This window comes from Chelativorans sp., assembly GCF_031180965.1.
In the GTDB taxonomy this organism is placed as follows: Bacteria; Pseudomonadota; Alphaproteobacteria; order Rhizobiales; family Rhizobiaceae; genus Chelativorans.
Genome location: NZ_JAPSLH010000009.1, coordinates 1 through 56,252, shown reverse-complemented (window position 1 = coordinate 56,252; position 56,252 = coordinate 1). Strand labels below are relative to the sequence as shown.

The 56,252-nt window shown below is 63.9% G+C and carries 55 protein-coding genes and 1 tRNA gene; 24 read left to right on the top strand and 32 right to left on the bottom strand.

Translation table 11 applies throughout. The features are described from left to right. The first annotated feature begins 87 nt into the window (after positions 1-87). Entirely contained in the window at positions 88-1,056 is a 969-nt protein-coding gene (locus tag RIN79_RS09285) for a nicotinate-nucleotide--dimethylbenzimidazole phosphoribosyltransferase (RefSeq protein WP_309084367.1), read from the top strand. Between the two features lie 3 nt (positions 1,057-1,059). On the opposite strand, the gene RIN79_RS09280 is transcribed toward RIN79_RS09285, so the two are convergent. Next, complete coding sequence (locus tag RIN79_RS09280) at positions 1,060-2,580, bottom strand: HAMP domain-containing sensor histidine kinase (RefSeq protein WP_309084366.1); 1,521 nt, start codon at positions 2,578-2,580, stop codon at positions 1,060-1,062. Positions 2,581-2,648: 68 nt separating this feature from the next. Here RIN79_RS09280 and RIN79_RS09275 point away from each other — a divergent pair, with 68 nt between their 5' ends. The 3 genes from RIN79_RS09275 to RIN79_RS09265 all read left to right on the top strand — a co-directional run bounded on the left by RIN79_RS09275 (position 2,649) and on the right by RIN79_RS09265 (position 4,492). Next, a complete protein-coding gene (locus tag RIN79_RS09275) occupies positions 2,649-3,266 on the top strand; it encodes a thermonuclease family protein (protein WP_309084365.1) in 618 nt (205 codons plus the stop codon). Beyond that, entirely contained in the window at positions 3,202-3,909 is a 708-nt protein-coding gene (locus RIN79_RS09270) for a uracil-DNA glycosylase family protein (RefSeq protein ID WP_309084364.1), read from the top strand. The genes RIN79_RS09275 and RIN79_RS09270 overlap by 65 nt, the downstream gene beginning before the upstream one ends. A 91-nt stretch (positions 3,910-4,000) precedes the next feature. Next, positions 4,001-4,492 carry an Lrp/AsnC family transcriptional regulator gene (locus tag RIN79_RS09265; protein WP_309084363.1) on the top strand — a complete coding sequence of 164 codons (492 nt, stop codon included), beginning with the start codon at positions 4,001-4,003 and terminating at the stop codon, positions 4,490-4,492. A 7-nt stretch (positions 4,493-4,499) separates the two neighbouring features. Here the strand turns inward: RIN79_RS09265 and RIN79_RS09260 are convergent, their stop codons facing one another. From RIN79_RS09260 to moaA, 9 genes are all read right to left on the bottom strand, one after another. Further along, complete coding sequence (locus tag RIN79_RS09260; protein WP_309084362.1) at positions 4,500-5,369, bottom strand: NAD(P)-dependent oxidoreductase; 870 nt, start codon at positions 5,367-5,369, stop codon at positions 4,500-4,502. Between the two features lie 22 nt (positions 5,370-5,391). Further along, complete coding sequence (locus tag RIN79_RS09255) at positions 5,392-6,225, bottom strand: ABC transporter permease (RefSeq protein ID WP_375165902.1); 834 nt, start codon at positions 6,223-6,225, stop codon at positions 5,392-5,394. Next, positions 6,222-6,935: an ABC transporter permease gene (locus RIN79_RS09250; protein ID WP_309084361.1), complete on the bottom strand. Its 714-nt coding sequence runs from the start codon at positions 6,933-6,935 to the stop codon at positions 6,222-6,224. Before RIN79_RS09250 ends, RIN79_RS09255 begins: the two co-directional genes overlap by 4 nt. 127 nt (positions 6,936-7,062) lie before the next feature. Further along, the gene (locus tag RIN79_RS09245; protein WP_309084360.1) at positions 7,063-7,848 is read right to left on the bottom strand and encodes an ABC transporter substrate-binding protein; all 786 of its coding nucleotides are present in this window, start codon (positions 7,846-7,848) and stop codon (positions 7,063-7,065) included. A 115-nt stretch (positions 7,849-7,963) separates the two neighbouring features. Then, the gene (gene mobB / locus RIN79_RS09240) at positions 7,964-8,464 is read right to left on the bottom strand and encodes a molybdopterin-guanine dinucleotide biosynthesis protein B (protein ID WP_309084359.1); all 501 of its coding nucleotides are present in this window, start codon (positions 8,462-8,464) and stop codon (positions 7,964-7,966) included. Beyond that, a complete protein-coding gene (gene mobA, locus RIN79_RS09235) occupies positions 8,461-9,075 on the bottom strand; it encodes a molybdenum cofactor guanylyltransferase MobA (protein ID WP_309084358.1) in 615 nt (204 codons plus the stop codon). The genes mobB and mobA overlap by 4 nt, the downstream gene beginning before the upstream one ends. A 9-nt stretch (positions 9,076-9,084) precedes the next feature. Then, complete coding sequence (locus tag RIN79_RS09230) at positions 9,085-10,293, bottom strand: multidrug effflux MFS transporter (protein WP_309084452.1); 1,209 nt, start codon at positions 10,291-10,293, stop codon at positions 9,085-9,087. Positions 10,294-10,335: 42 nt separating this feature from the next. After that, complete coding sequence (locus tag RIN79_RS09225) at positions 10,336-11,256, bottom strand: DMT family transporter (protein ID WP_309084357.1); 921 nt, start codon at positions 11,254-11,256, stop codon at positions 10,336-10,338. 84 nt (positions 11,257-11,340) lie between these two features. Further along, positions 11,341-12,348 (bottom strand): GTP 3',8-cyclase MoaA, encoded by a 1,008-nt coding sequence (gene moaA / locus RIN79_RS09220; RefSeq protein ID WP_309084356.1) that lies wholly within the window; start codon positions 12,346-12,348, stop codon positions 11,341-11,343. A 166-nt stretch (positions 12,349-12,514) separates the two neighbouring features. Here moaA and RIN79_RS09215 point away from each other — a divergent pair, with 166 nt between their 5' ends. From RIN79_RS09215 to RIN79_RS09205, 3 genes are all read left to right on the top strand, one after another. Further along, entirely contained in the window at positions 12,515-12,868 is a 354-nt protein-coding gene (locus tag RIN79_RS09215; RefSeq protein ID WP_309084355.1) for a DUF971 domain-containing protein, read from the top strand. Continuing rightward, positions 12,858-13,493: a pyridoxamine 5'-phosphate oxidase family protein gene (locus RIN79_RS09210; RefSeq protein ID WP_309084354.1), complete on the top strand. Its 636-nt coding sequence runs from the start codon at positions 12,858-12,860 to the stop codon at positions 13,491-13,493. Before RIN79_RS09215 ends, RIN79_RS09210 begins: the two co-directional genes overlap by 11 nt. Before the next feature lie 287 nt (positions 13,494-13,780). Next, the gene (locus RIN79_RS09205; RefSeq protein ID WP_309084353.1) at positions 13,781-15,655 is read left to right on the top strand and encodes a L,D-transpeptidase family protein; all 1,875 of its coding nucleotides are present in this window, start codon (positions 13,781-13,783) and stop codon (positions 15,653-15,655) included. A 5-nt stretch (positions 15,656-15,660) separates the two neighbouring features. Here RIN79_RS09205 and RIN79_RS09200 read toward each other — a convergent pair whose 3' ends face one another. Continuing rightward, a complete protein-coding gene (locus tag RIN79_RS09200; protein WP_309084352.1) occupies positions 15,661-17,103 on the bottom strand; it encodes a TrkH family potassium uptake protein in 1,443 nt (480 codons plus the stop codon). Positions 17,104-17,519: 416 nt separating this feature from the next. Between RIN79_RS09200 and RIN79_RS09195 the strand changes: the two genes are divergently transcribed. The 5 genes from RIN79_RS09195 (at position 17,520) to RIN79_RS09175 (ending at position 24,943) form a co-directional block, all read left to right on the top strand. Further along, positions 17,520-18,194, top strand: a complete 675-nt coding sequence (locus tag RIN79_RS09195) for a protein-L-isoaspartate O-methyltransferase (protein ID WP_309084351.1) — start codon at positions 17,520-17,522, stop codon at positions 18,192-18,194. Between the two features lie 181 nt (positions 18,195-18,375). After that, entirely contained in the window at positions 18,376-19,740 is a 1,365-nt protein-coding gene (locus tag RIN79_RS09190; RefSeq protein WP_309084350.1) for a TolC family outer membrane protein, read from the top strand. A 184-nt stretch (positions 19,741-19,924) separates the two neighbouring features. Continuing rightward, a complete protein-coding gene (locus tag RIN79_RS09185; RefSeq protein ID WP_309084349.1) occupies positions 19,925-20,536 on the top strand; it encodes a DUF2497 domain-containing protein in 612 nt (203 codons plus the stop codon). A 139-nt stretch (positions 20,537-20,675) separates the two neighbouring features. Beyond that, positions 20,676-23,456 (top strand): valine--tRNA ligase, encoded by a 2,781-nt coding sequence (locus RIN79_RS09180; RefSeq protein WP_309084348.1) that lies wholly within the window; start codon positions 20,676-20,678, stop codon positions 23,454-23,456. Between the two features lie 326 nt (positions 23,457-23,782). Next, entirely contained in the window at positions 23,783-24,943 is a 1,161-nt protein-coding gene (locus RIN79_RS09175) for an outer membrane protein transport protein (RefSeq protein WP_309084347.1), read from the top strand. 56 nt (positions 24,944-24,999) lie between these two features. Here the strand turns inward: RIN79_RS09175 and RIN79_RS09170 are convergent, their stop codons facing one another. The 5 genes from RIN79_RS09170 to RIN79_RS09150 all read right to left on the bottom strand — a co-directional run bounded on the left by RIN79_RS09170 (position 25,000) and on the right by RIN79_RS09150 (position 26,331). Further along, a complete protein-coding gene (locus RIN79_RS09170; protein WP_309084346.1) occupies positions 25,000-25,164 on the bottom strand; it encodes a hypothetical protein in 165 nt (54 codons plus the stop codon). Positions 25,165-25,180: 16 nt separating this feature from the next. Continuing rightward, positions 25,181-25,369 carry a hypothetical protein gene (locus RIN79_RS09165; protein ID WP_309084345.1) on the bottom strand — a complete coding sequence of 63 codons (189 nt, stop codon included), beginning with the start codon at positions 25,367-25,369 and terminating at the stop codon, positions 25,181-25,183. A gap of 16 nt (positions 25,370-25,385) precedes the next feature. Next, positions 25,386-25,727: a hypothetical protein gene (locus tag RIN79_RS21555; protein WP_375165901.1), complete on the bottom strand. Its 342-nt coding sequence runs from the start codon at positions 25,725-25,727 to the stop codon at positions 25,386-25,388. 208 nt (positions 25,728-25,935) lie between these two features. Next, positions 25,936-26,184 carry a hypothetical protein gene (locus RIN79_RS09155; RefSeq protein WP_309084344.1) on the bottom strand — a complete coding sequence of 83 codons (249 nt, stop codon included), beginning with the start codon at positions 26,182-26,184 and terminating at the stop codon, positions 25,936-25,938. 57 nt (positions 26,185-26,241) lie between these two features. Next, positions 26,242-26,331: transfer RNA gene (locus tag RIN79_RS09150), tRNA-Ser, on the bottom strand. A 532-nt stretch (positions 26,332-26,863) separates the two neighbouring features. On the opposite strand from RIN79_RS09150, the gene RIN79_RS09145 reads away from it, so the two are divergent. The 8 genes from RIN79_RS09145 (at position 26,864) to RIN79_RS09110 (ending at position 34,765) form a co-directional block, all read left to right on the top strand. After that, positions 26,864-27,979 (top strand): septal ring lytic transglycosylase RlpA family protein, encoded by a 1,116-nt coding sequence (locus RIN79_RS09145; RefSeq protein ID WP_375165904.1) that lies wholly within the window; start codon positions 26,864-26,866, stop codon positions 27,977-27,979. An 82-nt stretch (positions 27,980-28,061) separates the two neighbouring features. After that, entirely contained in the window at positions 28,062-29,216 is a 1,155-nt protein-coding gene (locus RIN79_RS09140) for a D-alanyl-D-alanine carboxypeptidase family protein (RefSeq protein WP_309084450.1), read from the top strand. An 87-nt stretch (positions 29,217-29,303) separates the two neighbouring features. Further along, positions 29,304-29,975 (top strand): dTMP kinase, encoded by a 672-nt coding sequence (gene tmk, locus RIN79_RS09135; protein WP_309084342.1) that lies wholly within the window; start codon positions 29,304-29,306, stop codon positions 29,973-29,975. Further along, positions 29,968-31,032: a DNA polymerase III subunit delta' gene (locus RIN79_RS09130; protein WP_309084341.1), complete on the top strand. Its 1,065-nt coding sequence runs from the start codon at positions 29,968-29,970 to the stop codon at positions 31,030-31,032. Before tmk ends, RIN79_RS09130 begins: the two co-directional genes overlap by 8 nt. A 75-nt stretch (positions 31,033-31,107) precedes the next feature. Beyond that, the gene (gene metG / locus RIN79_RS09125) at positions 31,108-32,661 is read left to right on the top strand and encodes a methionine--tRNA ligase (RefSeq protein WP_375165900.1); all 1,554 of its coding nucleotides are present in this window, start codon (positions 31,108-31,110) and stop codon (positions 32,659-32,661) included. After that, positions 32,662-33,456, top strand: coding sequence for a TatD family hydrolase (locus RIN79_RS09120; protein ID WP_309084340.1), 795 nt, complete (start codon positions 32,662-32,664; stop codon positions 33,454-33,456). It begins immediately after the preceding gene. A gap of 2 nt (positions 33,457-33,458) precedes the next feature. Then, entirely contained in the window at positions 33,459-34,277 is an 819-nt protein-coding gene (locus RIN79_RS09115; protein ID WP_309084339.1) for an MBL fold metallo-hydrolase, read from the top strand. A 17-nt stretch (positions 34,278-34,294) separates the two neighbouring features. Beyond that, the gene (locus RIN79_RS09110) at positions 34,295-34,765 is read left to right on the top strand and encodes a YbaK/EbsC family protein (RefSeq protein ID WP_309084338.1); all 471 of its coding nucleotides are present in this window, start codon (positions 34,295-34,297) and stop codon (positions 34,763-34,765) included. Positions 34,766-34,884: 119 nt separating this feature from the next. Here RIN79_RS09110 and RIN79_RS09105 read toward each other — a convergent pair whose 3' ends face one another. Further along, complete coding sequence (locus tag RIN79_RS09105; RefSeq protein ID WP_309084337.1) at positions 34,885-36,393, bottom strand: winged helix-turn-helix domain-containing tetratricopeptide repeat protein; 1,509 nt, start codon at positions 36,391-36,393, stop codon at positions 34,885-34,887. Positions 36,394-36,582: 189 nt separating this feature from the next. On the opposite strand from RIN79_RS09105, the gene RIN79_RS09100 reads away from it, so the two are divergent. Beyond that, positions 36,583-37,749 carry an MFS transporter gene (locus RIN79_RS09100; protein ID WP_309084336.1) on the top strand — a complete coding sequence of 389 codons (1,167 nt, stop codon included), beginning with the start codon at positions 36,583-36,585 and terminating at the stop codon, positions 37,747-37,749. A gap of 147 nt (positions 37,750-37,896) precedes the next feature. Further along, positions 37,897-38,709, top strand: a complete 813-nt coding sequence (gene mazG, locus RIN79_RS09095) for a nucleoside triphosphate pyrophosphohydrolase (protein ID WP_309084335.1) — start codon at positions 37,897-37,899, stop codon at positions 38,707-38,709. Between the two features lie 3 nt (positions 38,710-38,712). Here mazG and hflX read toward each other — a convergent pair whose 3' ends face one another. The 9 genes from hflX to dusB all read right to left on the bottom strand — a co-directional run bounded on the left by hflX (position 38,713) and on the right by dusB (position 50,274). After that, positions 38,713-40,083, bottom strand: a complete 1,371-nt coding sequence (gene hflX, locus RIN79_RS09090; RefSeq protein WP_309084334.1) for a GTPase HflX — start codon at positions 40,081-40,083, stop codon at positions 38,713-38,715. After that, positions 40,084-40,332 carry an RNA chaperone Hfq gene (gene hfq, locus RIN79_RS09085; RefSeq protein WP_309084333.1) on the bottom strand — a complete coding sequence of 83 codons (249 nt, stop codon included), beginning with the start codon at positions 40,330-40,332 and terminating at the stop codon, positions 40,084-40,086. A 122-nt stretch (positions 40,333-40,454) separates the two neighbouring features. Next, on the bottom strand, positions 40,455-41,321 hold the full coding sequence (locus tag RIN79_RS09080) for a D-amino-acid transaminase (protein ID WP_309084332.1): 867 nt from the start codon (positions 41,319-41,321) through the stop codon (positions 40,455-40,457). A gap of 38 nt (positions 41,322-41,359) precedes the next feature. Next, positions 41,360-42,736: a Trk system potassium transporter TrkA gene (trkA, locus tag RIN79_RS09075; RefSeq protein WP_309084331.1), complete on the bottom strand. Its 1,377-nt coding sequence runs from the start codon at positions 42,734-42,736 to the stop codon at positions 41,360-41,362. 141 nt (positions 42,737-42,877) lie between these two features. Continuing rightward, positions 42,878-44,239 carry a sigma-54 dependent transcriptional regulator gene (locus RIN79_RS09070; RefSeq protein ID WP_309084330.1) on the bottom strand — a complete coding sequence of 454 codons (1,362 nt, stop codon included), beginning with the start codon at positions 44,237-44,239 and terminating at the stop codon, positions 42,878-42,880. After that, positions 44,229-46,508, bottom strand: a complete 2,280-nt coding sequence (locus tag RIN79_RS09065) for a PAS domain-containing sensor histidine kinase (protein WP_309084329.1) — start codon at positions 46,506-46,508, stop codon at positions 44,229-44,231. Before RIN79_RS09065 ends, RIN79_RS09070 begins: the two co-directional genes overlap by 11 nt. 159 nt (positions 46,509-46,667) lie before the next feature. Continuing rightward, positions 46,668-48,128, bottom strand: a complete 1,461-nt coding sequence (ntrC, locus tag RIN79_RS09060; RefSeq protein ID WP_309084328.1) for a nitrogen regulation protein NR(I) — start codon at positions 48,126-48,128, stop codon at positions 46,668-46,670. Beyond that, positions 48,125-49,252, bottom strand: coding sequence for a nitrogen regulation protein NR(II) (locus RIN79_RS09055; protein WP_309084327.1), 1,128 nt, complete (start codon positions 49,250-49,252; stop codon positions 48,125-48,127). The genes ntrC and RIN79_RS09055 overlap by 4 nt, the downstream gene beginning before the upstream one ends. Beyond that, complete coding sequence (gene dusB / locus RIN79_RS09050) at positions 49,249-50,274, bottom strand: tRNA dihydrouridine synthase DusB (protein WP_309084326.1); 1,026 nt, start codon at positions 50,272-50,274, stop codon at positions 49,249-49,251. The genes RIN79_RS09055 and dusB overlap by 4 nt, the downstream gene beginning before the upstream one ends. Positions 50,275-50,399: 125 nt before the next feature. Between dusB and RIN79_RS09045 the strand changes: the two genes are divergently transcribed. Together RIN79_RS09045 and RIN79_RS09040 are read left to right on the top strand one after the other, a co-directional pair. Next, complete coding sequence (locus RIN79_RS09045; protein WP_309084325.1) at positions 50,400-51,635, top strand: bifunctional 2-C-methyl-D-erythritol 4-phosphate cytidylyltransferase/2-C-methyl-D-erythritol 2,4-cyclodiphosphate synthase; 1,236 nt, start codon at positions 50,400-50,402, stop codon at positions 51,633-51,635. Between the two features lie 3 nt (positions 51,636-51,638). Then, positions 51,639-52,136, top strand: a complete 498-nt coding sequence (locus tag RIN79_RS09040; protein WP_309084324.1) for a CinA family protein — start codon at positions 51,639-51,641, stop codon at positions 52,134-52,136. On the opposite strand, the gene RIN79_RS09035 is transcribed toward RIN79_RS09040, so the two are convergent. The 6 genes from RIN79_RS09035 to RIN79_RS09010 all read right to left on the bottom strand — a co-directional run. Further along, positions 52,118-52,573, bottom strand: coding sequence for a type II toxin-antitoxin system RatA family toxin (locus tag RIN79_RS09035; protein ID WP_309084323.1), 456 nt, complete (start codon positions 52,571-52,573; stop codon positions 52,118-52,120). The genes RIN79_RS09040 and RIN79_RS09035 overlap by 19 nt on opposite strands. A gap of 8 nt (positions 52,574-52,581) precedes the next feature. Continuing rightward, positions 52,582-53,550 carry a lipoyl synthase gene (gene lipA, locus RIN79_RS09030; RefSeq protein ID WP_309084322.1) on the bottom strand — a complete coding sequence of 323 codons (969 nt, stop codon included), beginning with the start codon at positions 53,548-53,550 and terminating at the stop codon, positions 52,582-52,584. A 96-nt stretch (positions 53,551-53,646) separates the two neighbouring features. Continuing rightward, on the bottom strand, positions 53,647-53,901 hold the full coding sequence (locus RIN79_RS09025; RefSeq protein ID WP_309084321.1) for a GlsB/YeaQ/YmgE family stress response membrane protein: 255 nt from the start codon (positions 53,899-53,901) through the stop codon (positions 53,647-53,649). Positions 53,902-53,977: 76 nt separating this feature from the next. Next, positions 53,978-55,441 (bottom strand): dihydrolipoyl dehydrogenase, encoded by a 1,464-nt coding sequence (gene lpdA / locus RIN79_RS09020; RefSeq protein WP_309084320.1) that lies wholly within the window; start codon positions 55,439-55,441, stop codon positions 53,978-53,980. 15 nt (positions 55,442-55,456) lie between these two features. After that, the gene (locus RIN79_RS09015) at positions 55,457-56,095 is read right to left on the bottom strand and encodes an SGNH/GDSL hydrolase family protein (RefSeq protein WP_309084319.1); all 639 of its coding nucleotides are present in this window, start codon (positions 56,093-56,095) and stop codon (positions 55,457-55,459) included. Positions 56,096-56,160: 65 nt separating this feature from the next. Further along, positions 56,161-56,252: 2-oxo acid dehydrogenase subunit E2 (locus tag RIN79_RS09010; RefSeq protein ID WP_309084448.1), on the bottom strand; the 92-nt coding region annotated here is incomplete at its 5' end.

Here is a 56,252-nt window from a genome sequence, read left to right as displayed (position 1 = left end):
ATGGGCCCAATCCCGGGGGAACGCAAGCCCGGCGGATTGCCTTGTGCCGTGCCGCCCGTTATGCCCTGGACCCGCTTTGGGGAGACAATGATGACAGCCGGCCTGCCGTTCGACGACGTCCGGAATCTGATCCGCCAGTTGCCAGCCGTGGATGCAGGGGCGGGCAAACGAGTCCGCGAGGATTTGGCTGGTGCATCTCTCGGCCGCATCGCCGATCTGGCGGCCTGGCTCGCGGCTGCGACGGGGCGGGCTCCGGCGCGGGTGGCAAGGCCGGTCGTGGCCCTCTTTGCCGCCACGCACGCGGTCTCGCGCCGGCTCGGCGCCGCCGATTGGATCGCGGAGGCCCGCGCCGGTGTGGAGGACATCGCGGCCGGCGCGGCGCCGATCAGCCATCTCTGCGCCGCCAACAATCTCGGCCTCAACGTCTTCGACCTTGCTCTGGAACTGCCGGTTGAGGATTTCGCCAGGGCGCCGGCACTTGAGGAGCGCGCGGCGGCCGCAACCATGGCCTTCGGCATGGAGGCCGTAGCCACCGGCGCGGATCTCATCTGCCTTGGCACTGTCGACAACGCGGGCGACCCTTCCGCGATGACGCTCCTCAGCGGCCTGGCGGGCACCGACGGAAGAGAATGGGAGGGCTCGGACGCCGTGCTGCAGGTAGTGGACGACGCTCTCAAACTCCACGCCGGTCATCTCGGCGACCCGCTGGAGGCCCTGCGCAGGCTGGGCGGCCGCGAGATCGCCGCACTGGCCGGCGCTATCCTTGCAGCGCGCACGCAGAAAGTGGCCGTCATCCTCGACGGATTGCCCGCCACAGCGGCCGCAGCGACGCTCTATCGGCTTGCTCCCGGCACGCTCGACCACTGCCTGCTCGCGGCAACCGCGTCGACGCCGCATCGCAAAGCCGCCGCTCGGATCGGGCTGGAACCAATACTCGAATTGGGCGTAGCGGGTGGAGGCGCGATCGCAGGAGCACTCGCTGCCGGGCTGATCAGGACCGCGGGCGACATATCCGTCGGCATGGCCGAAGTCAGGAGGCGCCGATCGCGGAGCTAAGTCTCAGCCGGCCGCCTTTCGCCCTTGCCGCGCGGGAATGGGAGGGAGTTCCTCCAGCACGCGCGAGCGCGGAAACGCGACGATCGCTTCAGTGCCTTCGCGCAGCTTGGATTTCAGCTCCAACACCCCGCCATGCAGGCTGGCGAGCCCCTGGACAATGGGGAGGCCGAGGCCGGTACCCTGCTCGGCGCTCTTGATGGCGATCGAGCCCTGGCCGAAGGCGGCAAGGACAACGGGCATCTCGTCCTCGGGAATGCCGGGACCATTGTCCTTTACGGATATGTATTGACCGCCCCCGGCGGTCCAGCCGACACGCGCGCGGATCTCGCCTCCCGACGGCGTGAACTTCACCGCATTGGAGAGCAGATTGAGCGTGATCTGGCGTAAGGCACGCTCGTCGCCCTGAAGACGCGGGAGACTGGGCTCGAATTGCTGGATGAGGCGGATGTTCTTCGCCCTTATCTTAAGCTCCATCATTCGGCAGCATTCCTGCACCACGTCGGAGAGGTACAGAGGCTCCTCATTGAGCTGGTATCGGCCCGCCTCGATGCGGGAGAGGTCCAGGATCTCATTGATGAGCTCGAGCAGATGCTGGCCCGAATCGTGCACGTCCTTGGCGTAGTCGCGATAGGTCTGGTTCTGGATCGGCCCCAGCACCTCCTTCGCCATCACCTCGGAAAAACCGAGGATCGCGTTGAGCGGCGTGCGCAGCTCGTGGCTCATGGAGGCAAGGAAGCGCGACTTGGCAAGATTGGCTTCCTCGGCACGGCGTCGCGCCTCGTCGGACATGGCTTTTGCCGTCTCCAGCTCGGCAATGAGCGCGTCGTTCTCGGTGCGGAAGGCGAGGATGCTTACCGCCGCCTGGTTGCGGTGGTGGGCGACATAGGAGAAGAAGGGGAGCGAAAGCACGAGCAGCCCCGCCATGATCGGCTCGACGGCAAGGGGCAGCTGGACATAAGTGACGGCATAAGTGGCGACGGGAAGCGCGAAAGTGACGATGATAGCACCGCGCAGGGACGAGGCGACCAACGCGGTTGCGGCGATCATGACCAGGAGAATGATCGCGACGAACACCGGAACATGGCCGAAACCGCACTCCCGGCATTCGAGCAGCACCAGATAGGCCCAGCCTAGGCCGCTCAGGAAGTGCAGGACGAGAAATTGCACACGCTGGCCGCGTACATCCATCTCGTCGAGGGCCATCCCGTCGACGTGCCGCGAGAGCAGGTAGAGGCCCGCATAGCTTCCGCCGGTGAGAACTCCCCAGAACAGCATGTCCCGCGCAGGGCCGATGGCCAATCCTGCAACACCGATGGCAAGCACGAGTAGGAGAATAGCCGGCGCGCTGTTTATGATACCGCGCGCGTGGATCTTGAGCATCTCCCGGTCAAAGACTGGATTGCCGGAGTTCTGCAGAAGCCGGTCGCGCGTGCGCTGGACCGCCCGCGCCACGTCGCTCTGGCGGCGCGGCTTTCTGCGGTCCACAATGAACTTGTCGCTCATAAAGCTGTTGTTCAGCGCCATCAGCTGGTACGCGTTGCCGGCATTCAACCGCCAAATTATGCCGCAATGATTAAGAGACCCTTCAGAAAATGCGTGTAAGGCGCGGTAATTACTCGCGCGCCAGGAGAAGTCCGAGGGCTTGGCGCGGTGTCTCGGATGTCGGCCTTGCCCTCGCGATCCTTGCTCTTCTGGCACTCTCGGCCGCGCGGCTGGATCAGGTGGCGACGCGGCAAGTCGCGGGGACCGCCGCTGTCAACGACGGCGACAGTCTGACACTTCGCGGAGAGCGGATCCGACTGCGCGGCATCGATGCTCCCGAACACGATCAGGATTGCCGCGTGGATGACCGCGCCTATGACTGCGGCGCGCGGGCGCGGCGCGCATTGGTTGAGCTCGCGGGCGCCGGCTCCGTCACTTGCCGGGGCTGGGAACGCGACCGCTACGGGCGGCTGCTCGCGCACTGTGAAGCCGGCGGCAGAGATCTGGCCGAAGCGATGGTACGCGCCGGCTGGGCTGTTTCCTACGGAGACTATGCCGCCGCGGAGGCTGAAGCGCGGGAGGCGGGCAGGGGACTTTGGGCCGGGGATTTCGACCGGCCGCGCAACTGGCGCGAGGGGCGGCGCAATCTGCAGGAGCCGCCACATGACTGGCTGGGACGGATCGTCAACTTCCTGCGGCAGCTTGTTTATGGCACCGGCAGCGTGTGAGGCCTCAGGGCCTGGGGACAGCGGGAGCGAAGTGGGAGGCGCGTTGGAACAGTTGCTGCGCGACATCCGCGCCTGCCGGATATGCCGCGACCGGCCTTCGGGCACATCCTTCCCGCACGAGCCGCGGCCGGTGGTTGTCGCCTCGCGCAGGGCGCGCATCCTGATCGCGGGGCAGGCGCCGGGCATCCGCGTGCACGCCTCCGGTCTCCCATTCGATGACCGCTCCGGAGACCGGCTGCGCGACTGGCTCGCCGTCGACCGGGCGCTGTTCTACGATCCCGACAAGTTCGCCATCGTGCCGATGGGCTTCTGCTTTCCCGGTTATGACGAGAAAGGCAGCGATCTGCCGCCGCGCCGGGAATGCGCGCCGGCCTGGCGCGCGCGGCTGCTGGCGGAAATGCCGCAAATCGAGCTGATCCTGGCGATCGGTCAATGTGCCCAGGCGTGGCATCTTCGAGATCTGCGCCATGGGAGTATGACGGACACGGTGAGGAACTGGCGCGCCATCTTTGCAGCGGGCACCCCTCGCGTGCTGCCGTTGCCGCATCCCTCCTGGCGCAACAGTGGCTGGATCAAAAAGAACCCCTGGTTCGAGCAGGAGCTGCTGCCCGCATTGAGAGGTGAAGTGAGGCGGTTGATTTGAGGATCTGCTGCGCAAAGCGCTGAGGAAAATTTTGTTGTAAACCGCGAAACAATCCGCCATTTGTAGAAAAAATTTCTGCTGGAGATTCCTCATGGATCGTCTTGATCGTAAGATCCTGCGCCTGCTGCAGGAGAATGCTACTCTGGCTGTCGCTGACGTGGCTAAGAAAGTGGGGCTGTCGACTACGCCCTGCTGGCGGCGCATCCAGAAGCTGGAGGAGGAGGGCGTGATCCGCAAGCGCGTCGCCCTGCTCGACCCGGTGAAGATCAATGCGCGGGTCACCGTGTTCGTGTCGATCCGCACGAATGCCCACAGCCACGAATGGCTGCGCCGCTTCTCCGAGGTCATCAAGGAATTCCCCGAAGTGGTCGAGTTCTACCGCATGAGCGGCGACGTCGACTACCTCCTGCGCGTCGTGGTGCCGGACATCGCGGCCTATGATGCGTTTTACAAGAAGCTCATTTCGAAGATCGAGATCCGCGACGTCTCGTCGGCCTTCGCCATGGAGCAGATCAAATACACGACGGAGCTTCCGCTCGACTATCTCGTTCTCGACAAGGAGCCGGCCAGCAGCGCCGCTTGAGGCGCGGCTACCGTTCCAGCCTGGCGAGCAGCGAGGAGGTGTCCCACCGGCCGCCACCCATCTGCTGCACCTCCTTGTAGAACTGGTCGATCAGGGCCGTGATCGGCAGCTTGGCGCCATTGCGGTCAGCCTCGGTGAGGCAGATCTCGAGGTCCTTGCGCATCCAGTCGACGGCAAAGCCGAAATCATATTTGCCGGCGTTCATGGTCTTGTGGCGGTTCTCCATCTGCCAGGACCCTGCCGCCCCCTTTGAGATGACCTCTACCACCTGCTCTACGTCGAGCCCCGCCTTCTTGCCGAAATGGATGCCTTCGGCCAGGCCCTGCACCAGTCCAGCGATGCAGATCTGGTTCACCATCTTGGTGAGCTGGCCGGCGCCGGACGGGCCCATCAGCCCAACCATGCGGGCATAGGCGTCGATCACCGGCCGGGCCTTTTCGAAGGTGGCGCGATCGCCGCCGCACATGACGGTGAGCACTCCATTTTCAGCCCCTGCCTGGCCGCCGGAGACGGGTGCGTCGATAAAGCCAAAGCCGCGCTTTTCGGCCTCTTCTGCGAGTTCACGCGCGACCTCGGCCGACGCCGTGGTGTTGTCGATGAAAATAGAGCCGGGCTTCATGGACCCGAATGCGCCTTCCGGCCCGACCGTGACCGAGCGCAGGTCGCCGTCATTGCCCACGCAGGCGAAGACAAACTCCTTGTCGCTGGCGGCCTCGGACGGAGTAAGCGCGAGGGCGCCCCCATGTTCGGAAACCCATTTCTCCGCCTTGGCCGTCGTCCGGTTGTAGACGGTCACCTCGTGCCCGCCCCGGTTTTTCAGATGCGCGGCCATGGGATAGCCCATCACCCCCAGCCCGATAAAAGCAACCTTGGCCATCCCTCATGCCTCCTTGTGAATGTCAGCGGCGCAGATGCCGCGTCAGCCGCCGCTCTATCCGTTCCGTTGCGATGCGCAACAGCTCGACCATGCTGAGATAGATGAGCGCCGCCCAGATATAGGTCTGGAAGTCGAATGTTCGGGAATAGGCGCGGCGCGTTTCGCCCATCAGATCGTAGACCGTGATGATGGCGACGATAGCGGAGCCCTTGATCAGAAGGATGATCTCGTTGCCGTAAGGGCGGAGTGCCACGAGCATGGCCTGCGGCAGGATGATCTTGCGCAGGGTGAGGAGCCGCGGAAGGCCGAGCGCGGCCGCCGCCTCCCATTGGCCCCGCCCGACGTTTTGCACCGCGCCGCGCAGGATCTCGGCCTGATAGGCCGCCGTGTTGAGCGCGAAGGCAAGCAGCGCGCAGTACCACGCCTCGCGGAAGAATACCCACAGGCCGATGGCTTCGAGCTGTGGCCGGAACGAGCCGAGACCGTAATAGACAAGGAAAGTCTGCGCGAGCAGCGGGGTGCCGCGGAAGAAATAGACATAAGCATAGGACAGCGCCGAGGCGAGGTAGCTCGAGGAGCTTCTCCCGACGGCAATAGGGACCGAAAGAACCGCCCCCGCGATGGTCGAGATCAGGACAAGCTGGATCGTGACCCACAGGCCCGAGATATAGTTGGGCGCATAGCGCCAGAAGAGCTCGGGATTCCAGGAGGCGACGAGGAAGACTACAATGCCGAGGCCCACCAAGGTCCAGAGGCCGAGCAGCAAAAGGCCGAGAATGCGTGCGGGGGTCCATCGCGACGCGATATGGGGCGGAGGAAGGTCTTCCACGTTCTCCATACTGCGCGCGGGCGTCATCGCACAGCCCCGCCGAGAGAGACGCGACGCTCGATCGCTGAAAGCACGATGGAGAAGAGGACCGCCAGAGCGAGGTATATGAGGCAGGCAAGGCCGAAGAACAGAAAGGCCTGCTTGGTCACCCGTGCGGCCACCTGGGTCTGGCGCAATATATCGGCGATCCCGATCACGGAGACGAGGGAGGTTTCCTTCAGGAGGATGAGCCAGAGATTGGACAAGCCTGGCAGGGCGAAACGGATGAGCTGCGGCAGGATGACGAGCCGCATGGTGCGCCGGCGGGACAAGCCGATCGCATATGCGCCCTCGTATTGGCCGCGCGGAATGGCCCGAAAAGCAGAGACGAAAACCTCGCTCGCATAGGCGGAGAAAACCGCGCCGAGCGCCACCATACCGGCCACGAAGGCGTTGATCTCGATCGTACCGGCCGAGCCGGTGATCCGCATCAGATGCTGGATTGCGATCTGCGCGCCGTAAAAGACGAGAAACAGCGTTAGAAGCTCCGGCAAGCCACGGAAGATGGTCGTGTAGATATTGGCGGCCAGCCGCAAGGCGCGGTCGCCGGAGATTTTTCCGAGTGCTACCGCGAACCCGACCGCCAGGCCGAAGGGAAGGGTGGCAAGCGCAAGGGAGACCGTGATAATGACCCCGCCGGCGATCTCATCGCTCCAGCCTTCCGGGCCGAAGCTGAGGAGGGTCAGAATGCCGTCCATCTCCGCTCGCTTCCCCTGCGTCGCTCGACATGCCCAGCCATGTCGGCGGTGTTGAACTGGCGCGCAGCCACAATGTCAAGCGGCGGGATTTCTCCCGCCGCTCGGATAACATCAGTAATCGTGGCGCCTAGCTGCCATAGGCATCGAAAGTGAAGTACTTGTCGTTGATTTCCTTGTATTTGCCGTTGGCGCGGATCGCCTCGATGGCAGCATTGAACTTTTCACGAAGCTCGTCTTCGCCTTTGCGGATCGCAAGCCCCACGCCTTGACCGTGAATCTCCTCCACCGGCTTGACGGTGCCGGCCACCTTGCAGCATTCGCCGTCAGGCGTATCCAGCCATTGCTGCAGGACGACGATGTCGTCCATCACCGCGTCGAGACGGCCATTGGAGATGTCGAGCTTGTATTCCTCGGCAGTCGGATAAAGCCGCACATCGCTGTCCGTATAGGTGGCCTCAGCGTAGTTGGCGTGGGTGGTCGAACCCTGGACGCCAATCGTCTTGCCGGCAAGGTCCTCCTTGGTCACGCCAGCAATGTCGGAGTCGTTGGGCACGACGACGGCCGGCGGCGTATTGTAATATTTATTGGTGAAGTCGACCTGCTCCAGGCGCTCCGGCGTGATGGACATGGAAGCAGCGATAGCGTCGAACTTGCCCGCCTGGAGCGCGGGAATCATGCCGTCCCAATCCTGGGTCACGAACTCGCACTCGGCATTCATCTCCTCGCAGAGCGCGCGGGCGATGTCGACATCGAAGCCCTCGAGCTTGCCGTCGGCCGTTAGGAAATTGAAGGGCGGGTAGGCGCCCTCGGTGCCGATCTTGATCTGCATCTTGTCCTGGGCCAGTGAGCTGCCGGCCAGGAAGGTCAGCGCCGCCGCGGAAAGACCAAGTGCAATACGCCGTGTGATACCCATGGATGTTCCTCTCTGTCGCATTTGCCCCGCATCGGGTGAGCCCGCGGGACTTGCGGCGATATTCCCACTCTTCACGACGGAAATGCAACCATAAAGCTTTGCAATCGCCTGCATTTCACCGTGGCTGAATGCCAAGGTAGCCGGTGACGAAATCGGCGATCGCCTCCACATCGTCCAGCATGAAGCGAGGCAGATCGTCACTCACCGCGTGGTCGCTGGCGATGGCGACGATGCCTGGCAGCCCGAGCGGCGTCCGGTCGCGCGCGGCCAGTCGCCGGCACTCGATCTTTGGATGCTGCTCCTTCTTGAAACCTTCGACCACGACGAGGTCGGAAGGGGACAGTTTGGTGAGGATGTCGGCGAGGTTCGGCTCGCTTTCGTCGTGCAACTCATGCATGATCGCCCAGCGGCGCCCCGAGATTATGGCCGTTTCCGCGGCGCCGGCCGCCCGATGGCGGAAGGAATCCGTCCCAGGCTGATCAATATCGAAATCGTGATGCGCGTGCTTGACGGTGGCGACGCGCAGCCCGCGGGCGACGAAGACTGCCACGAGCCGTTCCGTGAGCGTGGTCTTGCCCGAATTCTTCCAGCCGGTGATGCCGATGACCGCCGTCATCCTTCGATCTCCGATGCAATCCGCTCCGCCGCTATGAGATCGTCCCTCGTGTTGATGTTGAAAAAGGGATCGACGCCTCCGGCGACAGCAAAATCGACGACCGCCGGCCGGTGCCGAGCGCCCGCATAGGCGCGCATGGAGGCCGCGCCTGCTTGGCGCAGGAACTCGTCAAGGTCTTCCGCCAGAGACACCGGCCAAAGCGCAAAGGTCGGATGCGTTCGTCCGCCGGAGCTGCTCTGGACGATCCGGTCCGGTTGGTCGGCAGCGTCGCGCAGCCTCTTCACGAGGTCTTCCGGGAAGAAGGGCGTATCGCAGGCGACGGTGAGAGCACAAGGGCAAGCATGGCTTCTCGCCCAAAGAAGCCCGGCCAGAACACCGCCCAGAGGCCCAAGATCAGGCTGCGGATCGGCTACCACGGCCAGACCGAACTCCGTAAATCGCGCTGGATCGCCATTGGCGTTGATCGCCAGGACATCGACCTGACGGCCCAGTCGATCGGCCACATGGGTCAATATCGGTCGTCCGGCAAGCAGATGAAGGGCCTTGTCGCCGCCGCCCATCCGCGAGGACTTTCCGCCGGCCAGGATAATTCCCGCAACCTTCCTATCCACAACCGTTCCTCAAAGATCGCCCTTCCTGTGAGCAACCTGCATAACCCAGAAGCTGGTGGCAATGCTGCACACGGACGAGAGCAGCATGACGGCCAGAAGCGGGTAGGGGCCGGACTCGATCGTGAGCAGCGCGCCGGCGAGAGCGGCCAACGCCGCCCCTCCGCCGATCTGCAGGGCGCCACCAAGGCCGGAGGCCGAGCCTGCTAGGTGCGGACGCACGCTCACGGTACCGGCATTTGCGTTGGGCAGCGCAATTCCGTTGCCCACGCCGACGAAGAAGGTGGGCCCAAAAAGCGAGAGGGCGTGGTAGTAGCCGGCAGCGAAGAGAAGGATGGACAGGACCGTGCCGACGCATGCGACGACACTGCCCAAGAGCATCATCCGGTTGATGCCAAGGGCACGCGAATAGCGCCCGGAAACGAAATTGCCCAGCACGTAGCCCAAGGAAATCAGGGCGAAATAGAGCCCGTAAGCCGACGGCGATAGCCCGAGAAGCTCCGTCGCGACGAAGGGGCCGCCGCCCAGAAAGGCGAAGAATGCACCGGAGGTGAAGGCGGCTGTCGCGGAATAGCCCCAGAAGCGGCGCGAGCGGAACAGTTCCGGATAGGTCTTTATCTGACTGCTGACACTGGTGGACGGATTTGAGTTCGTCTCACCAAGATCGAGATAGACGAGGGCGAATGCGACGATGCCGAAGGCCAGCATGAGGTGGAAGGTGGATTGCCAGCCATAGAGCTCCTCCAAGAGCCCGCCGATCACCGGACCGATCATCGGCGCGATCGCAATTCCCATGGTGATATAGCCGAGGCGGCTCGCCGCCTCGTCCGGGCCGACCGTGTCGCGCACGATCGCGCGGGAAAGCACCATCCCGGCAGCGGAGAAGGCCTGAAACAGGCGCAGGAAGAGCAGGATCTCGATCGTCGGCGCAAATGTGGCGGCGATCGTGCTCACGATGAAAACGGCCAGGCAGAAGAGCATCACCGGCCGCCGGCCGAACCTGTCCGAAGCAGGTCCGATGCCGAGCTGAAGCACCGCCGTCGCCGCCAGATAGAGGGACACGGCGAGCTGCACCACCCTGTAATCGGCGTGGAAATAGACGGCCATCCCGGGAAGGGAGGGCAGGAAAAGATTGGTCGGCAGGGCCGATGTGGCGGCCGCGATCACCAGGGTGATGACGTGAGGCGGCGTCGTGCGGTCAAAAGGGCGGGCGGTCAATATGCCCTCCGCGGGATCAGGCTTTCGGGCAAGCGCATCTTTTCCTCAAAGACCGTCGGGAGCCATATTGGGCTCGGTGCTTTCAATGATCGGCTGCTGCCTTCCGGCAACCCGCTCGCGATAGAGTGCATAGAGGCCGGAGACCACGATCAATGCGGAGCCGAGCAGCATCGGACCGTCAGGTACATCGCCGAAAAGCAGGTAGCCCAGTGCTATGGCCCACAAAAGTGCCGTATAGCGGAACGGCGCCATGAATGAGATGTCGCCCTCGCGCAGGGCTTTGATGATGAACTGGTATCCAAATACGAGCGCAAGCGCGGAGCCAAAGAGGGCAGCGGTGTTGGGCAATGTCAGCGGAGACCAGCCGCCGAAAGGGCCGATCAGGACCACGCCGCACAACATGACGGCAAGGGAGGTGGCGGCTGAAATCCAGGCGGTGGGCACCTCGCGGGGAATACTGTGGGTGGACAGGTCGCGAACCGCGCAGAACCCGACGGTTACGAGGGCTGAAAGGGACCACGCGTTGAATCCTTCGAAACCGGGCCTGACGACGATCATCACACCTACGAAGCCGCCGAGGATCGCCAGCCAGCGCCGCCAGCCGACCGGTTCGCTGAAGATGAAGGCTGCGCCAAGCGTGACCGCGAGCGGCAGAGCCTGTAGCACCGCGCTCACATCGGCGAGCGGCAGGCGCATCAGCGCAAGGACGAAGGTGATTGTCGCCGCTACCTCACACACCAGCCGGATCAGCACGCTGGGATGCAGCAATGCGCCGAACCGCAGCGGGCCGCGCTGGCGCGCCACAAGGAGAAAAAGCAGCGCGGTGGCGAACACCCCACGCACAAGCACGGCCTGGCCCAAATTCATCGTGGGCAGAACGAATTTCAGCAATGCATCATTGAAGGTGAAGCCGGCCATGGCTATCGACATGAACAGCGCACCTCTGAGATTTACAGAAAGGGCCACATCGGCTCCGAAGCTGTTTTCGTAAGCCTCACTTATGGCCGAAGTGCATTCAAGGCAATCGGTCCAACACCACGAAAAATCTTGTCAGCCGCCGGTCACGCTCATATGGCGGGAGACGGCGGGGCGGCGCGTCCGGCGGTCGATGACGAAGTCGTGGCCCTTCGGCTTGCGGGTGATCGCCTCGTCGATGGAGCGGGAAAGAAGTTCGTTGCCTTCTGAAGCACGCAGCGGCGCGCGCAGATCGGCCGCATCCTCCTGACCAAGGCACATATATAGCGTGCCGGTGCAGGTGACGCGCACGCGGTTGCAGCTCTCGCAGAAATTATGCGTGAGTGGCGTGATGAAGCCGAGCCGCCCGCCCGTTTCGGCCACATCCACGTAGCGAGCCGGGCCGCCGGTCTTGTACGGGATGTCGGCCAGCGTGAACTGCTCTTCCAGAGCCGCACGAAGTTCCGAGAGTGGAAGATATTGGTCCGTGCGGTCCACATCAACCTCGCCGAGCGGCATGGTCTCGATCACCGTCATGTCCATGCCGCGTCCATGGGCCCAGCGGATCATTCCCGGAAGTTCCGCCTCGTTGAAGCCGCGCAACGCTACCGCATTGATCTTGACCTTGAGGCCCGCCGCCTGCGCGGCGTCGATGCCGCGCAACACACGGTCGAGCACGCCCCACCGCGTGATGGCGCGAAACTTCTCCGCGTCTAGCGTGTCGAGAGAAACATTGATGCGCCTAACCCCGCAGTTGGACAGTTCCGCGGCAAAGCGCTCGAGTTGCGAACCGTTCGTCGTGAGGGTCAGCTCATCCAGCGCGCCCGTTTCCAGATGGCGCGAGAGCTGGCCGATGAGATGCATGATGTTCTTGCGCACCAGCGGCTCGCCGCCGGTGAGCCTGAGACGCCGCACTCCCTTCTCAATGAAGACGGTGCAGAGCCGCTCCAGCTCTTCCAGGCTCAGCAGATCCTTCTTGGGCAGGAAGGCCATGTCCTCGGCCATGCAGTAGACGCAGCGAAAATCGCAGCGGTCCGTCACCGACACGCGCAGATATGTAATGGCGCGGCCGAAGGGGTCGATCATGCTGCTCTGGTCGTTCATGGATATTCCTGTCTTCCCGCTGCAGGGCAGGGCTCACCAGCGAATGTTAGGCCTGCGGCCCTGATATTCAAGCTTTAGCTAGCACTTCCCGCTCATTGGCGGCAATGTTCCAGCCATTCTTCCCATTGTCGGCCGGCTAACATAAGCAGGCGAAGGAGGACAGTCGATGCGGCCACCCAAGGAATTGCGCGTCTCGAAGGACCGGAAGCTTCTCACGATCAGCTTTCCGGACGAGGAGCCGATGCCGATCACCGCCGAGATGCTGCGCGTGCTGTCGCCCTCGGCCGAAGTGCAGGGCCATTCGCCCGATCAGCGCGTCACCGTGGGCGGAAAGAAAAATGTGGAGATCTCCCGCATCGAGCCGGTCGGCAATTATGCCGTGCGGATCGTGTTCAATGACGGTCATGAAACCGGCCTATACAGCTGGACCTATCTGGCGAAACTCGGCCATGAGCGCGAAAAGCTCTGGCAGAACTATCTCGCCGAGCTCGAACAGAAAGGATTGAGCCGTGAGCGTTGAGGAACTTTCCCGCACGGGGTTCATCGAAAGCGTCGGGGACTTGGAAGCGCTGTACGGCCAGCCCGGGCAGACCTCGCTGATCAAGGAGATCGACCGCATCATTCCGGCCTATGCAGCTTTCATAGAAGCATCGCCCTTCGTGGCGCTCGCGACCGCCGGCCCGGAGGGACTCGACTGCTCGCCGCGCGGCGACCAGCGCGGCTTCGTACGGATAAAGAACGAGCGGACGCTGCTGATGCCGGACCGGCACGGCAACAACCGGATCGACTCGCTGAAGAACATCGTGCGCGACGGTCGTGTCGGGCTCCTCTTCCTCGTTCCGGGCTCCGGCACCACGCTGCGCGTAAATGGGCGGGCGCGGATTTCGGCGGACGCGGAGCTCCGAGCTTCCTTCGCCGTGGACGGAAAGGCGCCGCGCTCGGTGATCGTGATCGCGATCGACAGCATCTATTTCCAGTGTGCGCGCGCGATCCACCGTTCGCGGCTTTGGGAGGAGGATGCGAAGGTGGATCCGAAGAACCTCCCCACGCCTGGTGACATCCTGCACGAGCTGAGCCGCGGCGGCATCGACAGTAGAAGCTATGACGAGGAGTGGCCGGAGCGCGCGGCAAAGACCATGTGGTAGCGGGAGGGCGCTTCACCCCCTTCCCCAGTTCTCGACGGTCCGGCGCCTCTGTTCCTTTCCGGTCCCGCGGCGGCGGAGGCGATCGTAGCCTTCGCCTCCGGCGGCACTGTGCCCATTCTGCACCAGGAACCGGCTCGTCCGGCGAGTTGACTTCCCGCCTTTACTTTTTGCTTACGAAGGCACCCCATCGTCGCTTCTCGATCCTTTACTGAATCGGTACAATTGCACCGATCGGACCTTCTGCGAGGGGCGGAGGGCCGGGTAGGCATGGGAAGAGGGAAGAGGCCATGGCCGGTGGACGATTTGCGAGAGGGGCCAGCCTCTCGATCCTAGCGGCGGCGCTATTTGCCACGGCGAGCCCCGCCAGCGCCGAGCGCTACCTCTTTGACATGCTGTTCGGGAACAGGGTACCGCGCGAGCGTGTCGCGCCGCGGGTCGAGCGGGTTGCCCCTCCCGTGAGGAAGGCGCCGGCGAGGACCGCGACTCGGCGGGCTGCGCCACGGGTGTCGGCGCCGGCCGTCTATGATTATCGCCCGGAGCCGCTCGCCGCAGTCAATCTGGCTGCTATCTCCGCTGCACTTTCAAGCGAAGGCGGGCTCGCAGCCTCTCCCTTCGCCAAGGCTCTCGCCAGCCTGTCGGACTTCGAACTTCTTGCCGAAAAGAAGATCGCCGCGGCTGTAGTGGAGCATTATTCGAAACATCCCGCGTTTGTCTGGGTCGACGGAAACGGTCCGAACGGGCGGGCAAGGCAAGTCATGGCCGTGCTCGGAAATGCAGGAGATTTCGGGCTTTCCGAAGCGGACTATGTTGTAACGGCGCCACCCACCCGCGGCGCCTCCACAACCAATGTCCAGGAGCGCGGTCAGGCGCTCATCCGTTTCGAGCTCGCCCTTACTGCCCGCGCCCTGCGTTACGCGCGGGACGCCCGGCTGGGTCGCGTCGACCCCAACAAGCTCTCCGGCTATCATGATTTCCCGGCAAAGCCCTTCGACGAGGCGACGGTCCTTGAGGTGCTCTCCCGGACGGACAAGCCGGCAGACTATCTGGAGTCCCTTCATCCGCAGAACGAGCTCTATGCAGCCTTGCGCCAGGAGTTGAAGGCTCTTCGCGCGGAGTCCGAGCAGGAGATTGTCGTTGACCCTGGCATCTTCGTGCGGCCCGGCGGAAGCCATCCCGATTTCGCAAAACTCCTGCGCATCATCGACCGCGACGCCGACGAGCAATTCCGGGCCGAGCACGGCGCGGTGCTGATGGCGCATCTGGGCAGCGACACCTATGTCCCGGATCTGGTGCCGGTCATCAAGGCTGCGCAGGAGCGGCACGAGTTGAAGCCGGACGGCGTCATAGGCGCGCGCACGGTGGGCGCGCTCGCCGGCCAGTCCAAGGCCGCACGCATTGAAAAAGTGCTGCTCGCCATGGAACGCCTGCGGTGGCATCCCTCGCATCTGGGCAGCACGCGCGTGATGATCAACGCCGCCTCCTTCACCGCCAGCTTCATCGAGGAGGGCAGGGAGCGGCTTTCGATGCGCGCCGTGGTGGGCAAGCCCTCCACCCAGACCACCTTCTTCTATGACGAGATCGAGTATGTGGAGTTCAACCCCTATTGGGGTGTGCCGCAATCGATCATTGTCAACGAGATGCTGCCGCGGCTGCGGCGCGATCCGGGATATCTCGACCGGGCAGGCTACGAGGTGATCAATTCGAGCGGCCGGCGCATCTCGTCCTCGTCCGTCAATTGGTGGTCCTATGGTTCGAGGGTTCATGTCGGCGTGCGGCAGCCGCCGGGCGCCCGAAACGCGCTTGGTGAACTGAAGATAATGTTCCCCAACAAGCACGACATCTACATGCATGACACGCCGGAAAAGTCGCTGTTTGGCCGCGACACCCGGGCATTCAGCCATGGCTGCGTGCGCCTGCAGGATCCGCGCGCAATGGCCGCCGCGGTGCTCGGCACAACGGTGGAGGAGATCGCCACGACCGTGGAAAAGCGCCGCAATATGCGCCGCGACCTCCCGAAGAAGATCCCTGTCTATGTCGGCTATTTCACCGCCTGGCCGGAACCGTCGGGTGGCATCTCCTACCATCCCGACATCTACGATCGCGACGCCAGTCTGGAAAAGGCATTGGCAAAAGTCGAAGAACTGCGCACGCAGGGTAGCTGACGCTCTCAGTTGCGCCAAAAGGTGGGCGTGAGCAGCACCAGGACTGCGAGGATCTCGAGTCGACCGAGCAGCATACTCGCGGAGAGGATCCACAGCGCATAGTCCCCGACGGTGGAGAAATTGCCTGCTGGGCCGATGATCGGCCCGAGGCCCGGCCCGACATTGGTAAGCGCGGTGAGCGAAGCGGTCAGCGCCGTCACCAGGTCCATGCCACCGGCCGCCAGCGCGATGCTGCCCGCCACCCAGACAAGGAAGAACGCCGCGAGGAAGAGCACGACCGAGCGCTGCATCTCCTCGTCGATGACCCGGTTGCCATAACGAAGCGGCTGCACTGAGCGACCGTAGATGAGGGTGCGCAGCCCATTCTGCAGCATGCGCCCTAACACGAAGAAACGGTACGCCTTGATCGCGCCCGAAGTGGAGCCGGAACAGCCGCCGAGAAAAGTGGCGAAAAAGACCACAGTGACGGCGAATGGTCCCCAAAGCGTGTAGTCCTCGCTGGCGAAGCCGGTTGTGGTGATGATGGAAACCAGGTTGAAGGCGGAGCTCGTCAGCGCCTCGCCGAAGGGAATATCGGCGGTCACACGTCGATGTATCGCCACGGCGAGGACGATAGCGGCCGTGTAGGCGAGGAACAGCCGGATCTGCGGGTCGCGCAGCGCGTCCAGCCTTCCGCGCAGAACAAAGAGGATGAGGATGGAAAAGGGCAGGGCACCAAGGATCATAAAGACAGTGCCGATCCAGAGAATGGCGGAATTTTCGAAGAAGCCGAAAGACGCATCATGTGTCGAAAAACCGCCGGTGGCGAGCGTCGCCATCGAGTGATTGATGGCATCGAAGGCGCTCATCCCGGCCACGGCATAGGCCGTCGCGCAGAGCAGCGTCAGTACGGCATAGATCGCGGCCAGGGCGCGCAGGAAGCTCGCAAGGCGCTCGAAAGGGCGATCCTCGATGTCCGACGATTCGATGCGGAAATAGGAAAAGCCGCCGACATTGAGGAGCGGAAGGAAGAAGAGGCCGAGCACGACCACGCCAAGACCCCCGATCCAATTGAGGAGCGAGCGCCAGAGCAGGATGCCCGGCGGCATGTTGTCGAGCCCGACAAGCACGGTGGATCCAGTCGTTGTGATGGCAGAGACGGATTCAAACACAGCGCCGGCAAAGCTGACTTCGAAGGAGGCCATATACAGGGGCAGGGCGCCCACGAAGCCGAGCGTGGCCCAGAGCACCACCACGACAAAAAAGGCAAGCCGCGTCGAGCGTACCGGCGACCGGCCGCCGGTTGCTGCCGCGACCGTCAGCGCGATGGCGCCCGTCGTCATGGCGCAGACGAGGAATACCTGCCAGTCGCTGTGGCCGTAATAGAGATCCACAGCCGCTGGAATGAGCATCGCTCCCGCGATGTAGAGCGAGAAAATAGAGGCCACGAATGCGGCCGACCGAAACATGGAACTATGCACGTTGCTGCTTTCCGACCGGAGCTGGAGCTGGGAAAAAAGGGTCGACGTGCTATCCGCACTCGCGCGGCGGTCGGGCGGGCGGGGCCTCGATTTTATGCGCGGCGGTTTCGAAGCGGTTCGGCATTCTAGACCGCATCCTGATCACAGCAGCTCCGGCTGCATCCGGCGCCCGCAATAATACTTTCCGCGGCCTCGTGCCAGTGGAGAACTGCTCATAGAGGGTAGAGAACTGCCGGGAGCAGCTTGCAACGGGTAGCAGCAGCCTCCGTGGTCCTTGATTGACCGCAGGGCTGTTTTTTGCCATCACGCGGCAACGCCTGAGCGGCGCGCCCTGGGACTGAGGGCATACGACCGCCGGTCGAAATCTCCTGCGCGCCGAGCGCGCACAATCGGGAATGTCGCTGATGAACGCCGATTTTTCCGCGCAGCGCGCGATGATGATCGAAGGGCAATTACGCACGCAGGATGTCAACCATGTGCCGCTTCTGGAGGCGATGCGCGACATCCCCCGCGAAGCCTTTGTCCCGGGGCAGCGGAAGCGACTAGCCTATATCGACGAGGATCTCGAAGTGTCCGCCCCCGCCGCCGGCGGGCCGGCGCGGTACCTCATGGAGCCGGCCCGTTTTGGCCGCCTGGTGCAGCTCGCGCGGGTGAAATCGTCGGATCTCGTACTCGATGTGGGCTGCGCCACCGGCTATTCCACTGCGATCTTGTCGAAGATGGCGAGCTTCGTGGTGGCGCTGGAATGCGATGCAGCGCTCGCGGAACTAGCCTCCTCTGCCCTTGCCGAGCTTGACTGCGTCAACACCACCGTGGTCACAGGCCCCCTCGAGGCCGGGCATCCCGACGAAGCGCCCTATGACGTCATTTTTCTCGGGGGCGCTGTGGACTATGTCCCCGATTCGCTGCTCGGCCAGCTGTCGGAAGGCGGGCGGCTTGTGACCGTCATCGGCCAGGGCTATGCGGCACGGGCGCATCTCTTCGTGAAGGAGGACGGGGTCGTCTCCTCGCGCGCGGAATTCAATGCGGCAGTCAAGCCGCTGCCGGGCTTCAGGCTCGAGGTCGGCTTCATCTTTTGATATTCGACGATCGGTTGTTGCCGAAGCGCAACGGATTTCATCAGTTAGATGGTGTAACTTCGAGCGGGTTGATTGGGGTGCGGTCATAGCCCGGCTTGCCGGGGTGGCATTCTCGACCGCTGTGGTACAGATAAATTTTGCAGGGCGTCGCAACGTCCGCGCGCAAAAGGGTGAGGTGGTCGTGACATCCTTCCGAAGCCGTGTTCTGGCTGCCTTGGCCATAGCTTCCGTGATTTTTTCACCGGTTCCCGCAAGTGCGGAGACGATCCTGGGCGCCTTGGCAAAGGCCTACCGGAACAATTCCAGCCTGAACTCCACGCGTGCCGGCGTGAGGGTGACGGATGAGAACGTGGCGATAGCGAAGTCAGGTATGCGGCCGCGCATCTCCGGCTTGGCCTCGGCAGAGCTTCAGCGCAGGGAAGATTTGGAGATCCGTACCGGCCAATTCGGCATCACGCTGGAGCAGCCAATCTTTGACGGGTTCCAGACGCGCAACAATGTTCGCGCCTCGGAGGCGCAGGTCCGCGGGGCCCGGGAAGAGCTGCGCAACGAAGAGCTCAATCTGCTGTTCGATGCCGCAAGCGCCTATATGGACGTGATTCGCGATCGCCAGATCGCCGCCCTTCGGGCGGAGAACCTGCAGTTCCTCGAAGAGCAGGTGCGCGCCGCTCGTTCGCGCCTCGAGGTGGGCGAGGGCACGCGCACGGATGTTGCGCAAGCAGAGGCCAGCCGGCAGCTGGCCCTGGCTCAGCTCGCCGGCGCACGCGCCCAGGCGGCCGCCAGCGCCGCGACCTACCGTCAGCTCATCGGCGACGATCCCGGCACGTTGCAGGCTCCCTCGCCGCTCAATGGCGTACTACCCGGAAGCCTGGAGCAAGCTATCGCCATCGCCCTTGCGGAGCATCCGGCCATCGCCGCCACAAAGCACTATGTCGATGCCGCCGCCTTCTCCGTGAAAGCGGCGGAAGGGACGCTCCTGCCGAATCTTTCCGCCAGCGCCGGCGTGTCGACGAGCCGTACCGATTCCACTCCCTCGCTGCCTAGCGATGGCACTCAGAACAGCGCCTCGATCGGCCTCAATCTCAGAATTCCGATCTACCAGGGCGGCGAAGCCTCCGCGCGCGTCCGCCAGTCGAAGGAATCGCTGGGCCAGGCCCGCATCAATGTGGACGTAAGCCGCGATCAGGTCCGCCAGGCGGTCACCTCCGCCTGGACTCTGTACCATGCCGCACGCGAAACGGTTGCCGCCAACCGCGAATTCGTGAACGCGGCCCAACTCGCCCTTCGGGGGGTGGTCGAGGAGCGCGAGGTGGGCCAGCGGACGACCCTGGACGTGCTGGATGCGCAGGCCGACGTCATCAACGCACGCATCGATCTGGTGAATGCCCAGCGCGATGTGGTCGTATCCAGCTTTGCGATCGCATCGGCGACGGGGCGTCTCTCGCCCGCTCGCCTCGGCCTGAATGTCGCCACCTATGACCCCACGGAGCATTACGAGGCGGTCAAGGACAAATGGTTCGGGCTGCGCACGCCGGACGGACGGTAGGGCCGGCAATCCTGTGCGCAAGGCTCGGGAATTCTCCGGTAGGGATTCTCACTGGCTCTCGCCTCCGCTAGGCTAGTCCCATGATTCGACAGGTTGTCCGGGCACTTGGGCAGTCTGGCGGGGGCAGGCATTCGAGAGTGGCGGCAGGATGGCACAAGCAAGCAGCGTACAGCGGGAACCCTCCATGGAGGAGATTCTTGCATCGATCCGGCGCATCATCGAAGACAGCGAGACCGGCCGCAAGGACGAGCCCGGCGCAAGGACCGAGCTAGACCGTTCCAGGGAGGTCGAGAGTTTCCGCGCCGAGCTGCGGCCGACAATGCCGCATGCCCTGTCCGCAAGGACGGAAGCAGATCGAGCGTCGCCTCAACGGCAACGCGATCCTGAGCCGTCCTTAGAACGGCAGCCTTCACCAGCCGATCCGGACGATACTCTTCATGAAGACATTGAAGAGGAAGGCGCAGAGGACGATCTGACCATTCCGATTGCTGCCAATGCGCCGGCCGCGCCTGGCGACCGAGAAGAAACCGCTCCCCCGCAGCCTCCATCCAGCCTGGCGATAACGCAGCCGGACAAGCCGGGGCCGACGATCCTCTCCGAGGTGCCGGGCCGCAAGGTCGCGGCGGCGTTCGAGGAGCTCAACGAAGCGCTCCTGGCCTACCGGCGCAAAACCGTCGACCAGATGGCGGAGGAGATGTTGCGTCCAATGCTGCGGGAATGGCTGGACAACAACTTGCCGCAGTTGGTCGAACGCCTCGTGCGCGAGGAAATCGAGCGAATCGCGCGCGGCGTCTGATCCTCATCCGGCGCTCTCCGCCGGCGCCTATCCTCCTTATTCGCCGCCGAACGGTCGCTTCAGGCGGCGATGGTTGACTCGCCCATACCCTTCGGCTTTACACGCAAGCCATCACCGAGCCGGCAGTGCGGGTCACCCCATGTTAGAGAAAACCTACGACGCCGCGAGCGTCGAGCCGAAGATCATGCAGCGATGGGAGGAGGCGGATGCATTCCGCGCCGGCGCTGGTGCGGCGCCCGGCGCTGAACCCTTCACCATCGTGATCCCGCCGCCCAACGTGACCGGCTCGCTCCATATGGGTCATGCGCTCAACAACACGCTCCAGGACATAATGGTGCGATTTGAGCGCATGCGCGGCAAGAATGTCCTTTGGCAGCCGGGCATGGACCATGCGGGTATCGCCACGCAGATGGTGGTGGAGCGGCAGCTCATGGAGCGGCAGATCCATCGGCGCGAGCTCGGCCGCGAGAAGTTCATCGAAAAGGTATGGGAGTGGAAGGACGAGTCCGGTAGCACGATCATCAATCAGCTGAAGCGCCTTGGCGCTTCCTGCGACTGGTCGCGCGAGCGCTTCACGATGGACGAGGGCCTCTCGAGGGCCGTGATCGAGGTCTTCGTGGCGCTTTACAGGGAGGGCCTGATCTATAAGGACAAGCGGCTCGTCAACTGGGACCCCAAACTCCTGACGGCGATTTCGGATGTGGAGGTCGAGCAGCACGAGGTCAACGGAAATCTCTGGCACTTCCGCTACCCGATCGAGGGCAGGCGCTTCGATCCGGAGGATTCCTCGACCTTCGTCGCTGTCGCGACGACGCGGCCTGAAACCATGCTGGGCGACACGGGCGTGGCGGTGCACCCGGACGACGAACGTTACCGCAGCCTTGTCGGCAAAAATGTGATCCTGCCCATCGTCGGCCGGAAAATTCCCGTCGTCGGCGACGAATATTCCGATCCGGAGAAGGGCACGGGCGCGGTGAAGATAACGCCGGCGCACGACTTCAACGACTTCGAGGTCGGCAAGCGGCACGGGCTGCGCGCCATCAACGTGATGACGGTCGGGGCAGCGATGAGCATCCTCGACAACGAGGATTTCCTGGAGGGGCTGGAGCCGTCCGAGGCCGACCGCGAGGCGTGGCGGCAGTTGGATGGGCAGGACCGTTTCGAGGCGCGCAGGCGGATCGTCGCGCTGATGGAGGCGGGCGGCTATCTCGCCAAGGTCGAGCCGCATCGCCATGCCGTCCCCCATGGCGACAGGGGCGGCGTGCCGATCGAACCGTTCCTCACCGATCAATGGTATGTCGACGCCAAGACCCTCGCCCGGCCGGCGATCGAAAGCGTGCGTCAGGGGCGCACCGTCTTCGTGCCGAAAAACTGGGAAAAAACCTATTTCGACTGGATGGAAAACATCCAGCCCTGGTGCATCTCGCGCCAGCTCTGGTGGGGGCACCAGATCCCGGCCTGGTATGGACCGGACGGGCAGGTGTTCGTTGAGAAAGACGAGGAGACGGCGCTCGAGGCCGCCATCCAGCACTATCTTTCCCACGAGGGACCGTGGAAGGCCTGGGTCGAGGAGAAGCTGGAAAATTTCGCGCCGGGCGAGATCCTCACCCGCGACGAGGACGTGCTCGACACCTGGTTTTCCTCAGCGCTCTGGCCCTTCTCCACACTTGGCTGGCCGGAAAAGACGAGGGAGCTTGCCACCTACTACCCGACCTCGGTGCTCGTCACCGGCTTCGACATCATCTTCTACTGGGTGGCCCGCATGATGATGATGGGCCTCCATTTCACCGGCAGGGAACCGTTCCATACCGTGTACGTCCACGCGCTCGTGCGCGACAAGCACGGCGCCAAGATGTCGAAGTCCAAGGGCAACGTCATCGATCCGCTGGAGCTGATCGAGGAATACGGCGCCGACGCGCTGCGCTTCACGCTTGCCATCATGGCGGCCCAGGGCCGCGACGTGAAGCTCGACCCGGCCCGCGTCGCCGGCTACCGCAACTTCGGCACGAAGCTTTGGAACGCTACCCGTTTTGCACAGATGAACGGGGTCACGCGCGATCCCCGCTTCCGGCCCGAAGAGGCCAAGCTTACCCTCAATCGCTGGGTCCTGACGGAGCTCACCCGCGCCGCACGCGAGATAACGGACGGAATCACCTCCTACCGCTTCAATGAGGCGGCGGGCGCCGCTTACCGATTCGTCTGGAGCCTTTTTTGCGATTGGTATCTGGAACTCCTGAAGCCGGTCTTTGCCGGCGATGACGAGGAGGCGAAGAGGGAGGCGCGCGCTTGCGCAGCCTACGTGCTCGACGAGATCTATAAGCTTCTGCATCCAATGATGCCGTTCATGACGGAAGAGCTTTGGGAGCTCACGGCCGGGGAGGGCGGCCGCGATGGGCTTCTGGCGCTAACGCGCTGGCCCGAGCTTGGCTTTTCGGACGAGGCCGCCGCTGCGGACATCAACTGGCTGATCGATCTTGTCTCCGGCATCCGCTCCGTCCGCGCCGAGATGAATGTGCCGGCCTCGGCCACCGCGCCCCTGGTGGCGGTGGGCGCCGACGCGGCCACACGCGAGCGGATCGGGCGCCACGAGCCGGCCATCAGAAGGCTTGCGCGCGTGGGCGAGGTGGGCTTGGCCAATGAGCCGCCGAAAGGGTCGGCGCAGATGGTGCTGGGCGAGGCGACGTTCTGCTTGCCGCTTGGCGAGTTGATTGATCTGAAGGCGGAGATCGCGCGGCTCGAAAAGGAGGTCTCGCGCATGAACGCGGAAATCGAGCGGCTGGAGAAAAAGCTCGGCAATGAGAAATTTGTTGCCAACGCTCCCGAGGAGATCGTTGCCGCCGAACGTGAAAAGCTCGCCGAATTCGCAGACGCAAGGGCGCGGCTCAGCGCCGGTCTGGCGCGGGTGCGGGAAGCCAGCTGAGGCCAGCCTCTTCGGCGGTGTTGTTCCACCGCCGATAGGCTGGATGCCTGTCGACAGGCGAGCCCCGCTCTTTTCAGCCGAACTGTCACATTCCCGCAACATTGATCTTTCCAGCTGAAAATCGGGCGAAAAATGCCGGATTTTCGGCAATGTCGAGGCAGAATTGGCCAAACGAAGCAGCGGGACGCGAGGACTTTGCCTCCGCAAACGGGGCTTACGTGCAGGTAAGTTGCTTCGGGCGGTCTGAAGGAGCCCGTTTGGGCGTTGCCTACCATCGCGGCCTTGCTATCCTGCACACCGAATGCGGAATAGGGAGGGGTCCTTAGATGCGCTTTGATGGTTTTGGCTATGCTGCGCTAGGATTGCTGGTATTGGCCGGCAGTGCACAAGCGGGCGGGTTTACGCGCGGCACGGCAGACACAGACACTCTCTACGAGCCCGGGAATTTCGCCCTGCGCGCCGGCGTCACCTATGTTGCGCCAACCCAGGAATTTACGTCCGCACCGACACTGGCGCCAAACCCGGGACTGGTGGGGTCGAACTATCTCGACAACTACGCGATCCCATCCGCCGCCGTAAAATTCGGCTTCAACGATTCGCTTGCTTGCGCCGTGACCTATACCGACGCCTATGGCGCGGCATCGAGCCACCCGGTCCCCTACGGGCCGGCCGGAAAACTGCTCGAAGAATTCACCATCGCCGAGATCGGCACTACATGCGCCGTTTTTTTCGATATCGGTCGGGGACGTCTTTCCGTTCTAGGCGGCGGGTTCATCGAGAGTTTCGATTACGAGGTGGAATCGGCGACTCTGTCTCGGCTTCTGCCGCCGCCTTTTCCTCTCGTACCCGTCAGCACGACGGCGGAGCTTGACAGCAGGGCTTATGGATGGCGGGCCGGGATCGGGTATGAGATACCGGATATCGCATTCCGCGCCCAGCTTATGTACCGGTCGGGCACGAATCATGATGGCGCGTCCGGCACCGCGACCATAACCACACCGCTGGGTGCAGGCACATTCCCCGCGATCGGCTATGGGGAGTTGCCGCAGATGGTGGAGCTCAAGCTTCAGTCAGGTATCGCGCCCGGATGGCTGGCCTTCGGCTCCGTGCGCTGGACGGACTGGTCCGTCAACGAGACCTTGACGTTGACGGTTCCTGCCCGGGGGGTGACGAGCGTCAACGAGTATTACTGGCGCGACGGCTGGACCGTCACCGCCGGTGTCGGCCACGCCTTCAATGAGAGCGTTTCGGGGCTGGTGAGCATCGGTTGGGACCAAGGCGTCAGCACAGGCTACGACCTGCGCGGCGACCGGTGGACGCTCGCCGCAGGCGGCAGCCTGAAGGACAAGATCGGCGGCGAGCTACGCTTCGGGGCCGGTATTTCCCACCTCGCCGCGGTGGATATCACGGAAGGGACCAATGTGGGGGCTGCCGTGGATTCGGGCTGGGCCTTCGCGGTGACCGCCGGCTATAGCGTCAGGTGGTGAGCCGCGCCCCTGTCTGACCTACCCGAAGACCCGGTCCCTGCGCCGGGTCTTTTCATTCATGCATCGCCGACGATCACCGTGACGCTGCCGGTGCCCTTGCATTCGGGGCAAGGCTTTCCCTCGAAAGAGCCGGTACCGGCGCAACGCGGACAGGTGTTTTCGCCGGTCTGCTTCGTTCCCGGCTCCGTCTCGTCGCCGGGTCTTTGCTTTTCGTTGCTCACTTTCTACTCCGCGCCTTCATTCGTAGATCGGCAAGGTGGAGGTCCAGATCGCCAGCCCGATGATGACGACCACCATCCAGACGAAGCCATTGATGAGCATGCGCACGAGGTCCCGGTTCTCCTCCTGGGCCACACCGAGTCTGTCGGCCACCCAGTCGCCGGGAAAGATGAACAGCCGCAGCACCGCCTGGAGAAGCGCACGCATCGCTCTCACCTCGCCGTCAACCGCCGCCGATCGGCGTTGTAACTTTCCCGGATCCGCCGCAGTCGGGACATTCTCCGCCACCTATCAGCCCGGTCCCCGAGCAGCGGCGGCAAATATTCTCTCCGGCGCCGGCTGTTCCTTCGGGGACGGCCTCCGGATTTGCTGCCGCAGCTCCCGAGGCGGATGGCTTCTGGCCTTGGGCACCGCCCATCAGCGATCGCTTGGCCCTCTCGATCTGTTCATCGCTCGCCTCGATAGGCCTGCCCGTATCGTCGGGGATGCCCGAGCCGGTCTGGGCGATGGTCTCGTCCACCGGGCGGTCATTCGTCCCCGTCGTGATCTTGTCTTTCGGCGCCATCTCGAATCCTCCTGCCAGCCGAACGCCTGAGGAGGGATTTAGTGCCGTCGCCCGTTTGACCGGTAGTAGGCTCGAGGGGGAGCGCCTGGAAGGGCTGCCGATAGCGGATGTATCATCCGCCCGTGCCGGGACAGCCTATAGAACCTCGGTGGGACCGTACGCGACGGTATTGCGGCCGTGTTCCTGGATCAGACCGGCGAGTGCTGAGCTAAAATGCGAACACGAGTGTGGCAGCCACGGCCATGAGGACCGAGACACCGAGGCAAACCATATAACCGCGCGGACGGTCAAAGAAGATGGCATAACCTGCCAGCCATGCCGCTGCGCCCGAGCCGAGCGAGAAAAGGAACCCGTCTCGCTCACCAAAGGCGATCGTGGCGGCCATCAGGCCACCGATGGTGACTGCGCCGAAAGCGATGATGACGGCAACCGCATATGCTTCAAAATTGTCGTTCATAACGTCCCTCTCGGTCGGATTCTTGGCCTGCGGCCTCACGTTCTAGTCCTGTTGGGCTGGCGGAGGGAGTGGGATTCGAACCCACGGTGGACGTGAGCCCACGCCGGTTTTCAAGACCGGTGCCTTAAACCGCTCGGCCATCCCTCCTTTGTCACCTCGTCGCGCTCGCCCCAATCCACCCGCCGGAAGGCCTTGCGTGACATCGCCTCAGCCTTACTCCGCCTCAGATTACAGCGTCAACCTGCCAGCGCCTTCTCCAGGCTGGGCGCAGGATGAGGATGGATTAAGGTCCAAAAAAAAGACTGAGGTAAGGGCGGTTCACCGACGCATCTCATTAAGGTGGCTAATGTTGTGCTGCTTTATTGAACGGAAGGGACAAGCGCACTACGCGGTGCTTTCATGTCCAGCCCACGGCAGGGAAGGCGCCGGTTGGGCAGCGAAATGAGGCTGGTTTTTGCTCTGGCGGAGATCGGGTTTGTACGTCCTACTTATTTTTGCCAAGTTGCTGCCACAATGGATTCACATCGTGCTAAGAAATTCGAGCGCATGAGGGGGATCCGGCACAACGGGTCGATGCGCGGTTTCGGGAAGGGCGCTTCATTTGAGCAAAGATAGTTTGCGGCAGGATGAGGGAGCGGCCGATCCGGCCGCAGGGGACGGACGCAGGCGGCCGGTTTCCATGCTCGCGGCGGCGGGCTTCGCGGTGCTGTCACTTGGCTTGGCCGGTTGCAGCGGATCCAGCCCGAAGGTTGCTCTCAAGGGCAGCAAGGAATACTTTGCCGAGTCAGAGTATGGCGTGAAGGCAAGCCCACGCGTCGCCTATGGCAGCTCCAGCATGCCGCGCGGAGGCGGCCGTTATCAAGTCGGCAAGGCCTATCAGATCAAGGGCCGCTGGTACCAGCCCCAGGAAGACCCTGACTATGTAGCCGAAGGAGCCGCGTCCTGGTACGGGGATGCCTTCCACGGCCGGCTCACGGCCAATGGCGAAGTCTATGACATGACGCATCTGACGGCGGCGCATCCAACGATGCCGCTGCCGAGCTATGCCCGCGTTACCAATTTGAGCAATGGCAACTCCGTCGTCGTTCGGGTGAACGACCGCGGTCCTTTCTCGAAAGGTCGCATCATCGATCTTTCCAGGCGAGCTGCCGAAATGCTGGACTACAAGCATATGGGTGTCGCGCGCGTGCGGGTGGAGTATGTGGGCCCGGCGCCGCTGCACGGCCGCGATGACGGGTTCCTGCTTGCTTCCTACCGTCCGGGCGGTGCAGCGCCCGATCCCTCTGACGGCCTCCCGACCGGCGTCATGGTGGCCATGGCGGGACCGACTCCGACCCAGCCTGTTCCGGTTGCTGCCTCCGCTTTCGCAAGCCAGCCCGGCCTCTCCGAGGAAGGTGAGAGCGCCGTGCTTCCGGCAACCGGGCCTATCGTTCCCGACCGACCGACTGGAAGGCCCGCGCCGCAAGCGGAACTCGCCGCGCTCTCTTATGCGCAGAAGCCTGTCGGTGCTGCCTCACGGATGTTCGACGCGGTCGTGCCGGGCGGCGACGGGCAGACGCCGATCGCGACAGACCGTCCTTTCGTCAATCTCGGCGCATGGTCGTCCCGCCGGGAGGTGGAGCGCCTGACGCGCTCGCTTTCGGCTCTCGGCCAGCTTGCCGTCGAGCGTAGGGAAGGGCCTGCAGGGCCGCTTTACGTGCTCTCGCTCGTGCCGGACGGCCGTGCCGAGATCGATCAGGTGCTGCGGTCGGCCTGGGCGGCGGGCGCGGTAGACGCATTCATCGTACGCGACTGAGCCCGCCTTTCAGCCCGCTTGATCCGGTCTGCCCGGGCCTGAATATTGGCGTTCCATAGAGGGCAGGGGCGTGGTGTTTCGGATAGCTGCCGTTTTGGTCGGGCTTATCGCCCTCCTCGCACCGGCGCTGGGGCAGCCTGCCCCCGCCCCGCTATTCGAGACCAAGGCGGCTCAGGCTTTCCTGGTCGATGGCGGGACAGGCGCGGTCCTCTACCAGAAAGATCCCGACACGCCCTTTCCACCGGCCTCGCTCGCCAAGCTCATGACCGTCGAGGTCGTCTTTCATGCCCTGAAAAACGGCCGGCTCTCGATGCATGACCAGTTCGTTGTCAGCGAGCACGCCTGGCGCAAGGGCGGCGCACCCTCCGGCACAGCCACCATGTTCGCCGCCGTGAAGTCTTCCGTACCGGTCGCCGCGCTCATCCAGGGCATCATCGTGCAGCAGGCAAATGACGCCTGCATCATTCTCGCGGAGGCCATGGCCGGCTCGGAAGAGAATTTCGCCAAGCTGATGAACGAGCGCGCCCGCGCCATCGGCCTCAAGACCTCTACTTTCGTCAACCCCACTGGTTTGCCGGCCGAGGGGCACCAGGTCACAGCGCGCGAGATGGTCCTTCTGGCCCAGCATCTGCAGCGCGAATATCCGCAATACTACCGCTACTTCTCCCAGCCCGAATTCGAGTGGAACCGCATCCTCCAGCGCAACCGAAACCCGCTCCTGAGGCTCGACATTGGCGTCGACGGGCTCGGCTCGGGCTTTACGGAAGGGATCGGCTATTCGATCGCAGCTTCGCAGAAGCGTGGCGACAGACGCGTCTTCGCCGCGCTCGCGGCTATTCCGAGCGAGGAGGAGCGGGTGGAGGAAACCCGCAAGATGCTTGAATGGGCGATGAGCGCGTTTCAGCAGCGCCAGCTCTTTGCCGCGGGAGAGATCGTTGGCGAGGCGAGCGTCTATGGCGGTGAAGAAGGAAGCGTCCCCCTGCGCCCCCAGGGGCCGTTGGTCGCCCTTGTTCCGGCTGCTGGACACGAGCAGCCCGTGTCGGCGCGCATCGCATATCAGGGACCGCTTCCCGCACCGGTCGAGGAGGGGACCCAGGTCGCTAAGCTGCAGGTTTGGCTGGGCGACACGCTGAGCCAGGAGACACCGCTCTATGCCGCCGAATCGGTAGCCGCCGGAACGCTCCGCCAGCGAGCATTTGGCGCGGTTCAGGAGCTTCTTGTCGGCTGGATGCGTTAGAGCGTCTGCGGCGTCAGGCGAGGTTGGCCTCGGCGGCTCCCGCGACTATGTAGAACGCGCGGCTAGCGGAAGCGGAACGAGGAACGAGTGCCCCGAGGTTTCTTCATCACATTGGAAGGAGGCGAGGGCGCCGGCAAATCCACTCAGATCCGCCTTCTGGCCGAGCATCTGCGCGCGGAGGGCCGCGATGTGGTGACGACGCGGGAGCCGGGCGGCTCGCCAGGCGCGGAGGCGGTGCGGCACGTGCTGCTTTCCGGCGCCGCGGAACCCTTCGGCCCCACGCTTGAGGCGATTCTCTTCGCCGCTGCGCGGGCGGACCATGTGGAGCAGGTAATCCGGCCGGCGGTGGCGCGCGGCGCCGTCGTCCTCTGCGATCGCTTCATCGATTCTTCGCGCGTTTATCAGGGGGTGACGGGAGGTCTCGACCCCGATTTCATGGCTGCGCTGGAACGGATCACGGTAAACGGGGTTATGCCGGATCTCACGATCATTCTCGACATAGACCCGGAAGAGGGGCTGCGGCGGGCTGTCGAGCGCCGCGGCGAGGAGACGGCCGACCGATTTGAAAAGGAAGCCTTGGAGATCCATCGACGTCGGCGCGAGGCCTTCCTGGAGATCGCACAAAGAGAGCCGCGGCGCTGCGCTGTGATCGATGCGACGCCCCCGGCCGAGGAGGTCGCCCGTGCCGTGAAGGAAGCGGTGGCGCGCAGCATGTCCGGAGAGCTGGAAGGGCTGAACAAGGAGGCGCAGGATGTTTGAACGCCGCGCTCCGGAGCAGCACGATTCCCTGCCCGACATTCCCGAGCCCGCCGAGAATCCGCTGCTTTTCGGCCATGAGCAGGCGCGCGCGATGCTTGCCGGCGCCTACCAGGCGGGAAAGCTGCATCATGCATTGCTTCTGGCCGGCCGGCAGGGCACCGGGAAGGCGACACTTGCCTTCCATCTGGCGCACCATCTTTTCGTCCACGCCGACCACCGTGTGGCGCCAAGAGAGTTTGGCGAGATCGATCCCGCATCGCAGGCCTTCCGGCTCGCCGCGCAGGGCGCGCATCCCGGGCTGTTGCACCTCTCCCGGCCTGTCGTGGAGCGCGACAAGAAATTCAAGACGGTGATAACGGTCGACGAGATCCGCCGTGTCAGCCGCTTCCTGGCCCTGACACCGGCCGACGGCGGCTATCGCATCGTCATCGTCGATCCGGCTGACGACATGAATACGAGCGCAGCCAATGCGCTTTTGAAGAACCTTGAAGAGCCGCCGCCGCGCACGGTCTTCATCCTCGTCGCTCATTCGCTGGGCCGGCTCCTGCCAACGATCCGTTCGCGCTGCCAGGTGCTGAGGCTGGAACCGCTGGCGCCCGACATTCTGGAGCAGTTGCTCGTACGCCTTGGAGCAGAACTGCCGGCAAATCTCGAGGAGAAGAACATTCTCATCGAGCGGGCAAAGGGCAGCGCCCGCGATGCTATCCTGCTCACCCAGTTCGGGGGACTCGAGATCGAGCAGGTCGTGGGGCGCATCCTCGAGCAGCGCCGCTTCGACGCGGCTGAAGCATACAGGCTCGCCGAGGCTACTGCCGGCCGCGAGCGTCAGGTCCAATTCGAGCTTTTCAACCGCGCGGTGCTCGATCGGCTCGCGGATAGCGCGGCAAAGGCATCGGCGGCCGGAGCGCTGCCGCGCGCGGGAGAGCTGGCGGCCCTGTGGGAGGAGCTTGCCGAAATGACCCGGCAGGTGGAGATCTTCAATCTTGATCGCAAGCAGCATGTGGTCGGGACGATGGCGCGCCTGCACCAGGCCCTGCGCGGACCGGTCTTGAGCTAGACCGCGGAAGCATGGCAATCCCCGCCATGATGCGCTATCTGGGCGCAAGCCAATTCATTTCAGAGCATTCTCCCGATGACGCGCGAGACTTTCTATATAACGACAGCCATTTCCTACCCCAACGGGCGGCCGCATATCGGTCATGCCTATGAGCTGATTGCCACCGATGCGTTGGCGCGCTTTCAGCGCTGCGACGGCAAGGACGTATTCTTCCTCACCGGCACGGACGAGCATGGAATCAAGATGCTTCAGACGGCCCGCAAGGAAGGGGTTTCAGCGCGCGAGCTTGCGGACCGGAACGCGCCGGAATTCCAGCGCATGGCACAGGTGCTCAACGCCTCGAACGACGATTTCATCCGTACGACCGAAGAGCGGCACCGCATCGCCAGCCAAGCGATCTGGAAGGCCATGGCCGAAAAGGGCGACATCTACCTTGGCGGATATTCCGGCTGGTATTCGGTCCGCGACGAGGCTTACTACGGCGAAGACGAGACGACGATGGGCGAAGACGGCGTGCGCTATGGCCCGCAGGGCACGCCTGTCGAATGGGTTGAGGAAGAAAGCTATTTCTTCCGCCTCTCCGCCTACCAAGAGCCGCTGCTCAAGCTGTACGAGGATAATCCGGATTTCATCGGCCCCGCCGAGCGGCGCAACGAGATCGTCAGCTTCGTGCGCTCAGGCCTGCGCGACCTCTCGATATCCCGCACCACCTTCGACTGGGGCGTGCCCGTGCCCGGCGACGAAAAGCACGTGATGTATGTCTGGGTCGACGCGCTCACCAATTATCTCACAGCCGTCGGCTATCCGGATAAAGACGCCGAGCGTTGGCGCTACTGGCCGGCCGACGCGCATATCATCGGCAAGGACATCACGCGCTTCCACGCCATCTATTGGCCAGCTTTCCTGATGTCGGCAGGCATCCCGCTCCCCAAGCGGGTCTACGGCCACGGCTTCCTGTTCAACCGCGGCGAGAAAATGTCGAAGTCGGTCGGCAATGTGATCGATCCCTTCGCCTTGGTGGAGCATTTCGGGCTTGACCAGGTGCGCTACTTCTTCCTGCGCGAGGTGCCCTTCGGACAGGACGGCAGCTATAGCCACGAGGCGATCGTCAACCGCACCAATGCCGATCTGGCCAACGACCTCGGCAATCTGGCACAGCGCTCGCTGTCGATGATCGCCAAGAATTGCGGCGGCAAAGTTCCTGCGAAAGGCGATCTGAGCGAACCGGACCGCGCCATCCTCAGCCAGGCAACGGCCGCGCTCGACGCCGCGCGCGAAGCAATGGGGCGGCAGGCGATCCACACGGCGCTTGCGGCGATCTTCGACGTCGTCGCCGAAGCAAACCGCTATTTCGCCAGCCAGGAACCCTGGGCTTTGCGCAAAACTGACCCCGCACGCATGGAGACGGTTCTGTTCACGACCGCCGAGGTGCTGCGGCGCATCGCCATTTTGTGTCAGCCCTTTATCCCCGGCTCGGCGGAGAAGCTGCTCGACCTCCTCGCCGTGCCCGCCGATCGGCGCCGCTTCGCCGACCTCGGTGAATCGGGGATGCTGGAACCGGGAACGCCGCTGCCGCCGCCCCAGCCCGTTTTCCCGCGCTATGTCGAGAGCGAAGGGCAGGGGGACTGAATGCTGGTCGACAGCCACTGCCACCTCGATTTCCCGGAATTCGAGGCGGAGCGGGATGACGTCGTCGCCCGCGCCACGGCGGCCGGCGTTGGTTTGATGGTCACCATCTCCACCCGGGTAAGGAAATTCGACGCTTTGCAGGCCATTGCCGAACGCTACGAAGATGTCTTCTGCACGGTGGGCACGCACCCTCACAATGCTGCTGAGGAAAGCGACATCACGGCAGACGAGCTGGTGGAGCTGTCCAAGCACCCGAAAGTGGTGGGCATCGGCGAGGCCGGCCTCGATTATTTCTATGACAAGGCGCCACGCGACCTGCAGGCGAAAGGTTTTCGCACGCATATCGAGGCAGCGCGGCGAACCGGCCTGCCGCTCGTCATACACGCGCGCGATGCGGATGATGACATCGCCGCCATCTTGCGCGACGAGGCGGGAAGGGGGGCGTTCCCCTTCATCCTGCACTGCTTCTCCTCGGGCGCTGCCCTTGCACGCACCGGGCTGGAACTAGGCGGCTATATCTCCTTCTCGGGCATACTGACCTTCAAGAAGTCGGAGGCGCTGCGGGAGATCGCCGCATCGGCGCCGCGCGAGCGGCTGCTGGTGGAAACGGACGCGCCCTATCTTGCGCCCGTGCCGCACCGCGGCAAACGCAACGAGCCCGCTTTCGTGGCCCACACGGCGGCGGTCCTTGCCGACACCATCGGCCTTTCTCCCGAGGAGACCGCAAGGATTACGACCGAAAACTTCTTCCGCCTCTTCAGCAAGGTGCCGCGCACGGTGCAAGGGAGCGCGTAGCGGTGGCCGAACGGATCCGCCTCACCATCCTGGGCTGCGGTTCATCGCCGGGCGTACCGCGCATCATCGGTGATTGGGGCGCCTGCAGTCCGGACAATCCGCGCAACCGGCGCACGCGCGCTGCGGCCCTGGTCGAGCGCTTTGCATCCGACGGCAAGGTCACGCGCGTTGCCATCGATACCGGACCCGATTTCCGCGCGCAGATGATCGCTGCGCAGGCAAACAGCCTCGATGCGGTCGTCTATACGCATCCCCATGCCGACCATATCCACGGCATCGACGATCTGCGCAGCTATGTGCTGGCGCAGCGCCGGCTCATGGACATCTATGCCGACGAGCCGACGCTCCTCCGGCTGAAGGAAGGCTTCCGCTACTGTTTCGAAACGCCTGCGGGCAGCAACTACCCGCCCATCGTGCTGCCGCATCTCATCCGCCACGAGCAGGCGTTTTCGATTTGGGGCGAGGGCGGGCCGATCACCTTCACGCCGCTGCCGCAAATCCATGGCGACATTCGCTCGCTCGGCTTCCGCATCGGCAAGATCGCCTACTGTCCGGATGTAAGCGATTTCCCGCCCGAGACCGTGCCTCTGTTGCAGGATCTCGAGGTGCTGGTCCTGGATGCTCTGCAGTACAAGCCGCATCCCAGCCACCTCTCGCTCGCAGAGGCGCTTGAATGGGTTGAGCGGCTCAAGCCCCGGCGGGCCATCCTGACGCATATGCATACGCCGCTGGATTACGACGCGGTGGCTCGCGAGACTCCAGACAATGTCGATCCCGCCTATGATGGCATCGCGGTTGAACTTGAATATGCAGAAATTTGAATTTAAAGGGATTTTTTGTGTCCAAGTCCATTGAGCGTGTGGCGAAGGCGGCTGCTGAAGCCGGGCTTCCGATCGAAATCAGACGGATGGGCGAATCGACCCGCACCGCCGCGGAAGCGGCGCGCCAATGCGGATGCGAGATCGATCAGATTGTTAAATCGCTGATCTTTGCCGGCAAGAGCTCGGGCCGGCTCTACCTTTTTCTCGTGCCGGGCAGCAGAAAGCTGGACGTGGCAAAGGCCGGCCTGCTTGTCGGCGAAGACCTGGATCGCGCCGATCCGCGCCAGGTTCGCGAGGAAACCGGCTTTGCCATCGGCGGCGTTTCGCCACTCGGCCAGCCGGACAGCGTGCGCCGCTATGCGGACGAGACGCTTCTGCGCTTCGGACAGGTCTGGGCCGCGGCCGGCGCCCATGACGCGGTCTTTGCCGCCGAGCCGAGGGCTTTGATCGCGGCCGCGGGCGCGCATGTATCAGACATCGTAGCGTAGCTGCTCACCGGGCGGCCGCTCAGATCGGATACGCGCTGGTTCCATAATCTATCTTATGCGATCGTGCGGTGGGGCCAACTAGGGCCGACTTCTCTGCCTCGTCACTTCTTGGAGGCACCTCATTCCGGAAGACCCGCCTTGCGAAAGCCGTCAATGAAACGCTCGAGCGTCGCAGCATCGCGGAATGGCTCCGTCGCAGCCCAGTGGCGGATCGTGAAATCCGGATTGCCGACGAGGAACAGCTCGGCCTCCGTGCGCGCTTGGTCGAGCCGGCCCAGCTGCGCAAGGGCTGCCGCGAGGAAGCGGCGTGAGCTCGTCCGATACGTCTCGTCCCTGCGCAGCGTCTCGACAGCGGCTTCGTATTCCCCGGCCGCATATTGCGCCTGGCCGAGCACCATATAGTACCAGCTTGCCGGAAACGGGTTGAGCAGAAACGCCCTGCGGATGTGCTCGAGGCCCTCGTCTACCCGCCCGGCCAGGACAGTGATGTCCGACAACGCCGCCCAGGTGTCGGCCTCGTTCGGGTCGAGCTCGACCGCGTTGGCGAACTGCGCATCCGCCTCGGCGAAGCGGCGCTCATAGGCCAACAGATAGGCCAGAACCCAGCGGCAGCCCGCGTCATTCGGATCAAGCGCGACGGCCTTGTGCGCCAGTTCCAGGGCTGCGCTTCGGTCGGGTTCTGTCGGACCGCCTGAATGCACCGCGCCCATCCAGTGGTTGATGGCAAGCCAGCGATGAGCCTCGGCATATTGCGGATCGAGTGACACCGCGCGCGTGAGCATCAGATGCGCTTCCCGGGCCGCGTGCGGCGAGTCGTCCATCAGCCTGCGCGCCCGCACGCAGAGGTCGTAAGCCTCAATATTCTTCGGCCGATTGCGCGGCGGCGATGCATGCAGCCGGCCCAGCAACGCCTCCACGATCCTCCTCGCCACCTCATCCTGGACGGCAAAGACATCCTCCAGGCTGCGGTCAAAGCGTTCCGCCCAGAGATGGTCGCCGCTCACCGCATCGACGAGCTGCGCATTGATGCGCACGCGTCCTGCGTCGCGTCTTGCGCTCCCCTGCAAGAGGTAGCGCACGCCAAGCTCTCCTGCGATCTCGAACATATCCGCGCCCCTGCCCTTGTAGGCAAAAGACGAGTTGCGCGCGATGACGAACAGGCCGGAAACCCTTGAGAGGTCCGTGGTCAGATCTTCGGTCAGCCCGTCCGCGAAGCATCCCTGCTCGGGATCATTGCTGAGATTGACGAAGGGCAGCACGGCTATGGATGGCTTACCGGGCAGCGGCAAAGCTTTCCGTCTCGTGCCGCCGAGTTGTTCGACGGGTCCCGTGAAGCGATAGCCGATGCGCGGAACCGTCGCGATCCATGCACCGCCGCCGGCGGGCTGACCAAGCAGCTTGCGCAGCTGCGCTATCTGGACGGTGAGGTTGCCTTCCTCGACCGCCCTGCCCGGCCATGCCGCATCCATTAACTCGGCCTTGCTCACGATTTCGTCCGACCGCCCGACAAGCGCAGTGAGCAGCTTTATCCCGCGATAGCCAACGGCGACCGGAACATCGTCCCGAAGGAGCGTTCCCGCACCACAGTCAAGCATGAACGGACCGAAGACAAAGCGCGACGCCTGCATGCGGCGCATCTTTAGCGCGTTTGGAGGTTTTTGGAACTATTTGGCAGTCCTTAATGACGGCGCTGTTCGCATCCTGCAGAAAGCATTCTCCTTCGGGTGGAGGGCGTCGGATCCAGATCATATGCATGTCGCGATGAACGATATTGTCTCCCTGAAATTCCTATCTGCCGGACCCGTATTGAAGCCTGCATGACCGCCGAAAGCGCCACATCGCCGCGAGAAACTCGGAGCCGACGGGCTGCGATGGCGGGCATAATCGCGACCGTCACCGTGTTCGCCGTCGCTCAGGGGCTGACCTATCCGCTGCTCAGCTTCATCCTTGAGCGGCAGGGCACGACGCCCGGCCTGATCGGCTTGTCGGCGGCGATGACGCCGCTGGGCTTCATCGTCTCCGCACCCTTTATTCCCGCGCTTGCGCGGCGCATGGGCACGGCCCGCTTTACTGTCCTATGTTCGATTCTCGCCGCAACTACCCTGGCCGCGATTGGCGGTACGCAGGACGTCTGGACCTGGATGCCGCTGCGCTTCCTTCTCGGATTCTTCGCCAATCCGCTCTACGTGATCAGCGAAACCTGGTTGATCTCGATCACGCCGGCACAACGCCGGGGCCGCATCATGGGCCTATATTCATCGATTGTTTCGGGTGGCTTCGCCATTGGCCCGCTGTCGCTTGGCCTGGTCGGCACACAGGGTTGGCCACCCTTCATCTTCGGCATCGCGGCCTTCCTCCTCTGCGGCCTGATCGTGCTTGCGGTCGTGCCCCGCCTGCCGAAAATGCCCCATGAAGGCGAGGCCACGTCGGTCGGCCGCTTCTTCGCGCTGGCGCCGCTGCTTTTGTTCGCGGTTTTCGCCGCTGCCGCCTTCGAACAGACCCTGCTTTCCCTCTTCGCCGTCTATGGCGCCGCCCTCGGCAGCGCCGAAGAGCACATCGCTTCCCTCATCGCCTGTTTCATAGCAGGCAACGCCGTGTTGCAGATATTGCTTGGGCGCCTCGCCGAACGGTTCGGCTCGAAGCACACCATGCTATTCTGCGCCCTGGCTTACCTTGTGTGCTGCTTGCTGCTGCCGTTGATCTTCCACTCCTGGCTCATCTGGCCGCTTGTTTTCGTCTGGGGCGGCGTCTCGTTCGGGATCTACACCATGGCGTTGATACAGCTCGGCGAAGATTTCACCGGTCAGGCCTTGATCGCCGGCAATGCTGCCTTCGCCTTGGTATGGGGCATCGGCGGCATCGTGGGCTCGCCCGCGGCAGGACTGGCGATGCAACTGATCGGACATCAGGGGCTGCCATTTTCGCTGGCCTTCTTGTGCTTCATCCTGACGTTGTTTCTGGTGGCGCAGCGCCGGAGGGCCTGATCGACGCGATCATCTGGGACCTACGCTGCCCCTCCCCGTCACGGCGCGATTTGTGCTGCAAATGGTGTACTGCGTTGCCGCTGACGCGGGTTGAGAATAGGGCGGCAGCGCGCTACGGCTTCACCGCTGTCGAACGGAGCCGTCCCCATGAAGCCATCCAAGGACATTTCCCGCCTGATCGAAATCATGGCGGCCTTGCGCGATCCGAAGACCGGCTGTCCCTGGGACCTGGACCAGGATTTTTCCTCCATCGCGCCCTACACGATCGAGGAAGCCTATGAAGTACTCGATGCAATCCAGCGCAACGACATGCATGACCTTCGCGAGGAACTCGGCGATCTGCTCCTCCAGGTCGTCTTCCATGCGCGGATGGCAGAGGAAGCCGGCAGCTTTAGCTTCGGCGATGTGGTCGAGGCGATAACGACCAAGATGGTCCGCCGCCACCCGCACGTGTTCGGCGATGCCGAGGCCCGCGAGGCGGGGATGGCCAAGGGCATGTGGGAGCGCATCAAGGCGGAGGAAAAGGCCGAGCGCCGGGCGCGGCGCGGGTCGGATGGAGAGCCGAGGCGCGGCTATCTGGACGAGGTCGCCATTGCCCTGCCCGCGCTGACCCGTGCCCTGAAACTCCAGGAGAAGGCGGCGCGCGTAGGCTTCGATTGGGGTGCCGCGCGGCCGATTCTGGCGAAGATCGAAGAAGAGATCGGAGAACTGCGCGAGGCGATGGACGAGGGCCGGCAAGAGGCGGTGGCAGAGGAGTTCGGAGATCTTCTCTTCGCGCTCGTCAATCTCGGCCGCCACCTCAATGTCGATCCGGAAGCCGCGCTGAGGGACACGAACGAAAAATTCCGCAGGCGCTTCCATGCCGTGGAAAGCGGTCTTGAAGCGCAAGGAAAGATCTTGGCCGAGGCCTCCCTAGAGGAGATGGAGGCGCTTTGGCAATCAGCCAAGAAGGCGGAATGAGCCCTACCCTTGGTCCGATAGGCGCCGCATGATCTCTTCGCGCGCGGCGTCCGTGGCGCGAATCCGGACAGTAACGCTGCCATCCTCGTGATCTCTGCGGTCGGTCACATCCCCGTGTCGATAGATCCAGTCCATCAGCGCCATCTGGTCGGGCGATAGCGTGATGGAGGTCTCCTCCACCTTGCCCGAAAGGCGCCCTTCTATCAGCATCATGAGATCGGGAATCCCCTCTCCCGTGATCGCTGAGACGGCAATCGGCGCATTCTTGTTTGCTTCGCCTTGCAGGAGTCTCTCCCGATCTCCTTCGCTCAGCCGATCGATCTTGTTCCACACCTCGATCACGCGATCGGTATCGGCCGCGTTGACGCCCAGGCTCGCCAGCACCTGTTCCACATCCGCTGCATGCGCGGCTGTGTCAGGATCGGAGATGTCGCGCAGATGGATGACGAGATCGGCCTCCACCACCTCCTCCAGCGTGGCGCGGAAGGCAGCCACCAGATGCGGCGGCAGATCGGAAATAAAGCCGACCGTATCGGAGAGGATCACGACTGTGCCGTGCCGGAAGCGCACGCGCCGCAGCGTCGGATCGAGCGTGGCGAACAGCATGTCTTCCGCAAGCACCGACGCGCCCGTCAGCCGGTTGAAGAGCGTCGACTTGCCGGCATTCGTGTAGCCGACGATCGCGACGACCGGAAACGGCACCTTGCGGCGCTTGGCCCTGTGGAGGTCGCGTGTCCGGCGCACGGTCTCCAACTCGCGCTTGATGCGCAGAATGCGCTCCTGCAGGAGGCGGCGGTCGGCCTCGATCTGCGTTTCGCCGGGACCGCCCATGAAGCCGCCGCCGCCCCTTTGCCGCTCCAGGTGCGTCCAGCTTCGCACCAATCGTCCGCGTTGATATTCGAGATGCGCGAGGTCGACCTGCAGCCGGCCCTCCTTGGTGCGGGCGCGCCGGCCAAAGATTTCGAGGATCAGGCCAGTGCGGTCGAGCACCTTCGCCTTGAAGCTGCGCTCCAGATTGCGCTGCTGCACCGGCGTGAGCTGGTGGTCGACGATGACGAGCTCGGCCTGCTTTTCCGCAATAATCGCCGCAAGCTCTTCCACCTTGCCCGTGCCGATCAGGGTGCCGGGTCTGGGTGCGGCAACGGAAAAGGTCTCGCTGTGAACGACTGCGAGGTCGATTGCCTCGGCGAGGCCGATCGCCTCGTCCAGCTTGGCTTGCGGGGAAAGGGAAACATGCGGCCGCGCCCCCTCCTCCGTCTGTGCGCGCGGGCGCGCATGCAGGAGCGGCACGACGACGACCGCTTTCGTTCGGCCGGCGGGTTGCCCTCCGTCCAGGCCGTCCGTTCTTCCGTCGGCGTATGGTTCTTCAGCCAATCAAGCTTCCCGACCGCCCTCTTCCGCTTCGTAGAGCTGCACCGGCTGGCTCGGCATGATCGTTGAGATCGCATGCTTATAGACGAGCTGCGAGTGACCGTCCCGGCGCAACAGGACGCAGAAATTGTCGAAGGATGTAACGACGCCGGTCAGTTTCACGCCGTTGATCAGGAAAATCGTCAGCGGATTCTTGCTCTTGCGAACGGTGTTGAGGAAAAGGTCCTGTAGATTTTGGGAACGTTCCGCCATTGTTGTTCTTATCCCCGCTTCGTCGGCAGTAGCGCTATATCACCCCGCCCTGTCAAGCGCGGCAACTGCCCTCCTGCCACGCTCCAGCCGAACGCCTCTCACATACGGCCGCCCCGGATGGGTTAACAGGCAGGCCTCTTTTCCGCAATGTCAAAAAACGCCTGGCGCAGCGCCAGCGCCACGGAGCCGGGATGGCCGTTCGCCACCGGCCGGCCGTCGATTTCCACCACAGGCATCACCACCGTCGAGGCCGCTGTGATGAAGGCCTCGCGCGCCGACTGCGCTTCCTCCACCGAAAACGCTCTTTCCTCCACCTGAAAGCCAAGTTTGGCGGCAATGTCCATGACGGTCCTGCGCGTGACACCGCGCAGGATGCCGAAATCGGCGGGGCGCGTCACCAGCCTGCCTTCCCCCGTTACGATCCAGGCATTGGTGGCGGCGCCCTCTTTGACCATCCCGTCCGTGTCTATGAACCAGGCCTCTGCAGCGCCCGCCTCGCGCGCCTGCTGCCGTGCCAGCACATTGGGCAGGAGCCCGACCGTCTTGATGTCCACCCTCTCCCAGCGATTCTCCGGGACGGTGATCACCCTTATGCCCGTCTCCGCCCGCTTGGCGGAAGCGCGCGGATCGGTCCGCTTGGCGGTGACGACGATGGCCGGTTTGGTATCTGGCGCGGGGAAGACATGGTCGCGCGGGGCCACGCCGCGCGTCACCTGCAGGTAGACCAGGCCGTTCTTCACCCCATTTCGCCGCACCACCTCCCGCAGCACGAGTTCAAGCGCGCTGCGCCGCATCGGCCAGCGCATTTTCAATTCGCGCAAGGAGCGGTCCAGCCGGTCGAGATGACGCGTCATGTCTATGATGTAACCGCGCGCCACCTCGCACACCTCGTAGACTCCGTCGGCAAACTGATATCCCCGGTCCTCGACATGAACGGCAGCGTCGGCGTGGCGGACGTAGCGGCCATTCACATAGGCAATGCGCGGCATTTCCAGCTCCTCGAGAAAAACGCGGCCGGAACGGCCGATCAGAAAAATTCCAGGCTGACGCGGAAAAGCTGTTCCACCTGCCGTACCGCGCCGGCACGGGCGAAGATGACGACGCGGTCCTTCGGCTTGATCCTGAGCGAGCCGCTCGGCCTTATGAAGGCGCCGTCGCGCCACACGCCGCCGATCCGCATGTCCTCCGGTAGGTCCTGCTCGTTGAGGGGCGGCCCGACCAGCGGAGAAGTCTCCAACGCCTCCGCCTCGATCACCTCAGCCGCGCCGCGGTCGATATTGTGCACCGCCCGGATGCGTCCCCGCCGCACATGTTGCAGCACGCGCGAGATGGTGACGGCACGCGGATTGACATGGGCGTCGATGCCAAGAGTCCTGGCGAAGTCGTGATAGGTGGGATTGTTGATGAGGACGAGATTGGATTTGCAGCCAAGCCGCTTGGCGATGACGCTGGACAGGATGTTGACCTGATCGTCATTGGTGAGCGCCACCATCAGATCCGCGTGGTCGATGTCCGCCTCCAGCAGCAGTTTCTGCTCCAGCGCGCTGCCATTGAGCACGACCGTGCGGCGAAGCTGGTCGGCAATCGCCACCGCGCGGGCGCGGTTGTGCTCGATCAGCTTCACTTTTGTGCGGCTCTGCTTGCGTTCCATGGCACGCGCGACATAGAGGCCGATATTGCCGCCGCCGGCGATCACAATGCGCGTGGCCTCCTTCTCGTCATGCCCGAACAGGCCGAGCGTGCGCCGCACCTGCTCCTTTGTGGTGATCACATAGGCCATGTCGCCGGCAATGAGCTGGTCGTTCGACCGGGGAACGAAGAGATGGCCCCCGCGTGACACTCCGACGACGGTGGACGGCAGATCGGGGAAAAGCTCGGTGAGCTGGGAAAGCGGCGTGTTGATGACCGGGCATTCCTCCAGACATTCGATCGCCACCATCGCCACATGCCCATCGGCGAAGGACACCACATCGGTGGCGCCCGGCAGCGCGATGCGCCGCAGCACCATCTCGCCCACTTCCACCTCCGGGGAGATGATCACGTCGATGGGCAGGTGGTCGCGCGAGAACAGGTCCATATAGTGCGACTGCAGATAGGCCTGCGAGCGGATGCGGGCGATCTTTGTCGGGACATTGAAGAGCGAATGCGCCACCTGGCAGGCGACCATGTTCACCTCGTCGTAGAGCGTCACGGCGATGATCATGTCTGCCTGCTGCGCGCCGGCCTGGGCCAACACCTCTGGATGCGCGCCATGGCCGATGAAGCCGCGCGCGTCGAGCGAGTCGCGGACATTGCGGATCAGATCGGCCGAAGTGTCGATGACGGAGACATCATTCTGCTCCGCCGCCAGCCGCTCGGCGATGCCGTATCCCACCTGCCCGGCGCCGCAAATGATGACTTTCATGCGTTCATCGCCCCGTGGTGAACGTGAAGAGTGAACTGCGAACCGTAAATTGTGAATGGCGGCGAACAAGAAAGGGCGGCAGCGCTACGCTGCCTTTGCTCTCCTCACCCTTCACCATTTCACCACTCATCATTCACCGGCTCATACGCCCAGCGACTTCAGCTTCCGGTGCAGCGCCGAGCGCTCCATGCCGATAAACTCGGCGGTGCGCGAGATATTGCCGCCGAACCGGTTGATCTGCGCCAGGAGATATTCCTTTTCGAAAAGCTCGCGCGCCTCACGCAGCGGCAGCGCCATTATATGTTGATCCGACTGGGTCGGCACGCGCGGCATCACGTCGCCGATTTCGGCTGGCAGCAGGTCGGCTGTGATCGGCGCATCGCCGTCGTCACCGCGTGTCAGGATCATCAGCCGCTCGATATTGTTGCGCAGCTGGCGGATATTACCGGGCCAGTCATGCGCCTGCAGCACGGCCATGGCGTCGTCGCCCAGCCGGCGCGGCTTGATGCCCACCTGCGCGGTTATCTGCCGCATGAAATGCTCCACTAGAATCGGAATGTCCTCGCGGCGCTCGGAAAGCGGCGGCACGATGACCGGAACCACGGCAAGGCGGTGGTAAAGATCCTCGCGGAAGCGCCCCTCGGCAATCATCCGTTCCAGATTGCGCGCGGTCGAGGAGATGATGCGCACATCCACCTTGACCCGCTTCGTGCCCCCTACCCGCTCGAACTGCTGGTCGACCAGCACACGCAGGATCTTGCCCTGCGTCTCGCGCGGCATGTCGGCCACCTCGTCGAGATAGAGCGTGCCGCGATGGGCCTCCTCCAACGCCCCCACCTTGCGCTCGCCGCCGTTGGATTCGGTGCCGAAGAGCTCAATCTCCATGCGCTCCGGCGTGATGGAAGCGGCGTTGAGCGTGACGAATGGCCCGCCGGCGCGGCCGGAAAGCGCATGCATCGCACGGGCCGCCAGCTCCTTTCCGGAGCCGGAGGGGCCGATCAGCATCACCCGGCTGTTGCTGGGCGCCACGCGCTCGATCGTCTGGCGCAGATGGTTGATGGCGGGCGAGTGGCCGACAAGATCGAAGCTCTCGCCGCTGCGCTTCTTGAGGTCCATCACCTCACGGCGCAGCTTCGAGGTCTCCAGCGCCCGTTCGCAGATGAGGATCAGGCGGTCCGCCTTGAACGGCTTCTCGATGAAGTCATAGGCGCCCTTCCGGATCGCCGAAACCGCCGTCTCGATCGTGCCGTGGCCGGAGATCATGACCACCGGCAGGTCGGGATGCATTTCCTTGATCTTCCCGAGCAGCGCCAGCCCGTCGAGCGTCGAGCCCTGCAGCCATATGTCCAGCAGGACCAGCCGCGGCACGCGCTCGGCGATAGCCGCCAGTGCCGCGTCGCTGTCGCCCGCCGTGCGCGCCTCGTGCCCCTCGTCGCTCAAGATGCCGGCGACCAGTTCGCGGATGTCTTCCTCGTCGTCGACCACCAATATGTCAGACGCCATTGTCGACCTTTTCCGTCCTTTCTGCAGAATTGTCCGCCCTCGCTCCGTGATCGGCCTGTATGGCCGGAAGAACCATGCGGATCATCGCTCCCACGCCGCCATGGAAGCTTGCCGGAGCGTCGTGCAGCTCCAGTCTTCCGCCGTGGTCCTCGATGATTTTCTTCACGATGGCAAGCCCAAGCCCCGTTCCCTTCTCCCGGGTCGTCATATAGGGCTCGAGCAGCCTTTGCCGATTTTCGCGCGGCAGTCCCTTGCCATTGTCCATCACCAGGATCTCGATCTCGCCGTCTTCTTGCCGTGCCGAAATCCTGATCACGCCCGGCCGGTCCTGATCCCGTGCCGCGTCGATCGCCTCTGCGGCGTTTTTGATGACATTGCCGAAGGCCTGGCTCATGAGCCGCGTGTCGAACCGGCCGATCAGCGGCCTTTTCCCCAGATCGTTCTCGATCTTGATGTCGGCACGGCTGACCTCGATGAGGAAGGAGGCCTCGCGCAGCGGCTCACGCAGGTCGAGCCGCTGGATATCTGGCTTCGGCATGCGGGCAAAGGCGGAAAATTCGTCCACCATGCGTCCGATATCGCCCACCTGCCGGATGATCGTATCCGTGCACTGGTCGAAGATGGCGCGGTCCTCGGTGATCACCTTGCCGAAGCGCCTGCGGATGCGCTCCGCGGAAAGCTGGATCGGCGTGAGCGGGTTCTTGATCTCGTGGGCGATGCGTCGCGCGACATCCGCCCAGGCCGAGGAGCGCTGCGCCTGCACGAGGTCGGTTATGTCGTCGACGGTCACCACATAGGAGCGCTCCTCGCTCTCGCCCACCGCCTCCTCGGTCGTGATCTGGATGTTGAAGGTGCGCTCCCCGCCGGCGCGATAGAACGTCACCTGGTCATGATACACCTTACGGCCGGAGGCGCGGCCCGTCTCGAAAACCGCGCCGAGCTGTGGCAGCACCGCCGCAAGGTTCTTGCCGACCGTGTCCTTCGCATCGATGGAGAACATTGTCTCCGCCGAGCGGTTGACGATGGAGACCGTGCCGTCGGCGTCGACGCCGATCACCCCCGCCGTGACGCCGGACAGCACCGCCTCGGTGAAACGCCGCCGCTCGTCTATCGTGTCGCGTGCCGAGATCAGCTGGTCGCGCTGGGTCTTGAGCTGATAGGTCATCTTGTTGAACGTGTCGCCCAGATTGGCGACGTCGCCGTCGGACGCCCGCACGGGCACGGCAACGTCCAGATTGCCTTGCGAGACCGCATCGGCTGCGCCGATGAGCTGGCGGATCGGGCGCACGATCCGGTCGGCGACGGCTATGCCGGTCCAGATCGCCGCAAGCACGATGGCCAGCGTGACGACAAGATAGAGCAGAGCGAAGGCTACCTGGGTGGTGAACCGGTTCTGCTCCAGCGACTGGTACTCGCCGGCATTAAGGTCCACGAGCCGCTTGGCCTTGATCACCTCGGCGTCGACCTCGCGCATTGTATAGAGATAGGTGTCCGGGAATTCCCGCAGCCTTACGATCGCTCCGATGAGATTGCCCGGCGGAAGCTCGAAGAGCACCGGCTGCTGGGCGGCGGCGTCCATCGCCCCTTCCGGTGGCGACGGGATCTGGATCTGTTTGGGCATCTGCGCGGCCATGATGGCCGATTCGTCTTCGCGCAGGAGCACGGCCTGCGCGAGGCCGAGGCCGACCGCCTGCTGCGTCAGGAACTGGTGAAAGGCCATCCGGTCCACATTGTAGAGCGTGCGGAAGCGGTCGAGATTGACGGCCATGGAAAGCGTCGTGCCGGTCAGCGTCCGCGCATTTTCCTTCACGTAGGCGTCGGCGACCTCCTGCGAATATTGGACGATGACCCGGGTCCTGAGCTCGAACCACCGGTCGAGGCCGAGGTCCAGCGTGATGGACGCGACGATCGCCACCAGGATCGCCGGGATGGCGGCCACCAGCGAGAACATGGCGACAATGCGCACATGCAGCCTGGCCGCAGCCTTGCCCGCCCGGCGGGCGGCATAGATGCGATGAGCCTCGCGGCCGATCAGCCCGAGAAGCAAAAGGAGAAACGCGGCGTTGACGCCGATCAGGATCAGCGTGGTGCGCGAGTCGGGCGTTATCCGCGGCTGCGTGAGCCCGAGCAGGACCGCGAAGGACACGGCAGCGGTGAGCAGCGCCCCGACGGTCGCGAGGATGCCCGGCAACGCCATCAGCCGGCGCCCTTCGCTGGGCGCTGGCCGGTAGGCCGGCTCTCCTGCCATAGCGGGTGCCTGCGTGCTCATCCCTCTCCTGCGGTGCTGAATGGCCCTCGACGCGTTGCAGATATGCAACGTAATGTGGCGATTTTGCAACGTGCTTTGTCGTTGCCTGGCAATGCACCGTTTTTTGCCGGTCTCGCTACAGCCCACTTCGGCGTGGATCAGCCGAAGGACCTCACTGGCTCAAGGATGCCGTGGAGCCCGATAGATATCGACGCCCAGCTCCCGGATCTTCTTGCGCAGGGTATTGCGGTTGACGCCGAGCAGCTCGGCGGCGCGGATCTGGTTTCCCTGGGTGGCGGCAAGCGCCGCGAGCAGTAGCGGATATTCGACTTCGGCCAGAATCCGGTGGTAGAGGCCGGGCGGCGGAAGCGCCGATCCGAAGCTTCGGAAATAGCGCTGCAGATATTGCTCGACCGATTGGCCGAGCGGCAGGTCAGGGCCGGCGCCCTCGCTGGGATGCGCCACTGCCGCCGGAGCGCCTCCATAGAGCTCGTTGAGGATGACTTCTTCCGAAATCTCGTCCTGCGGATAGAGCGCTGCGAGGCGGCGCACCAGGTTTTCGAGCTCCCGCACATTTCCCGGCCAGGGATATTGCATCATGGCATCGAGCCCGCCCTTGGCGATGCGCTTTGCCTGCAGGCCCTCGCGCTCCGCCTGAGCGAAGAAATGGCGTACCAGGTCCGGAATGTCCTCCGCCCGCTCGCGCAGGGGCGGCAGGCGCACCGGGACCACATTGAGACGATAGAACAGGTCCTCGCGGAAGAGCCCCTGATTGATCAGAGCCCGCAGGTCCTTGTTGGTGGCGGCCACGATCCGCACATCTGTCTTGATCGGCGTCCGCCCGCCGACCGTGGTATATTCGCCCTGCTGCAGGACGCGGAGCAGCCGTGTCTGCGCCTCCATCGGCATGTCGCCGATCTCGTCCAGGAACAACGTACCACCCTCCGCCTGCTCGAAGCGGCCGGACGAGCGCTGCTGCGCCCCCGTGAAGGCGCCCTTCTCGTGCCCGAAAAGCTCCGATTCGATCAGGTCTCGCGGGATCGCGGCCATATTGATCGCGACGAAGGGACCGTTGCGCCGGCGGCCGAATTCATGCAGGGCGCGCGCCACCAGCTCTTTGCCCGTGCCCGACTCGCCGCCGATCATGACCGTCAGATCCGTCTGCATCATGCGGGCGAGCATGCGATAGATGTCCTGCATGGCCGGCGAGCGGCCAATGAGCGGCATCGCCTCCGGCGCGTCGCTTGCCTTGGTCTCTCTCGGCTTGCTGCGCGGCTCCGCCAGCGCCCGGCCGACGATCGCCAGGAGCTCCGTCAGGTCGAAGGGCTTCGGCAGATATTCATACGCGCCGACCTCCGAGGCGCGGATCGCCGTCATGAAGGTGTTCTGCGCGCTCATGACGATGACCGGCAGATCAGGCCGAGCCTTGCGGATGCGCGGCAGCATGTCGAAGGCGTTTTCGTCCGGCATTACCACGTCGGTGATGACAAGATCCCCCTCGCCTGCCGCCACCCAGCGCCAGAGCGTCGCGGCGTTGGAGGTGACCCGGACCTGGTGGCCGACGCGCGACAGCGCCTGGTTCAGGACGGTCCGGATGGCCGCATCGTCGTCGGCCACGAGGATGTTGCCGTGCGCGCTCATGCCCTGGCCTCGACACCCTGCGGCCGCACCATCCCTTCCGGCTGCTCGCGCCAGGCCGGCATGAGAATGCGGAAGGTCGTGCCGCGCGCGGAGGAATCGCATTCGATCACGCCGCCATGGGCGCCGACGATCTTTGCCACCAGCGCGAGCCCGAGGCCGGAGCCATTCGGCTTGGTGGTGATGAAGGGATCGAAAATGATGGACTGGATGTCCTCGGGCACGCCGGGCCCGTTGTCATGCACGGAGAATTCCATCGGCAGCGACACGCGCTCGCGCGTGCCCGGCACGGAAAAGCGGATGCCGGGCCGGAATGCAGTGGACAGCTTGATCTCCCCGTCGCCTGAATTTCCAATGGCTTCTGCAGCATTCTTAATGAGGTTCAGGAAGACCTGAACGAGCTGATCGCGATTGGCGAGAATCGGCGGAAGCGAGGGATCGTATTCCTCCACGAAGGTGATATGCCGCGCGAACCCATTCAGCGCGATCGCCTTCACATAGTCGAGCACGACATGGATATTGACGGGCTCACGGTCCACGGGCCGCTCGTCCGAGAACACCTCCATGCGGTCCACCAGGGCGACGATGCGATCCGTCTCCTCGGTAATCAGGCGGGCGAGCGAGCGGTCCTCGTCGGAAACGACCTGCTCAAGAAGCTGCGCCGCCCCACGTATTCCCGACAGCGGGTTCTTGATCTCGTGCGCAAGCATGGCGGCAAGCCCGGTGACCGAGCGAGCGGCACCGCGATGGGTCATCTGGCGGTCGATCTTCTCCGCCATGGAGCGCTCCTGGAACATGATGACCGCAGCTCCCGGCAGCTCGGAAACCGGCGCCACATAGATGTCCACCATTCGGTCCGGGCCCAGCCGCGGAGACGAGATGTCGACGCGATATTCGTTGACTGGCGCGCGCCGCTCGCGCACCTGGTCGATAAGCGTGAGCAAGGGGCTGCCGAAGGGCACGAAATCGGCGAGCTTGCTGCGCGCGAGCATCGTGGCGCTCAGGCGGAAAAAATTCTCGGCCTCCGCGTTGGCGAAGGTGATGATGCCTCCTTCGTCCACGATGATCACGGGGTGTCCGATCGAGTCGATCGCGAGCTGCGCGACGTCGAGCGTTCGGGCTGTCATGCGGCAAGCTCCTGGCAGGTGGGCGTGTCGCTGAAGGCACGCTTCAGCAGCTGGAGCACCCTTGCCGGATCCGTCTCTGTCATGATCGACTGTCGGAGAGGTGCTGGCGCATCCGCGTGCCGCTCCAGATACCAGCCGAGATGTTTTCGCGCGTGGCGGACGCCCTGTCCTGTTCCGTAATGCGAAAGCATGTCCTCGTAATGCGCGGCCACATAGTCCCCCATTTCGGCAGTACCGGCCGGTACGCCTGGCGTGGCGCTGCCTTTTGCCGCGTGCGCAAGCGCGCCGGCCTTCCAAGGCGCCCCATAATGCGCGCGGCCGATCATCACCGCATCCGCGCCCGATTGCGCCAGCATGGCGGTGGCCTCCGCCGCCTCGTCTCCATCTCCGTTCGCGACGAGGGGAATGGAGACCGCCTTCTTCACCTCGGCAATGGCCATCCAGTCCGCCTTGCCCGTATAGAACTGGCAGCGCGTGCGCCCATGCACGGTGATCATGGCGACGCCGGCGGCTTCGGCCCTGCGGGCAACGTCCGCCGCGTTCAGGCTGTTCTCGTCCCAGCCAAGCCGCATCTTCACTGTTACAGGCGCGCGGACAGCCTTCACCACCGCCTCTATCAGCGACAGCGCGTGGTCGGGCTCGCGCATCAACGCCGAGCCGCAATAGCCGCCCGTCACCTTCTTGGCGGGGCAGCCCATATTGATGTCGATGATGTCGGCGCCTTCATCCACGGCGATGCGCGCAGCCTCCGCCATCCACGGTGCTTCGCGCCCGGCGATCTGCACCATGTGCACGTCGACATCGGGCCGGCGGATGCGGCGGGCGCTTTCGGCCCTTCCCTTCGCCAGTTCGCCGCTTGCCACCATTTCCGAAACGACGAGTCCAGCGCCATGGGCATGCGCGCGCTGTCGGAACGGCAGGTCCGTGACGCCGGACATCGGCGCCAGGAACACGCGGTTGCGCAGCGTCACCGTTCCGACCTGCAGTGGCTGCGACAGGGCTTCTAGGTTAGCGCTGCTCAAAAACACGGCATCCTTGTTGTATGCCTATTTCTTAGACATGAATGCCCGCCCGGCGCAATGGGCGTTTGGCGCAATATCAGAAATCCGCTGGCATTTCATGACCGCCGTGATTATCCCTCTGCCGGATGAACACGCTTGTCGAACAGGATCGGGCGAGCGGCAAGCGCCGCATTGCCGCGGTGGTCGTTGCGGCCGGGCGCGGCGAACGCGCCGGCCAGGCGGCAGACGGCCCGAAGCAGTATCGTCTGATCGGAGGCAAGCCGGTCATCAGGCACACGCTGGAGGTGCTGGCCGCGCATGAGCGTATCGGCGCGATCGCCGTCGCCATCCATCCGGATGACGGCGCCCTTTTTTCCCAAGCTTGCGACGGGCTCGGGGCTGACATCCGTACCGTGGATGGCGGCCCCTCCCGGCAGGAATCGACGCGGCTGGCCCTTGCCGCCCTTCGGGATCTCGACCCGGAGATCGTGCTCATCCATGACGGCGTCCGCCCCTTCATCGATGCGCCGCTGATCGACCGCGTTATTGATACGGTGGGCGAAACACTCGGCGCGCTTCCGGTCGTGCCGGTCTCCGATACGCTGAAGCGGCAGGGCGAGAATATGCTCGTGCAAGGGACCGTGCCGCGCAACGGCCTGTTCGCGGCACAGACGCCGCAAGGTTTCCCCTTCCGCCCCATCCTCGAGGCGCACGAAAAGGCCTGGCGCGCTGGCCGAGCCGATTTCACCGACGATGCGGCCATCGCCGAGTGGATTGGAATGCCGGTGCGCCTGGTCGAGGGCTCGCCGGACAACACGAAGCTGACCTGGGCGCGTGACATCGCGCTCGCCGACCAGCGCTTGGGAGGAGTTGCCATGGCGGGAATGCCTGACGTGCGCACCGGCAACGGCTATGACGTGCACGCCTTCGGCAAAGGCAATCATGTCACGCTCTGCGGCGTCGAGATTCCCCATGCCAAGGGGCTCAAGGGCCATTCGGACGCCGACGTCGGCCTGCACGCACTGACCGACGCCCTGCTTGCCACCTGCGGCGCCGGCGACATAGGCACCCATTTCCCGCCTTCCGACCCGCAATGGAAGGGTGCGCCCTCACGGATTTTCGTCGAGCACGCCGCCGGGCTGGTGCGCGAGCGCGGCGGGCGCATCGCCAATGCCGACATTACCCTCATCTGCGAGACGCCGCGCGTCGGACCTCATCGCGACTCGATGGTTGCGCAGCTTTCCGGCATGCTGCGGATCGCGCCCGAACGCGTCTCGATAAAGGCCACCACCAATGAGGGGCTGGGCTTCATCGGCCGCGCCGAGGGCATCGCCGCCATCGCCACCGCCACCGTCGTCTTCCCCGGTGCTCTCAAGGACTGAGCCATGAGCGATACCGAAATCCTCGCGGCCGACGTGCTGCGCGCATTCCAGGAGCGAAAGCTGAAGCTCGTGACGGCCGAATCCTGCACCGGCGGCATGGTAAGCGCGGCGATCACCGATCTCGTCGGCGCCTCAGACGTCTTCGAGCGCGGCTTCGTCACCTATTCCAACGAGGCGAAGTCCGAACTCCTTGGCGTTTCGCGGGAGACGCTCGCCGCCCACGGCGCGGTGTCCGCCGAGACGGCGCGCGAGATGGCCGCCGGCGCGCTCGACCGTTCCCATGCCGACATAGCCGTCTCGGTGACGGGCATCGCCGGGCCCGGCGGCGGCACGCCGGAAAAGCCGGTCGGCCTCGTCTGGTTCGGCATTGCCGTGAAGGGGCGGGAGCCGCGGGCCGAAAAGCGTCAGTTCGCCGGCCTCGGTCGCGCCCTGGTGCGCCGCGACAGCGTGGCCACGGCGCTGACCCTCCTGCTCGATGCGGCTCAGGCCGTGCGCCCGTAGATCGCGTCTGCCCGCCGCTCGAAAGCCTCGGAAAACATGCGGAAGGCGCGGTCGAACATGGCGCCCATCAGCATGCCCAGCATGCGGCTCTTGAACTCGTATTCGATGAAGAAGTGCACGTCCGACTGGGCTTCCCCGGCGGGGTCGAAGCGCCACCGGTTCTGCAGGAACCGGAACGGCCCGTCGATATAGCGCACATCGATGATGCGCTCCGCCGGCTTCAGCACGACCTGGCTGGTGAAGGTCTCGCGGATCGCCTTGTAACCGACCGTCATGTCGGCCACGAGGACGGTCACCCCGTCGCGCTCCTTGCGCGAGCGCACATTGAGCGCCTCACACATCGGCACGAATTCCGGATAGGATTCGACGTCCGCCACGAGGGCGAACATCTGGTCCGGCGGATGATTGACCCTGCGGACGGTCTCGTGCTTCGGCATCGGCCCGCTTATGCAGACTTTGCGAGCGAAAAACGCGCCTCGCGCGCGGCCCTGAGCCGGGCGAAGTCCTCGCCCGCGTGATGCGAGGAGCGCGTGAGCGGGCTGGACGACACCATCAGGAAGCCCTTTGTATAAGCGATGGTCTCGTAGGATTTGAATTCCTCCGGCGTAACGAATTTCTTCACCGGATGGTGTTTCCGCGTCGGCTGCAGATACTGCCCGATGGTGATGAAATCGACATCCGCCGAGCGCAGGTCGTCCATCAGCTGCAGCACCTCGTTCCGCTCCTCGCCAAGGCCGACCATGATGCCGGACTTGGTGAAGATCGAGGGGTCGAGTTCCTTCACCCGCTGCAGGAGACGGATCGAATGGAAATAGCGGGCGCCCGGCCGCACCGTCAGATATTTGGACGGTACCGTCTCCAGATTGTGGTTGAAGACGTCGGGCTTGGCGGCCACCACTACGTCCAGAGCTCCTTCCTTGCGCAGGAAGTCAGGCGTCAGGATTTCGATCGTCGTTGCGGGCGCGGCTTCGCGGATCGCGAAGATCACCTCGGCAAAGTGCTGCGCCCCGCCATCGGCGAGGTCATCGCGGTCGACGGAGGTGATGACGACGTGCGACAGCCCCATCTCGCGCACGGCTTTTGCAACATTGGCCGGCTCATTCGGGTCGAGCGGCCCGGGAATGCCGGTAGCCACATTGCAGAAGGCGCAGGCCCGCGTGCAGATCTCGCCCATGATCATGAAGGTGGCGTGCTTCTTCTCCCAGCACTCGCCGATATTGGGACAGCCGGCCTCCTCGCAGACCGTGACGAGCTTGTTCGACTTCACGATCTCGCGGGTTTCGAGATAGCCCCTGGATATGGGCGCCTTGACCCGGATCCAGTCGGGCTTCTTCAGCACTTCCTGGTCGGGACGATGCGCCTTTTCGGGATGACGCGGGCGGGACTTGGCGACGGTGTCGAGAACGGTGACCATGTTGCCTGCTTTCTGTTCGCCGGCCTCATATAGGCATTGCCGGCGGAGACGAAAGCCCGCCTGCCGGGACGCAGGCGGGCTCCTGAGCGGCCGCCTTTAGCCGCGCCCGCGAATCAGGCGGTAGAGCCAGATCAGAATGCACGCGCCGATCACGGCGACGACTAGCTGGCCGATGACGCCGCCAAAGGTCTCGCCAATGACCGCAACGAGAATTGCGTTAAGAATGACGGCGCCGAGAATGCCTATGATGATATTCATAAGAAGACCGGTATCGGTCTTCATGATCTTCTCGGCGATCCAGCCGGCGATGCCGCCGACCACAATTGTCAAAATCCAACCAAGGCCTTCCATTCGATTCTCCCTGCTCTGATTGCGGATCAGTTCCAACCCTCAAGAAAGGCCGGTCCGGCGATCCGGTTCCGTCCCCTCAAGCGTTTAGCGAGCGGCCATAAGCGTCCAGCACGCTCTCCTTCATCATCTCCGAAAGCGTGGGATGTGGGAAGATGGTGTGCATAAGTTCCTCTTCGGTGGTCTCGAGGTTCATCGCCAGGACGAAACCTTGGATCAGCTCGGTCACCTCCGCGCCCACCATATGCGCGCCGAGGAGCTCTCCGGTCTTCTTGTCGAGGATGGTCTTGATGAAGCCCTGATCCTCCCCGAGCGCGATCGCCTTGCCGTTGGCGCCGAACTGGAACCGGCCCACACGGATGTCGCGGCCGGACGCCTTGGCCTTCTCCTCCGTGAGCCCGACCGAGGCCACCTGCGGCTGGCAATAGGTGCAGCCCGGGATCTTGCTCTTGTCGAGCGGATGAACGCCCGGCACGCCGGCGATCTTTTCGACACAGATCACGCCCTCGTGCTCGGCCTTGTGGGCGAGCATCGGCGGGCCCGCCACATCGCCGATGGCATAGATGCCGGGAATATTGGTGAAGCCATAGCCGTCGACGGCTACGGTGCCGCGGTCGATCTTCACGCCCAGCGCTTCAAGACCGAGATTTTCCACATTGCCCTGCACGCCCACGGCGGAGATCAGGCGGTCGGCGGTGATCTTCTCAACCTTTCCGTCCTTCATCTCCACATGGGCCGTGACCTGATTCGGCCCCTTCTCGACCTTCGTGACCTTGGCATCGGTGTGGAACTTGATGCCCTGTTTTTCCAGCTGACGGCGGGCGAATTTGGACACCTCCGCATCCTCGACGGGAAGGATCTGCGGCATCAGCTCCACCACGGTCACATCGGCGCCCATGGTCCGGTAGAAACTCGCGAATTCGATACCGATGGCGCCCGAACCCATGACGATGAGCGATTTCGGCATCTCCTTCGGCACCATCGCCTCGAAATAGGTCCAGATCAGCTTGCCGTCTGGCTCGATGCCGGGCAGAACACGTGGCCGCGCACCGGTCGCAACGATGATGTGCCTCGCCTTATACGTCCCCTCGCCGAGGGTGTTCTTGGGCGTGGGGTGCTGCGGCTCCATCGGCTTCTTCGAAGGCTTCGCCACCATGATCTCGCCGGGCTCGTTGCCCTTGGCGGCCTTGGTGACTTTCGCCTCGCCCCATATGACGTCCACCTTGTTTTTCTTCATCAGGAAGCCGACACCGCCATTGAGCCGCGCAGAGACTTTTCGCGACCGGTCCACCACCGCGGCGGGATCAGGGGAAATCGTGCCGTCCAGCTTCAGGCCGTAGTCTTTGGCATGCTGCGCGTAATGCAGGATCTCTGCGGAGCGCAGCAAAGCCTTCGTGGGAATGCAGCCCCAATTGAGGCAAATGCCGCCAAGATGCTCGCGCTCGACGATCGCCGTCTTGAGACCCAGTTGCGCCGAGCGCACGGCGGCTACATAGCCGCCCGGGCCGGAGCCGATGATGATGACGTCGTAGGTTTCAGCCACGCAAAACTCCTTTGGTCACAATCCGAGCACCTGCCGGACTACGGGCTCAAGCCCGGCGCCGATGGCACGCGTGTTTTCCGCGTCGAGATGAACGCCGTCGAGCGCCGTCGTCCGCGCCACCGCGCCGGCGTCAAAGAAGGCGCACCCGGCCTGCCCAGCCACTTCCTCGTAGAGCGGAGCGAGCTTCCGCGATTCGGCGGCCCCGCCCTCGAACATGGCACTGAAATCGCTGTTGTCGGTCGCGCAGAGCGGCGGCGGCGAGACGAGCAGAATGGCAGGCACCTTGTAGTCGAAGGGATAGGGATGGCCGCGGATGATCTGGATGAGGCGCTCCATCCCCTGCTTGGCGCCGACGGCGCGACCGCAGACGAACGGCTTCATGTCGTTCGTCCCCAGCATGATGATGACGAGATCGAGCGGAGCATGGGTTGCAAGAAGCGTGGGCAGGATGCGTGCGCCGTTTCGATCCGCCCCCGCCACCCAGTCGTCGAAGGCAGTCGTGCGGCCGCCCAATCCTTCCGGGATGACCCGCGCCGCCTCGCCGAGGCGCGCCTGCAAAACCGATGGCCAGCGGTCCTCATAGGGATGGCGGCCGGGCCCCTCGGCATTGTGCCCATAGGTGAGCGAATCGCCGTAGCAGAGGATGGTCTTCATGGCAGGCTCCTAATCTGTCCCTCCGGACCGGCTCTGGGCTACTCCGCAGGCGTGAGGCAAATCCGCTAGACCAGCATTCCGAAGGGGTTCTCGACCAGGCGCTTGAAGGCGACGAGGAGCTCGGCGCCGAGCGCCCCGTCCACCGCCCGGTGGTCGG

What these genes read in the sequence shown, in the direction of transcription:
- RIN79_RS09285 (WP_309084367.1), top strand. Translation starts at nt 88, where the DNA reads ATGATGACAGCCGGCCTGCCGTTCGACGACGTCCGGAATCTGATCCGC.
- RIN79_RS09280 (WP_309084366.1), bottom strand. Translation starts at nt 2,580, where the DNA reads ATGGCGCTGAACAACAGCTTTATGAGCGACAAGTTCATTGTGGACCGC.
- RIN79_RS09275 (WP_309084365.1), top strand. Translation starts at nt 2,649, where the DNA reads ATGCGTGTAAGGCGCGGTAATTACTCGCGCGCCAGGAGAAGTCCGAGG.
- RIN79_RS09270 (WP_309084364.1), top strand. Translation starts at nt 3,202, where the DNA reads ATGACTGGCTGGGACGGATCGTCAACTTCCTGCGGCAGCTTGTTTATG.
- RIN79_RS09265 (WP_309084363.1), top strand. Translation starts at nt 4,001, where the DNA reads ATGGATCGTCTTGATCGTAAGATCCTGCGCCTGCTGCAGGAGAATGCT.
- RIN79_RS09260 (WP_309084362.1), bottom strand. Translation starts at nt 5,369, where the DNA reads ATGGCCAAGGTTGCTTTTATCGGGCTGGGGGTGATGGGCTATCCCATG.
- RIN79_RS09255 (WP_375165902.1), bottom strand. Translation starts at nt 6,225, where the DNA reads ATGACGCCCGCGCGCAGTATGGAGAACGTGGAAGACCTTCCTCCGCCC.
- RIN79_RS09250 (WP_309084361.1), bottom strand. Translation starts at nt 6,935, where the DNA reads ATGGACGGCATTCTGACCCTCCTCAGCTTCGGCCCGGAAGGCTGGAGC.
- RIN79_RS09245 (WP_309084360.1), bottom strand. Translation starts at nt 7,848, where the DNA reads ATGGGTATCACACGGCGTATTGCACTTGGTCTTTCCGCGGCGGCGCTG.
- mobB (WP_309084359.1), bottom strand. Translation starts at nt 8,464, where the DNA reads ATGACGGCGGTCATCGGCATCACCGGCTGGAAGAATTCGGGCAAGACC.
- moaA (WP_309084356.1), bottom strand. Translation starts at nt 12,348, where the DNA reads ATGAACGACCAGAGCAGCATGATCGACCCCTTCGGCCGCGCCATTACA.
- RIN79_RS09215 (WP_309084355.1), top strand. Translation starts at nt 12,515, where the DNA reads ATGCGGCCACCCAAGGAATTGCGCGTCTCGAAGGACCGGAAGCTTCTC.
- RIN79_RS09205 (WP_309084353.1), top strand. Translation starts at nt 13,781, where the DNA reads ATGGCCGGTGGACGATTTGCGAGAGGGGCCAGCCTCTCGATCCTAGCG.
- RIN79_RS09200 (WP_309084352.1), bottom strand. Translation starts at nt 17,103, where the DNA reads ATGTTTCGGTCGGCCGCATTCGTGGCCTCTATTTTCTCGCTCTACATC.
- RIN79_RS09195 (WP_309084351.1), top strand. Translation starts at nt 17,520, where the DNA reads ATGAACGCCGATTTTTCCGCGCAGCGCGCGATGATGATCGAAGGGCAA.
- RIN79_RS09185 (WP_309084349.1), top strand. Translation starts at nt 19,925, where the DNA reads ATGGAGGAGATTCTTGCATCGATCCGGCGCATCATCGAAGACAGCGAG.
- RIN79_RS09180 (WP_309084348.1), top strand. Translation starts at nt 20,676, where the DNA reads ATGTTAGAGAAAACCTACGACGCCGCGAGCGTCGAGCCGAAGATCATG.
- RIN79_RS09175 (WP_309084347.1), top strand. Translation starts at nt 23,783, where the DNA reads ATGCGCTTTGATGGTTTTGGCTATGCTGCGCTAGGATTGCTGGTATTG.
- RIN79_RS09165 (WP_309084345.1), bottom strand. Translation starts at nt 25,369, where the DNA reads ATGCGTGCGCTTCTCCAGGCGGTGCTGCGGCTGTTCATCTTTCCCGGC.
- RIN79_RS21555 (WP_375165901.1), bottom strand. Translation starts at nt 25,727, where the DNA reads ATGGCGCCGAAAGACAAGATCACGACGGGGACGAATGACCGCCCGGTG.
- RIN79_RS09155 (WP_309084344.1), bottom strand. Translation starts at nt 26,184, where the DNA reads ATGAACGACAATTTTGAAGCATATGCGGTTGCCGTCATCATCGCTTTC.
- RIN79_RS09145 (WP_375165904.1), top strand. Translation starts at nt 26,864, where the DNA reads ATGCTCGCGGCGGCGGGCTTCGCGGTGCTGTCACTTGGCTTGGCCGGT.
- RIN79_RS09130 (WP_309084341.1), top strand. Translation starts at nt 29,968, where the DNA reads ATGTTTGAACGCCGCGCTCCGGAGCAGCACGATTCCCTGCCCGACATT.
- metG (WP_375165900.1), top strand. Translation starts at nt 31,108, where the DNA reads ATGACGCGCGAGACTTTCTATATAACGACAGCCATTTCCTACCCCAAC.
- RIN79_RS09120 (WP_309084340.1), top strand. Translation starts at nt 32,662, where the DNA reads ATGCTGGTCGACAGCCACTGCCACCTCGATTTCCCGGAATTCGAGGCG.
- RIN79_RS09105 (WP_309084337.1), bottom strand. Translation starts at nt 36,393, where the DNA reads ATGCAGGCGTCGCGCTTTGTCTTCGGTCCGTTCATGCTTGACTGTGGT.
- RIN79_RS09100 (WP_309084336.1), top strand. Translation starts at nt 36,583, where the DNA reads ATGACCGCCGAAAGCGCCACATCGCCGCGAGAAACTCGGAGCCGACGG.
- mazG (WP_309084335.1), top strand. Translation starts at nt 37,897, where the DNA reads ATGAAGCCATCCAAGGACATTTCCCGCCTGATCGAAATCATGGCGGCC.
- hfq (WP_309084333.1), bottom strand. Translation starts at nt 40,332, where the DNA reads ATGGCGGAACGTTCCCAAAATCTACAGGACCTTTTCCTCAACACCGTT.
- RIN79_RS09080 (WP_309084332.1), bottom strand. Translation starts at nt 41,321, where the DNA reads ATGCCGCGCATTGCCTATGTGAATGGCCGCTACGTCCGCCACGCCGAC.
- trkA (WP_309084331.1), bottom strand. Translation starts at nt 42,736, where the DNA reads ATGAAAGTCATCATTTGCGGCGCCGGGCAGGTGGGATACGGCATCGCC.
- RIN79_RS09070 (WP_309084330.1), bottom strand. Translation starts at nt 44,239, where the DNA reads ATGGCGTCTGACATATTGGTGGTCGACGACGAGGAAGACATCCGCGAA.
- RIN79_RS09065 (WP_309084329.1), bottom strand. Translation starts at nt 46,508, where the DNA reads ATGAGCACGCAGGCACCCGCTATGGCAGGAGAGCCGGCCTACCGGCCA.
- ntrC (WP_309084328.1), bottom strand. Translation starts at nt 48,128, where the DNA reads ATGAGCGCGCACGGCAACATCCTCGTGGCCGACGACGATGCGGCCATC.
- RIN79_RS09055 (WP_309084327.1), bottom strand. Translation starts at nt 49,252, where the DNA reads ATGACAGCCCGAACGCTCGACGTCGCGCAGCTCGCGATCGACTCGATC.
- RIN79_RS09045 (WP_309084325.1), top strand. Translation starts at nt 50,400, where the DNA reads ATGAACACGCTTGTCGAACAGGATCGGGCGAGCGGCAAGCGCCGCATT.
- RIN79_RS09040 (WP_309084324.1), top strand. Translation starts at nt 51,639, where the DNA reads ATGAGCGATACCGAAATCCTCGCGGCCGACGTGCTGCGCGCATTCCAG.
- RIN79_RS09035 (WP_309084323.1), bottom strand. Translation starts at nt 52,573, where the DNA reads ATGCCGAAGCACGAGACCGTCCGCAGGGTCAATCATCCGCCGGACCAG.
- lipA (WP_309084322.1), bottom strand. Translation starts at nt 53,550, where the DNA reads ATGGTCACCGTTCTCGACACCGTCGCCAAGTCCCGCCCGCGTCATCCC.
- RIN79_RS09025 (WP_309084321.1), bottom strand. Translation starts at nt 53,901, where the DNA reads ATGGAAGGCCTTGGTTGGATTTTGACAATTGTGGTCGGCGGCATCGCC.
- RIN79_RS09015 (WP_309084319.1), bottom strand. Translation starts at nt 56,095, where the DNA reads ATGAAGACCATCCTCTGCTACGGCGATTCGCTCACCTATGGGCACAAT.